General features: G+C 64.3%; 53 protein-coding genes and 2 tRNA genes (1 of these 55 only partly in view). 26 read left to right on the top strand and 29 right to left on the bottom strand.

Going from position 1 to position 56,082, the window contains the following annotated elements; translation table 11 throughout:
* From P0D96_RS35620 to P0D96_RS35595, 6 genes are all read right to left on the bottom strand, one after another.
* A protein-coding gene (locus tag P0D96_RS35620) for a peptidase C39 (RefSeq protein WP_408318338.1) crosses the window boundary here: on the bottom strand, positions 1–71 show its start. Its footprint begins 757 nt before the window's first position; 71 of the gene's 828 nt are visible here — the first part of the coding sequence; its start codon is at positions 69–71; its stop codon lies off the left edge, out of view.
* A 7-nt stretch (positions 72–78) separates the two neighbouring features.
* The gene (locus tag P0D96_RS35615; RefSeq protein ID WP_408318336.1) at positions 79–792 is read right to left on the bottom strand and encodes a C39 family peptidase; all 714 of its coding nucleotides are present in this window, start codon (positions 790–792) and stop codon (positions 79–81) included.
* A gap of 94 nt (positions 793–886) precedes the next feature.
* A complete protein-coding gene (locus P0D96_RS35610) occupies positions 887–2,278 on the bottom strand; it encodes a FapB/FapC family functional amyloid domain-containing protein (protein ID WP_408318334.1) in 1,392 nt (463 codons plus the stop codon).
* Positions 2,279–2,304: 26 nt separating this feature from the next.
* A complete protein-coding gene (locus tag P0D96_RS35605) occupies positions 2,305–2,952 on the bottom strand; it encodes a FapB/FapC family functional amyloid domain-containing protein (RefSeq protein ID WP_408318332.1) in 648 nt (215 codons plus the stop codon).
* Complete coding sequence (locus P0D96_RS35600; RefSeq protein ID WP_408318330.1) at positions 2,949–3,476, bottom strand: FapA family amyloid fibril periplasmic chaperone; 528 nt, start codon at positions 3,474–3,476, stop codon at positions 2,949–2,951. The genes P0D96_RS35605 and P0D96_RS35600 overlap by 4 nt, the downstream gene beginning before the upstream one ends.
* Positions 3,477–3,569: 93 nt before the next feature.
* The gene (locus tag P0D96_RS35595; protein ID WP_408318328.1) at positions 3,570–4,067 is read right to left on the bottom strand and encodes a hypothetical protein; all 498 of its coding nucleotides are present in this window, start codon (positions 4,065–4,067) and stop codon (positions 3,570–3,572) included.
* A gap of 535 nt (positions 4,068–4,602) precedes the next feature.
* Between P0D96_RS35595 and P0D96_RS35590 the strand changes: the two genes are divergently transcribed.
* Positions 4,603–5,997 (top strand): sigma-54 dependent transcriptional regulator, encoded by a 1,395-nt coding sequence (locus P0D96_RS35590; protein ID WP_106283797.1) that lies wholly within the window; start codon positions 4,603–4,605, stop codon positions 5,995–5,997.
* Positions 5,998–6,262: 265 nt separating this feature from the next.
* The gene (locus tag P0D96_RS35585) at positions 6,263–7,234 is read left to right on the top strand and encodes a thymidylate synthase (RefSeq protein WP_408181077.1); all 972 of its coding nucleotides are present in this window, start codon (positions 6,263–6,265) and stop codon (positions 7,232–7,234) included.
* Positions 7,235–7,342: 108 nt separating this feature from the next.
* Here the strand turns inward: P0D96_RS35585 and P0D96_RS35580 are convergent, their stop codons facing one another.
* Both P0D96_RS35580 and P0D96_RS35575 read right to left on the bottom strand, forming a co-directional pair.
* Positions 7,343–9,910: a DUF6600 domain-containing protein gene (locus P0D96_RS35580; protein ID WP_408318326.1), complete on the bottom strand. Its 2,568-nt coding sequence runs from the start codon at positions 9,908–9,910 to the stop codon at positions 7,343–7,345.
* Positions 9,911–10,072: 162 nt separating this feature from the next.
* On the bottom strand, positions 10,073–10,804 hold the full coding sequence (locus tag P0D96_RS35575; RefSeq protein WP_408318324.1) for an ArsR/SmtB family transcription factor: 732 nt from the start codon (positions 10,802–10,804) through the stop codon (positions 10,073–10,075).
* Between the two features lie 316 nt (positions 10,805–11,120).
* Between P0D96_RS35575 and P0D96_RS35570 the strand changes: the two genes are divergently transcribed.
* From P0D96_RS35570 to P0D96_RS35555, 4 genes are all read left to right on the top strand, one after another.
* On the top strand, positions 11,121–11,258 hold the full coding sequence (locus P0D96_RS35570) for a hypothetical protein (RefSeq protein WP_408290530.1): 138 nt from the start codon (positions 11,121–11,123) through the stop codon (positions 11,256–11,258).
* Between the two features lie 126 nt (positions 11,259–11,384).
* A complete protein-coding gene (locus P0D96_RS35565; protein WP_408318322.1) occupies positions 11,385–12,686 on the top strand; it encodes an MFS transporter in 1,302 nt (433 codons plus the stop codon).
* Complete coding sequence (locus P0D96_RS35560) at positions 12,686–13,843, top strand: GlxA family transcriptional regulator (protein WP_408318320.1); 1,158 nt, start codon at positions 12,686–12,688, stop codon at positions 13,841–13,843. The genes P0D96_RS35565 and P0D96_RS35560 overlap by 1 nt, the downstream gene beginning before the upstream one ends.
* A gap of 143 nt (positions 13,844–13,986) precedes the next feature.
* Positions 13,987–14,493, top strand: a complete 507-nt coding sequence (locus P0D96_RS35555) for an acyl-CoA thioesterase (protein WP_132373541.1) — start codon at positions 13,987–13,989, stop codon at positions 14,491–14,493.
* Between the two features lie 140 nt (positions 14,494–14,633).
* Here P0D96_RS35555 and fumC read toward each other — a convergent pair whose 3' ends face one another.
* The 5 genes from fumC to P0D96_RS35530 form a co-directional block, all read right to left on the bottom strand.
* Positions 14,634–16,034, bottom strand: coding sequence for a class II fumarate hydratase (gene fumC / locus P0D96_RS35550; protein ID WP_408181071.1), 1,401 nt, complete (start codon positions 16,032–16,034; stop codon positions 14,634–14,636).
* Between the two features lie 15 nt (positions 16,035–16,049).
* The gene (locus P0D96_RS35545; RefSeq protein WP_408181070.1) at positions 16,050–17,669 is read right to left on the bottom strand and encodes a phospholipase D family protein; all 1,620 of its coding nucleotides are present in this window, start codon (positions 17,667–17,669) and stop codon (positions 16,050–16,052) included.
* A gap of 333 nt (positions 17,670–18,002) precedes the next feature.
* The gene (panS, locus tag P0D96_RS35540; protein WP_408318317.1) at positions 18,003–18,962 is read right to left on the bottom strand and encodes a ketopantoate/pantoate/pantothenate transporter PanS; all 960 of its coding nucleotides are present in this window, start codon (positions 18,960–18,962) and stop codon (positions 18,003–18,005) included.
* A gap of 500 nt (positions 18,963–19,462) precedes the next feature.
* On the bottom strand, positions 19,463–20,875 hold the full coding sequence (locus P0D96_RS35535) for an MATE family efflux transporter (protein WP_408181068.1): 1,413 nt from the start codon (positions 20,873–20,875) through the stop codon (positions 19,463–19,465).
* A gap of 249 nt (positions 20,876–21,124) precedes the next feature.
* The gene (locus P0D96_RS35530) at positions 21,125–21,343 is read right to left on the bottom strand and encodes an RNA-binding S4 domain-containing protein (RefSeq protein ID WP_011489423.1); all 219 of its coding nucleotides are present in this window, start codon (positions 21,341–21,343) and stop codon (positions 21,125–21,127) included.
* Between the two features lie 332 nt (positions 21,344–21,675).
* Here P0D96_RS35530 and P0D96_RS35525 point away from each other — a divergent pair, with 332 nt between their 5' ends.
* The 3 genes from P0D96_RS35525 (at position 21,676) to P0D96_RS35515 (ending at position 24,923) form a co-directional block, all read left to right on the top strand.
* The gene (locus P0D96_RS35525; RefSeq protein ID WP_132373546.1) at positions 21,676–22,128 is read left to right on the top strand and encodes a hypothetical protein; all 453 of its coding nucleotides are present in this window, start codon (positions 21,676–21,678) and stop codon (positions 22,126–22,128) included.
* Between the two features lie 99 nt (positions 22,129–22,227).
* Entirely contained in the window at positions 22,228–22,491 is a 264-nt protein-coding gene (locus tag P0D96_RS35520; RefSeq protein WP_408290517.1) for a hypothetical protein, read from the top strand.
* Positions 22,492–22,742: 251 nt separating this feature from the next.
* Positions 22,743–24,923: an ATP-dependent helicase gene (locus tag P0D96_RS35515; protein WP_408318315.1), complete on the top strand. Its 2,181-nt coding sequence runs from the start codon at positions 22,743–22,745 to the stop codon at positions 24,921–24,923.
* Positions 24,924–25,100: 177 nt separating this feature from the next.
* On the opposite strand, the gene P0D96_RS35510 is transcribed toward P0D96_RS35515, so the two are convergent.
* The 8 genes from P0D96_RS35510 to fdxA all read right to left on the bottom strand — a co-directional run bounded on the left by P0D96_RS35510 (position 25,101) and on the right by fdxA (position 29,708).
* Positions 25,101–25,871, bottom strand: a complete 771-nt coding sequence (locus P0D96_RS35510) for a DUF4088 family protein (RefSeq protein WP_132373549.1) — start codon at positions 25,869–25,871, stop codon at positions 25,101–25,103.
* A gap of 285 nt (positions 25,872–26,156) precedes the next feature.
* A complete protein-coding gene (locus P0D96_RS35505; protein ID WP_408318314.1) occupies positions 26,157–26,480 on the bottom strand; it encodes an AzlD domain-containing protein in 324 nt (107 codons plus the stop codon).
* Positions 26,477–27,238 carry an AzlC family ABC transporter permease gene (locus P0D96_RS35500; RefSeq protein ID WP_408290515.1) on the bottom strand — a complete coding sequence of 254 codons (762 nt, stop codon included), beginning with the start codon at positions 27,236–27,238 and terminating at the stop codon, positions 26,477–26,479. Before P0D96_RS35500 ends, P0D96_RS35505 begins: the two co-directional genes overlap by 4 nt.
* Positions 27,239–27,411: 173 nt before the next feature.
* Positions 27,412–28,242, bottom strand: a complete 831-nt coding sequence (locus tag P0D96_RS35495) for a helix-turn-helix transcriptional regulator (protein ID WP_408318312.1) — start codon at positions 28,240–28,242, stop codon at positions 27,412–27,414.
* A gap of 99 nt (positions 28,243–28,341) precedes the next feature.
* Complete coding sequence (locus tag P0D96_RS35490) at positions 28,342–28,818, bottom strand: CreA family protein (RefSeq protein WP_132373553.1); 477 nt, start codon at positions 28,816–28,818, stop codon at positions 28,342–28,344.
* Positions 28,819–29,039: 221 nt separating this feature from the next.
* Positions 29,040–29,115 (bottom strand) — tRNA-Asn (locus P0D96_RS35485).
* A gap of 77 nt (positions 29,116–29,192) precedes the next feature.
* Positions 29,193–29,268: transfer RNA gene (locus P0D96_RS35480), tRNA-Asn, on the bottom strand.
* 116 nt (positions 29,269–29,384) lie between these two features.
* Entirely contained in the window at positions 29,385–29,708 is a 324-nt protein-coding gene (fdxA, locus tag P0D96_RS35475; RefSeq protein ID WP_064268471.1) for a ferredoxin FdxA, read from the bottom strand.
* A 302-nt stretch (positions 29,709–30,010) separates the two neighbouring features.
* Between fdxA and pncB the strand changes: the two genes are divergently transcribed.
* The 5 genes from pncB to P0D96_RS35450 all read left to right on the top strand — a co-directional run bounded on the left by pncB (position 30,011) and on the right by P0D96_RS35450 (position 35,994).
* Positions 30,011–31,207, top strand: a complete 1,197-nt coding sequence (pncB, locus tag P0D96_RS35470; protein WP_132373554.1) for a nicotinate phosphoribosyltransferase — start codon at positions 30,011–30,013, stop codon at positions 31,205–31,207.
* Positions 31,208–31,344: 137 nt separating this feature from the next.
* A complete protein-coding gene (locus tag P0D96_RS35465) occupies positions 31,345–32,007 on the top strand; it encodes a LutC/YkgG family protein (protein ID WP_408181061.1) in 663 nt (220 codons plus the stop codon).
* Between the two features lie 79 nt (positions 32,008–32,086).
* Positions 32,087–33,517, top strand: coding sequence for a sodium:proton antiporter (locus P0D96_RS35460; RefSeq protein WP_408181060.1), 1,431 nt, complete (start codon positions 32,087–32,089; stop codon positions 33,515–33,517).
* Positions 33,518–33,559: 42 nt separating this feature from the next.
* Entirely contained in the window at positions 33,560–34,549 is a 990-nt protein-coding gene (locus P0D96_RS35455; protein WP_408318310.1) for a 2-hydroxyacid dehydrogenase, read from the top strand.
* Positions 34,546–35,994 (top strand): DNA recombination protein RmuC, encoded by a 1,449-nt coding sequence (locus P0D96_RS35450; protein WP_408181058.1) that lies wholly within the window; start codon positions 34,546–34,548, stop codon positions 35,992–35,994. Before P0D96_RS35455 ends, P0D96_RS35450 begins: the two co-directional genes overlap by 4 nt.
* A gap of 35 nt (positions 35,995–36,029) precedes the next feature.
* On the opposite strand, the gene P0D96_RS35445 is transcribed toward P0D96_RS35450, so the two are convergent.
* From P0D96_RS35445 to P0D96_RS35420, 6 genes are all read right to left on the bottom strand, one after another.
* The gene (locus P0D96_RS35445) at positions 36,030–36,515 is read right to left on the bottom strand and encodes a GNAT family N-acetyltransferase (RefSeq protein ID WP_408181057.1); all 486 of its coding nucleotides are present in this window, start codon (positions 36,513–36,515) and stop codon (positions 36,030–36,032) included.
* Positions 36,515–36,790, bottom strand: a complete 276-nt coding sequence (locus tag P0D96_RS35440) for a hypothetical protein (protein ID WP_006053283.1) — start codon at positions 36,788–36,790, stop codon at positions 36,515–36,517. The genes P0D96_RS35445 and P0D96_RS35440 overlap by 1 nt, the downstream gene beginning before the upstream one ends.
* Before the next feature lie 87 nt (positions 36,791–36,877).
* A complete protein-coding gene (gene moeA / locus P0D96_RS35435; protein WP_408318356.1) occupies positions 36,878–38,179 on the bottom strand; it encodes a molybdopterin molybdotransferase MoeA in 1,302 nt (433 codons plus the stop codon).
* A gap of 74 nt (positions 38,180–38,253) precedes the next feature.
* Entirely contained in the window at positions 38,254–38,868 is a 615-nt protein-coding gene (gene mobA, locus P0D96_RS35430; protein WP_408290502.1) for a molybdenum cofactor guanylyltransferase MobA, read from the bottom strand.
* 10 nt (positions 38,869–38,878) lie between these two features.
* Positions 38,879–39,988 carry a GTP 3',8-cyclase MoaA gene (gene moaA / locus P0D96_RS35425; RefSeq protein ID WP_408181054.1) on the bottom strand — a complete coding sequence of 370 codons (1,110 nt, stop codon included), beginning with the start codon at positions 39,986–39,988 and terminating at the stop codon, positions 38,879–38,881.
* A gap of 208 nt (positions 39,989–40,196) precedes the next feature.
* A complete protein-coding gene (locus tag P0D96_RS35420; protein WP_408318307.1) occupies positions 40,197–43,475 on the bottom strand; it encodes an Rne/Rng family ribonuclease in 3,279 nt (1,092 codons plus the stop codon).
* Positions 43,476–44,208: 733 nt separating this feature from the next.
* Here P0D96_RS35420 and P0D96_RS35415 point away from each other — a divergent pair.
* Genes P0D96_RS35415 through P0D96_RS35400 form a run of 4 tightly spaced genes read left to right on the top strand, consistent with a single transcriptional unit; the run spans position 44,209 to position 47,324 of the window.
* Positions 44,209–45,234: an RluA family pseudouridine synthase gene (locus tag P0D96_RS35415; RefSeq protein ID WP_408181052.1), complete on the top strand. Its 1,026-nt coding sequence runs from the start codon at positions 44,209–44,211 to the stop codon at positions 45,232–45,234.
* Positions 45,227–45,886: an HAD-IIIA family hydrolase gene (locus P0D96_RS35410; protein WP_408181051.1), complete on the top strand. Its 660-nt coding sequence runs from the start codon at positions 45,227–45,229 to the stop codon at positions 45,884–45,886. Before P0D96_RS35415 ends, P0D96_RS35410 begins: the two co-directional genes overlap by 8 nt.
* Complete coding sequence (locus tag P0D96_RS35405; protein WP_408318305.1) at positions 45,883–46,287, top strand: Rieske (2Fe-2S) protein; 405 nt, start codon at positions 45,883–45,885, stop codon at positions 46,285–46,287. The genes P0D96_RS35410 and P0D96_RS35405 overlap by 4 nt, the downstream gene beginning before the upstream one ends.
* Positions 46,288–46,319: 32 nt before the next feature.
* The gene (locus P0D96_RS35400) at positions 46,320–47,324 is read left to right on the top strand and encodes a S49 family peptidase (protein ID WP_132373565.1); all 1,005 of its coding nucleotides are present in this window, start codon (positions 46,320–46,322) and stop codon (positions 47,322–47,324) included.
* A 93-nt stretch (positions 47,325–47,417) separates the two neighbouring features.
* Here the strand turns inward: P0D96_RS35400 and P0D96_RS35395 are convergent, their stop codons facing one another.
* Together P0D96_RS35395 and P0D96_RS35390 are read right to left on the bottom strand one after the other, a co-directional pair.
* Positions 47,418–48,137, bottom strand: coding sequence for an SAM-dependent methyltransferase (locus P0D96_RS35395; protein WP_408318303.1), 720 nt, complete (start codon positions 48,135–48,137; stop codon positions 47,418–47,420).
* Positions 48,134–48,751 (bottom strand): Maf-like protein, encoded by a 618-nt coding sequence (locus P0D96_RS35390; protein ID WP_408318301.1) that lies wholly within the window; start codon positions 48,749–48,751, stop codon positions 48,134–48,136. The genes P0D96_RS35395 and P0D96_RS35390 overlap by 4 nt, the downstream gene beginning before the upstream one ends.
* 266 nt (positions 48,752–49,017) lie before the next feature.
* On the opposite strand from P0D96_RS35390, the gene P0D96_RS35385 reads away from it, so the two are divergent.
* From P0D96_RS35385 to fabF, 8 genes are all read left to right on the top strand, one after another.
* On the top strand, positions 49,018–49,662 hold the full coding sequence (locus tag P0D96_RS35385; protein ID WP_132373568.1) for a DUF177 domain-containing protein: 645 nt from the start codon (positions 49,018–49,020) through the stop codon (positions 49,660–49,662).
* 101 nt (positions 49,663–49,763) lie between these two features.
* Positions 49,764–49,943: a 50S ribosomal protein L32 gene (rpmF, locus tag P0D96_RS35380; RefSeq protein WP_006051932.1), complete on the top strand. Its 180-nt coding sequence runs from the start codon at positions 49,764–49,766 to the stop codon at positions 49,941–49,943.
* A 184-nt stretch (positions 49,944–50,127) separates the two neighbouring features.
* Entirely contained in the window at positions 50,128–51,234 is a 1,107-nt protein-coding gene (gene plsX, locus P0D96_RS35375) for a phosphate acyltransferase PlsX (protein WP_132373570.1), read from the top strand.
* Positions 51,234–52,223, top strand: a complete 990-nt coding sequence (locus P0D96_RS35370; RefSeq protein ID WP_132373571.1) for a beta-ketoacyl-ACP synthase III — start codon at positions 51,234–51,236, stop codon at positions 52,221–52,223. Before plsX ends, P0D96_RS35370 begins: the two co-directional genes overlap by 1 nt.
* Before the next feature lie 111 nt (positions 52,224–52,334).
* Positions 52,335–53,270, top strand: a complete 936-nt coding sequence (fabD, locus tag P0D96_RS35365; RefSeq protein ID WP_408181046.1) for an ACP S-malonyltransferase — start codon at positions 52,335–52,337, stop codon at positions 53,268–53,270.
* A 100-nt stretch (positions 53,271–53,370) separates the two neighbouring features.
* On the top strand, positions 53,371–54,120 hold the full coding sequence (gene fabG / locus P0D96_RS35360; protein WP_132373573.1) for a 3-oxoacyl-ACP reductase FabG: 750 nt from the start codon (positions 53,371–53,373) through the stop codon (positions 54,118–54,120).
* Positions 54,121–54,271: 151 nt separating this feature from the next.
* Entirely contained in the window at positions 54,272–54,511 is a 240-nt protein-coding gene (gene acpP / locus P0D96_RS35355) for an acyl carrier protein (protein WP_004197638.1), read from the top strand.
* A gap of 232 nt (positions 54,512–54,743) precedes the next feature.
* On the top strand, positions 54,744–55,982 hold the full coding sequence (fabF, locus tag P0D96_RS35350) for a beta-ketoacyl-ACP synthase II (RefSeq protein ID WP_132373574.1): 1,239 nt from the start codon (positions 54,744–54,746) through the stop codon (positions 55,980–55,982).
* Positions 55,983–56,082: the final 100 nt, after the last annotated feature.

The raw sequence follows: 56,082 nt of genomic DNA, 5'->3' as shown, positions 1-56,082 counted from the left end.
CCGCTTATTCCGCTTAAGCCGCACATCATGGTGCAGATCGCGAGCCCGAGCTGGGTGAGGTGTTGCTTCATGGTCGGTTCAGAACAGGTCTGCCTTGATCAAGCCGTACTCGACAAAGGGAGTCGCAGCGGTGCCGTTGGCCAGCGCGCTGGCGCGCAGCTTGAGCGCCAGCGACTCGTTGTCCTGCAAGAGCGGGGAATCCTCCCTGAAGGGTTTGCCGAGGACCGCGAACACCAGACCGTTCCAGGTCCGGATGAAGTCCTCTTCGAGCAGGATGCGATTGCCGAGGGCGGGATCCGCGATGAACACGCGGCCATCCTGGGCATGCTTGATGATCACGAAATGCTCGTACCCGTCGATGTTCATCAGAACCATCACGGGAATCTGCAAGTGCTGGAGCGCGTCGGCGTTGACCCGGAAGCCGCGGCCGCGCAAACCGATGGTCTCGACGAATTTCTTCATGTCGAGCATGGAGAAGCCATTCTTGACAACGACTTCGGGCGTGGAGAACACCATCATCCGACTGATCAGTTCGGTTTCCGGAATATCGATGCCATAGCCGTATTTGAGGAGCGTAGCCAGCGCCGCCGCACCGCAGCTGTAATCGAACTGCTGATTGACGATGTGGCTGTAGCGGATGTCCTTCATCGAGCGGACCGTCTTTTTCAACGGAACGCCCGCCAGCGTGGACGTGTCGATGCTCGCCTGCGCGTAACTCTGGCCCACGCACAGCGTGCAACTGGCCAGCGCTACGGCGAACTGTAGCGCCGGGTACCTCTTGAACCCCGACATGCTGGTCTCCCCCTTCTTTACGCGCCGGCCGCTGCGATGGCTGCCGGCGCGTCCTCCCCAACTACTTGCCTGGCTTCTTCTGCCTGTCGCCGGCTTAGTGGCCGCTGTTCAGCGCAGCGATCGCGAGGCCGTTGTGCTGCAGGTTCCCCGCGCCGCCGGCGATATTCACGCCGATGTTGCCGGACGCGTTGGCCAGCGAGTTGGCACCCAGCATCGCGGTGCCCTGGAATTGACCCGTGACCGTCATGCCGGCGGTTTGCGAGTTGTCATCCGTGGCGACCATCGCCGTGGTCAGCGCGTTGCCCGCCTTGGTCGTCGTCACAGCACCGGCGAGGCTGTTGTTTTGGATGTTGCCGATGCCCGAGGCGACGTTCACTCCGACGTTGCCCGTCACCCCCGACAGCGAGCCATCCCCGATCGACGCATTCAGATTGAAGTTATTGATCCGGGCGGTGCCGCTCGACGATTGCGTGCTGAAGATCTGCGCATTGCCGAACACGTTGCCGATATCGACCGAGGCCAGCGACACGTCATTGCTCTGGGCGTTGCTGATGCCTTCCGCGATGTTGATGCCCAGGTTGCCCGAGACGCCGTTGGCCGCATTGGTGCCGGTGGTGGCGGTCAGCGTGGCGGCCGCTTGCGTGTTGGTGTGCTGCGTCACCGAACCCCGGGTCGTCACGTCGGTCGTGGTGAGGCTTGCGTCGACGCCGAATGCCGCGGCATAAGCATCGGAGGACGAGGTCCGGCTGGTCGTGTAGCCGGACGATTGTTCGCCGACCGCCGCAAGGCCCGAACCTTCGCTAGCCTTGTAGCCCCACACCTTGCCCTGTCCGGATGCTTCCGATGCTTCGAAGCCGCCGGCCACGCCCGATGTGTTGGCGTAGCTGGATTCGTTGTAGCCGGCCTGGAGTCCGCCTGATGCATGGAATCGCCCGCCGCCGCCGAACGGCGTGTTGATGCCCGAATAGTTGTAGTTGCCGCCGATCGAGCCGCCCGCTGCGATATGGCCGCCCGAGTTCTGGCTGGTGTGCGTGAAGCCGCCGGTAATCGCCGCTGCCTGCTGGCTGGTCTGATAGCCGCCGCCCGCCACCGACGCGCTCTGGCTGCCATACACGTAGCCGCCCGATGCCTGATAGCCCTGCGCGCCCGACGACGAAGTCGAGTGGCTCTGCGATGCCACGGCGAAGACCGAGCCGCTGCCCTTGATCGACGAGCTATTGTTGTTGACGGTCGTCGTCACGCGGCCGGTCGTGTAGCTCTGCGCTTGCGGGTTGAGCGTCGCGTGGACGTTGACCGACTGGCTGTTGTTGATCACCGCGCCCGCCGTGCTGGACACGTGGACGCAGCCGTACAGGCCGACCCAACCTTCGACGCCGATCGCTTCGCCGACCAGCGTGGCATTGAACAGATAGGCCTTTTGCGGCGCGGCAAACGCGCTGCCGGATGCGGCAACGAGAACGGCTGCGGCAATAAGAGTGCGCTTCATGATTCGCTCCGATACTTTAAATGTCATCAGTTAAAAAAAGTGCCCGCCGGGGGACGGAGCACAAAACTGTTTGCCGTGGCATTACCGGCGCCGGCCGTCTGGTTGATCTGCACGATCCCGCTGACGTTCTTGAATGCATCGTTGGAGATGGTTGCCTCGCGTACGCTATGAACCCCGACTGATTGCCCCAGACCTCCGTTTTTCGGGGCCGCCGCGGATAGCTCCCCATCCGAGACGGTCTCGACTCCGAGCGCGGCAGTGCCCAATTGAGTGCTGTTGCGCTGCAGATTTCCTGCTCCGGCGGACTGGTTCACCAGCACCGCACCGGAAGAATTCGAGAAAGCATTGGCTTCGATCGACGCCCGCGCGTTCGTGACCTTCGCGGCCACCGTGGCGCTTTGCACGCTGGCGTTGTCGTTGCCGACCACGCCGCCGGTCGACACGGTGATCTGGTTGGCCTGCGCGTTGTTCAGACCGGCCGTTTCGTTGACGGCGAACGCGCCCGTCACGCCGGCTGCGGCGCCGTTGGCGATGGTCGAGGTGGCGCCGATCGTCGGTACCGACTGCGCGTGGGCGTGGCTCGCCACCAGGGCGGCGCCCATGCAGACGCACAGCGCCGCTTGCAGCGAACGGAGCTTGAGCTGGCTAATGAGCGGATTCACGAGCGGGCTCATTTCAACCCTCCGAGCGCGCCAGTGAGCGTGTTCGACAGCGGTGCCAGCGCGCCCGTCACCGACGAGCTGATGGTCCCGCCGATGCCCGGCGCGGGCAGGCCGATGCCGCCGGAATTGAGCGCTACGTTATTGCCGGTGGCTTTGCCGCTGAGGATCTGGGTGACCGCCTGCATGCCGGTGTCGCCGAGCACGCCGCCGGCTGCCACGCCGCTGGACCCGTGCGCATTCGTCAGATCGGTATCGCCCACGATCGTCGCGACCGCCGGATTGAATGAGTTGGCCGGGAAAGTGGTGGCGCGCACGGCGACCGGGTCCTGACTCTTCGGCACCGGTACGAATGCATCGCGCGGTGTAATCGTGCGCTCGACGATGATGTCGCCCGGATTGACGGCCTGCTGCGCGATGGCGTCGACGGTAAAAGAGGCGCTGAGCAGGACCAGGACGCTTGCCAGTGCCGCCGGCAACGAGGTGTGCGCCGACACGCGCGACCTGAGTGCGCGCGGCGTCCGGATGGAGGTAGTCATGTCGGTCCTTGCTTGCGTCTTGTGTTTTCTTGTTCGCGGGCGGTGTATCCGCCACACCGCCACCCCTGTTTTTTGCTTCGTTAATTTGTTCGGCTACTTTCTTTGGTAGTTGGCGATGTTGCCCTGTGCGGCGCGCGCCGCGTCGATCGGAATCGGCAAGGGCGAGGGCGGGGCGATCTCATCCCACAGCGTCACGCTGTTGCCGCTGCCGCCGTTGCCGCGCATGAGTTGCGGTGTGGTGGCGACCATCACCATGCCGACCGCGCCGCCGCGTTGCCGCGAGAGCACCTGGTCGTCGAGCGAAAAATCGTTCACGGATGCACCATCGGCCGGAATGCTCAGCACGTTGGCGGCAAGCTGGGGGAAAGCGATGGCGGTGCGCGTCGTCGTGTCGGATGAAGAGGGCGCGGCGATCGTGGTGTTCGCGAAGGTGGCGGAGCCTGGGGCGGCGGATTCCGTCAGCGTGGCGGATGGAGCCTCTCCGGCTTCCTGTGCGTTGGCGCTAATGGGCAGCACGATTAGTGCGATTGCGGTGCAAAGTGCCGCGCATGGTGCAACCTTGCCCAGATCGATGCGGAAAGCGAGTCGCATGATGTGTCTCCTTGGTGCATGACATTTAGCGAAACGTGTGCCATCGCTCGCAATCCATTGATGCATCGGCAGGCGAGTCAAAACGCGGGAGTCACAATTGAGAAAACGGACAAAAACGTTTCAGCGTTGAAACGGTGAGCAGGAAATACCTGTAATTCGTTAATCCGGCCGGTACGAACTACCATGGGGTCTACGCCAGGAAAAGCGCTTCCACTAATGATTTATTCGTCGGCTGAATAAGTCTTTATCGCCCGCGCAGCGGCGCTGGGTAAGGAGTGCGCGATTAAATTCGCATAATTGTTTTCCAAGCGGCGCGCGTATAGTAAGCTCTCGAAAAAGAGCTTCAGATTTAAAAAAGCCCGCTAACGGGCCGTCTCAAACACACACGCCGCTTTCTTGGGGATCAGCTGTCCGCACGGAATGGAATGGCCGTTCGGTTTTTGCTATATCGCGAATCCCGAACGAGTCAGCGTGTCTGAACTTGTTTCAGGTGCGTGCGTCATCCTTAACGTTCGTTGACGAGAGGATCTGAATAATGGAACCCGCAACGCGGCAACTGATTTACGTTTCGCGCGATCCGAGCGCGGAGCTGAATACTCGGTTTCACCAGCGCGGCTGGCATGTGGAAGTCGTAGGGTCGGCGCGCGACGTGCGCCGGGCAGTTCGCGCCGGAATGGCGGCTGGCGGCCTGCTTGATCTGTCTAGCGAATTTCAGCCACATGAAATCGCCGCCTTCGAATCGTGCCTGACCATGCCGAACGTCGGCTGGGTCGCGGCCACCATGCCGGGGCAATTGCAGGACGCCGCGTTGCGCCGGCTCGTGCGCGACTATTGTTTCGACTACGTGACGGTGCCGTATTCGGGCGACAGGATCGTCGATTCGGTCGGTCACGCCTACGGCATGATCTCCCTCGGCGAAACGGCTTCCAACGATGCCTCGCAAGGCGCCGAAGGCGAAATGGTCGGCTCGTGCGACGCCATGCTCGCGCTATTCCGTTCTATCCGCAAAGTGGCGATGACCGACGCACCGGTGTTCATCTCGGGCGAATCGGGCACCGGCAAGGAACTGACGGCGGTCGCGATTCACGAACGCTCGGCGCGGCGCAATGCGCCTTTCGTGCCGATCAACTGCGGCGCGATTCCGCCGCATCTGCTGCAATCCGAACTATTCGGCTACGAACGTGGCGCGTTCACCGGCGCCAATCAGCGCAAGATCGGCCGGGTGGAAGCGGCGAACGGCGGCACGCTCTTTCTCGACGAAATCGGCGACCTGCCGCTAGAAAGCCAGGCGAGCCTGCTGCGCTTCCTGCAGGAGCGCAAGGTGGAGCGGCTGGGCGGGCACGGCGCGATCGACGTCGACGTGCGGATCATCTCAGCCACCCACGTGGATATGACCGCGGCGATGATCGAAGGGCGGTTCCGTTCCGACCTCTACCACCGCCTGTGCGTGTTGCAGATCGACGAACCGCCACTGCGCGCGCGCGGCAAGGATATCGAACTGCTGGCGCGGCACATGCTGGAACGTTTCAAGAAAGATGCAAGCCGCCGCTTGCGCGGCTTCGCGCCGGACGCGATCGCGGCGCTGCATAACTACGGCTGGCCGGGCAATGTGCGCGAGTTGATCAACCGCGTGCGGCGCGCCATCGTGATGTCGGAAGGGCGCGCGATCACGGCGCGCGATCTCGAACTCGCGGAATACGTGGAGATCGTGCCGGTGTCGCTCGCGCAGGCGCGTGAAGCGGCCGAGCGTCAGGCGATCGAACTGGCGCTGTTGCGTCACCGCGGGCGTCTCGGCGACGCCGCGCAGGAACTCGGCATCTCGCGCGTCACGTTGTACCGGCTGCTGTGCTCGCACGGCATGCGCCATATGGAAGGGGAGCCGCTCGCCACGCCGCACGGCGAATTGCCGGCTTCGGTGCCGCATCTGTAAATCGTTTGACGGGCCTCGCGGGTCTCGTGGGCCGGTAAACGATTTCAGTGGTTCGTCCAGCGCGCATCGAGCGGTCCTGTGACCGGCCGCGTGCCGTCCTCTCGCCCCAACCTCGCACTACCTCGCGTCACCTTTTCCCTCGATATTTTCGATGCCGCGCGCCGTGACCGGGCGTCGTCCCGTCGCGCTTGTTAAAATCGGGTTTTCCGCTCAATCTCCGTGGCGCCCGGATCGACCCGGTCAGCGTCTCGTCGAAGGAACCCGAATGAAACAATACCTCGACCTCGTCCGCACGATTCTCGACACCGGCACGTGGCAGGAGAACCGCACTGGCATCCGCACCATCAGCATGCCGGGCGCGATGTTGCGCTTCGACCTTCAGGAAGGTTTTCCCGCGGTCACCACGAAAAAGCTGGCGTTTAAATCGGCGGTGGGCGAACTGGTCGGGTTCCTGCGCGCCTCGCGCAGCGCCGCGGATTTCCGCGACCTCGGCTGCAAGGTGTGGGACGCGAACGCCAACCAGAATCCACAATGGCTCGCGAATCCCTATCGCCAAGGGCCGGACGATCTCGGCGACGTGTATGGCGTGCAGTGGCGCCAGTGGCCGGCCTACAAGGTGCTGGACGCGACCGCGAGCGCGCAGCTTGCCGATGCGACCGCACGCGGCTTCCAGGTGGTGACTGAATTCGATGAAGACGGCAGCCGCAAAGTGCTGTTGTACAAAGCGATCGACCAGCTGCGCCAGTGCCTCGACACGATCATGCAGAACCCGGCCGATCGGCGCATTTTGTTTCATGCGTGGAATCCTGCCGTGCTGGATCAGATCGCGTTGCCGGCTTGCCATCTGCTCTATCAGTTCCTGCCGAACGTGGTGCGCAAGGAAATTTCGTTGTGCCTGTACATTCGCAGCAACGACGTCGGGCTCGGCACGCCGTTCAATCTGACCGAAGGCGCGGCGTTGCTGCATCTGGTCGGTCGCCTGACGGGGTACACGCCGCGCTGGTTCACCTATTTCATCGGCGACGCGCATATCTACGAGAATCAGCTCGACATGTTGCAGCAGCAGCTCACGCGCGAGCCGTACGAAAGCCCGGCCTTCGCGATCTCGGAGCGCGTGCCGGAGTACGCGAAAACCGGTGTGTACGAGCCGGAATGGCTTGAAAAGATCGAGCCGTCGGATTTCTCGCTGGTCGGCTACCGGCATCACGAGCCGCTCACGGCGCCGATGGCTGTTTGATCGTCGGTCGGGTCGGTAAGCGGCCCGCTCGCACAAAGAAAAACCGCCGCGATGCGAATCGCGGCGGTTTTTCTTTGTGCTCCCTGCCAGTTGGCAGGCGGAAGATGCTCAGCCTTTGTGATGCTCGTCGCGGTTGCCGCCGCCCGAATGCTGTTCGCCGTGCTGCGGCTGCGCTTGAGGATGTGGCTGCTGCGCCTGCTGCGGACGCGGCTGTTGCTGTTGCGGCTGCGGATGAAACTCGGGCCGAGGTTGTTGCTGCACCTGCTGCTGGCGCGGCTCGGGACGCGGCTGCTGTTGTTGTTGCTGTTGCGGCTGCGGATGAAACTCCGGCCGAGGCTGTTGCTGCGCCTGTTGCTGGCGTGGCTCGGGGCGCGGTTCCTGACGCGGCTGCTGCGTCGGTTGCTGCATGGGCTGCGGATGATATTCCTTACGCGGTTGCTGCTGCGCCTGGACTTCCGCCGGACGCGGCGCCTGCGGCTCAGGCTGACGCTGCGCTTGGACCTGCGGCTGCTGTTGCGGCCGAATCTCCTGCTGACGCGCCTGCTGCTGTTGTTGCTGGACCGCCGGGTTCTCGACCGGGCGTGGCGCGCCGTGCTGCTGCGCACCGGGTTGTTGCGCAAACTCCGGCCGTCCCGCTTGCGGCTGCGGACCGCCGCGCTGCTGGGCTTGCTGTGCCTGCTGCGCCATCGGCGTATGCGGCTGAGTCCAGGCCGGCTCGTGCCGCCCGTTCACACCTGGCTGCTGACCCGCCTGCTGCGGCATACCTCGCTGCTGCTGCTGCTGTTGCCCCATCGCCGCCGGATTGCCGATGTTCGCTTGCGGCGGACGCGGCACACCGTTCGACGGATGTCCCATCTCACCAGGCTGCGGCCGCTGATTGGCGATTTGCGGCGGCATGCCCGGCCGCGCTTGCGGTTCGCCGCCATGCGGCGCCTCACCCGGCCGCTGTCCGGCCTGCTGCTGCATGCCGTTAGGTCCAACAACCGGCGCGCCCGGCGCCATCCCCGGCGCACGTCCGGCGATATGCGACTGCACGACCCGCACGTTCTGCACCGGCAGCGCGCTCGGTCCGCCCGCCATGTGCGCCGGCACCGAGGTTCGAACGATAGGCTGACCGGCGCCCGGCACCCGCCCACCGCTTTGCGCGAAACGCTGCGCGAGACTGTCGTGGTAAGCCGCCGGCATCGCCGGACTACGGGTCGCCACGACCGGACGCGTCATCACCGCCGCGGGTGGGCGGTAATTCGCGTTGCGCAGACCTGGCCCGAAGCTCTCGTGCACCGGCGCGATTCCCGGCCCGCCCGGGTTGATCTGCGCATTGCGCCATTGCCGCGGATCGACCTTCTGGGCGAAGCGCCCAACAGGCTGGCCGTGCACGAAGGCCGTCGCCGGCACCGCGGTCACGCCGCCCGGCGCGCGGTAGTTGATATACGTGTTGTGAATGTTGGTCACATTCACGTTGCGGTTGTAGTTGTTGACGATCGTCGTCCGGTTGACGCGGTTGTAGTAGCCCGGGCTCCAGTGATCGTGATTGCCCCAGTGCGGATGCCACGGCTCGCCTGGGCCGAGCGGGAACCACGCGACACCGGCCGCCACCGCTCCGCCGATCGCCAGATCCACGCCCCAGTTCACGCCGCCGCCACCGCCGCCTACGAAGGCGACGAGGGCCGGTGCGTAGACGGGCGGCTCGCTGACCGCGACCGGCCCCGGCACCCATGCCCACGTATCGTCGACCTGGGCCCAGCGACCGTAGTGATAGGGCGCGAAGCCCCACGGCGCGTCGTCGACCCAGGTCCAGCCCCACGGCGCCTGCCAGACCCAATGGCCGTCGTGATACGGCGCCCAGCCGGCGGGCGTACCGCGCGGCACCCACACTTCGCCGTACTGCGGCGTGCTTTGCCACGTGCCATTGGCGTCGAGATCCTGGTAGCCGGGAATGTCGCGCGACACGTAGCGTGCCGACACCGAGCGGTCTTCCGCGGCGTCGCGGCTGGCGGCCCACTGATCGAAGCCGTCGAGACCGGGTGCGCCGTTGTCGGCGGCCTGTTGCAGGTTGGTGCCGCCGAAGCGGATCTGCTGGCCGGCCGCGACCGGCACCTGGCCGCTGTCGCCGTACACCGTGGCGCCGCCGCTGCGCACGGTGACGGTCGTGCTGCTGCCGTCCGGCGCGACGTCGACGCGATAGTCGCCGGGGCCGTCCAGGCTGAGCGCGAGATTCGGCGTATCGATCTCATAGGACGAGCCGGGCGCAAGTTCACGCACGCGCGCCGACAACGTGCCCTGCGCGACTTTGAGCTGGGCGCTGTTGTCGTCGAGATTCAGTAGATCGAGGCTGGTGGACGGGCCGAGGCGCACCGCGGTCGAGCCGATATGCAGCTCCGAGCGCGCGTTTTGATCGTTCCACAACTGGTCGCCGGTGGTGAGCGGACGGTTGATCTGCGCATACGACCAGTCGGTGGCGCCGGCCGGCTCGGTGGTCACGGCGCCCGCCGTGTAGTTCAGGCGCGCGACGCGGCCGGGCGGATCGGTGTCCTGGGTGGCGGCGGCGTTCTGCGGCGCCTCCTGGATTTCCTGAGCGAAGGTGGCCTGGCCTGCAAAGAGGAACGTGGCGGCTGCGATCAGCGTATAGCCGATAACCCGGCGGTTCGAATGGCGGTGTGGGGTGACTGTTCTCATGATTTGGCTCCGACGGACGCGGCATCTTGCGGCATCCGTGCAGTCACTGTACCCGCGGCGTTTGTTTCAAGGCCCGCACTTTTGTAAGGCTGCCGCACCACCGTGTAACAAAAGGTCTCGATAAGGCGATTCGTAAGCTGATTGCCGATTTCCTGTAACCCGTCAGACAGTCGGGCGTGCCTCACGGGCGAGGAACGCATCGAAATGGCGGTGGCCGGCCGGCGTGATGCGCAGGATTCGCGGCCGTTCGGTGCGCTCGACCCAGCCATGCGACGTCCACGAATCCAGCAGCGCCGCGCCGAGGGCGCCGCCCAGGTGCGGACGCCGCTCGCTCCAGTCGGGGCAGGTGCAGGCAAAGCGGCGGCGCCGGCTTTTCTGCGCCGACATGTCGATGCCCCAGTCGGCGAGGCGGGCGGCGCCCTCGGTGGTGGCTTCGAGCGACGTGCCGTGCAGCGTCAGCAGGCCGCCTTCGACCAGACGCTCGAACACGCGCACCGACAATTCGCCGGCCATATGGTCGTAGCAAGTGCGCGCGTAACGCATGTCGAGCGGCACGGTGCGCACGGGTCGCGGCACGGGACGCTGCGGCGCACTGACTTGCGCGACATTGGCCAGCGCTTCGATCGACGCGGCGATATCCGGCGACGCGATCCGAAAGTAGCGATGCCGGCCGCGAACTTCGAGCGCGAGCAGGCCGCCGTCGGTCAGACGCGCGAGATGGGCGCTGGCCGCCGATGGCGAGAGCCCGGCGATCATCGTCAGTTCGCCGGCCGGGCGGGCGCTGCCGTCCATCAGCGCCCACAGCATGGCGGCGCGGCCGGGGTCGGCGAGCAACGCGCCGATGCGGCTCAAGCCGGGAAAGTGGTTCTGTTCGTCTGCGAGAGTGGCGGGCATTTGACGTCTCCGGAGGGCGGCGCGGTCAAGCGCGCCATGCAGTCCACTGTAGCCGGCTGCGCGATTCGATGTTTCAGCTTAGCGTGAAGTGTTGAATGCAGCAGCTACGAAAACCTGGCAGGCGTCGTGGGAAGGGAAGGTGAGTACGGGCCTCAAATCGCGCTTTGGCGGCGGCGCGGGCCAGCATCGCTGCCGCTATCCAAATCGCGCTCTGGCGGCGCGCAGGACCGCCGTCGGTGCCGCGTGCCGTGCGTCGGGTGCCGGGCACGACCGCCAGGCTAGAATCAAAGTCTGTCCTAGCAGGAAACTCGCTGTCATGAAAACTCTTCTGGCCGTTGTTGCCTCGGCATTGCTGCTCAGTGCATGTGCACAGGGCGGCGGCGGTTCGGGCGCGGGCACCGGCAGCATCACGATGTACGGCACCATCGACGAAGGCATCACGGTCCGCAAATAGGCGGCTGGCGCACGCTTTTCCGGACAATGGTCACGTCTGGCAGGAATTGATGCATCATTGGCATCTCTGCCATCGACGCTCATGTGACGATCAGGTCATCTCACTTCCGCCGCCCGGGACCTTTCGATGCCGCCGTCCGCCGCTTCCGCCGCTTCCGCCGCTTCCGCCGCTTCCGCCGCTTCCGCCGCTTCCGCCGTTCCCACCCATCCGGCCGGCCTGCGCGACTCCGATCCGCACGACCGGCGCGCCGCGCGCGTGCTGGCCGTTTGCCAGGCGCTGTACACGTCATCGGTATCGATCGATCTGACGTTGACCGGTCTGGTCGGCTACACGCTTGCCGACGACAAGGCGCTCGCCACGCTGCCGTTCTCGCTGATCACCGTCGCCGCCGCGCTGACGACGATCTTCGCGTCGTTCCTGATGGCGCGCATCGGCCGGCGCGCGGGCTTCGTGCTCGGCGCGGGGGTCGGCGCGCTCGGCGGGGCGGTTTCGGTGTGGGCGATCTTTCATCACAGTTTCTGGGCCTTCTGCGCCGGCACGGCGACGGTCGGCGTGTTCCAGGCGTTCGCGCAGTATTACCGGCTCGCCGCCGCCGATGCGGTCGGCGTCGAAGACAAAAGCCGCGCGATTTCAACCGTGCTGGCGGGCGGCGTGGTGGCCGCCGTCTGCGGACCGCTGCTTGCCGCGTGGAGCAAGGACTGGCTGGCGCCGGTCGCATTCGCGGGTTCGTATGCGCTGGTGACAGGCTTTGGGCTTTTATCGATTGCCTTGCTGGCGCTCCTGTATCGCGACGCGGCGCCCATCGTGAGCACGACGGCGACTCACGAGGCGGCGCGGCCGCTTGGCGAGATCGTGCGGCAGCCGATCTTCGCGGCGGCGCTCGCCAACAATGCGCTCGGCTACGCCGTGATGATGTTCGTGATGACCGCGACGCCGATCGCCGCGGTCGCCTGCGGGCACACGATCGGCGACGGCGCGGCGATCATCCAGTGGCACCTGGTCGGCATGTTCGCGCCGTCGCTCTTTTCCGCGCGGCTGATCAAACGCTTCGGCGTGCTGCGGGTGATCGGCGCGGGCATTGTGCTGTCGGCGCTGTGCGGTGTGCTCGCGTTGCGTTCGACCGATCTGCCGCATTTCTACGCGGCGCTCGCCTGTCTCGGCGTGGGCTGGAATTTCATGTTCGTCGGCGGCTCGACGTTGCTCGCGCAGTCGTACCGGCCGTCGGAGCGCGCCAAGACGCAAGCGACCAGCGAATTCACGACGTTCGCGTTTTCCGCGCTGGGTTCCCTGTTTGCAGGGCAATTGCTGGCGCGCTTCGGCTGGACGACGATCAATGTCGCGATTTTTCCGCTGCTCGCGGCGGCGGCGCTGGCCACGCTCGGCTATGCGTGGTCGCGTAAGCGGCAGTTGGCCGCGGAGGTGTCCTGATGGCGGCGCGTCATATCGTTTTCGCAGTCGCACCGGATCTGGTGCTGCTCGACGCTTGCGGGCCGCTGGAGGCGTTCTGGCGCGCTGAGTTAACGGTTGCCGGGATAGCGGGAGCGAGTGTCGCCAAAGCCGTGGAAAGCGAGGAGGGAGTCGCCAGCGATGAGGGCCGATCGGGCATATCGATCAGTTCGGCCAGCTCGGGACGCAGCACGCCACAACCCGTGGCCTATCGCACGACGGTCGCGTCGATCGACGGCGGCATATTGCAGACTTTCCCCGGCCTGCCGATCGTCACCGAACGGCTCGATTCACTCGACGACCAGCCAATCGACACGCTGATCATTCCCGGCGTCCCCGTCGACGAACACTGCACCTTGCAACCGGAACTCGTCGCATGGATCCGGCGCCATGCGCCGCGTGCCCGGCGGGTGTGCTCGGTGTGCACCGGCGCGTTCTATCTGGCGGCGGCGGGCCTGCTCGACGGCCGCCGCGCGACCACGCACTGGCGCGACGCCCCGCGGCTCGCGCGCCGTTTTCCCAATGTCCATGTGGATGCCGATCCGATCTTTATCCGCGATGCCGGGCGCCACGAAGGCGATGGCGTCGTCTGGACCTCGGCGGGGGTGACGGCGGGCATCGATCTGGCACTGGCGCTGATCGAGGAGGACGTCGGCCATGCGGTCGCGATTCAGGTGGCGCGACGGCTGGTGGTCTTTATGAAGCGGCCCGGCGGCCAGTCGCAGTACAGCGCGGCGTTGGCGGCGCAGGCCTCGGCAAATGGGCCGTTCGAGGCCTTGCATAGCTGGATGGCGGCGCATTTACGCGACAACCTGTCGGTCGAACGGCTCGCCGAGCGAACCCGGATGAGCCCGCGCACTTTCGCGCGACGCTATGTCGACGAGGTCGGCCGCACGCCGGCTAAAACCGTCTCGGCGCTGCGGCTGGAAGCGGCGTCGCGCGAGCTCGCCGAATCGCGCCGGCCGCTCAAGCGAATCGCCCTCGACTGCGGCTTAGGCAGCGAACAGAACTTGCGGCGGGCGTTTTTGCGGCGCTTCGGCGTGCTGCCGCTCGATTATCGCGAGCGCTTCATGTCGGCGGTCGCGCCGCGAAGCGGGGCCGTTTCCGAAGTCGCGTCCGAGATTGCCGAGGCGAGCTGAACGGGCGCGCAACGAAAGCTTTCCGAAAGCTTAGGCCGCGCTCCCACCGGATTTCTCCCGCGCGCCGCATCCCACTCACGACGGGCCAATATTGCGCTCGTATAATCGCCTCCTTTCAATGCATCCGATTGACCGGAGTCAAGATGAGCACCCCTCCCGTAGCGCCGCTGGACCGTTCCGAAACCACTTTCCGCTTTCTGGCCGAGCCGAGCTCGGTCAACTTCGGTGGCAAGGTGCACGGCGGCGCGTTGATGAAGTGGATCGACGAGACGGCGTACGCGTGCTCGGCGGTGTGGTCGGGACGCTATTGCGTGACGGTCAGCGTGGGCAATATCCGCTTTCGCCGGCCGATTCTGGTCGGCAACCTGGTCGAGTTGCGCGCCCGGGTCGTGGCCACGGGCCGCACCAGCATGCACATTCATGTTTCGGTGCAGGCGGGCGATCCGAAGGGCGGCGAACTGCTGCAAACCACGGACTGTCTGATCGTGATGGTCGCCGTCAACGAGAACGGCCAGCCAGTGCCCGTGCCGGCCTTCGTGCCGGATACGGACGAACAGAAACGCCTCGCCAGGTACGCGATAGACGTAAAAGAAGCGCTCGACGCGATCGTCGAATTGAAGCCGGAAGAGGTGGCGCAGGGGAAGGTTTGAGCGACGCCCGCAAGTGCCGCTCGCAGGCCGCGCGAAGTCGATATCCGCGCGGCTGCTGTTGCTTCGAATCACGCTGGAGCGCAGAGAGCGCCTCAGCTCCCGGCCAAGCCGGCCGCCCCCGTGCGTGATTACGCAGTCGATTAGCCCGCCGAATTGCCGACCATATCCTTCGGCTGCACCCATTCGTCGAACTGCTGCTCGGTGACAAAACCGAGCGCGAGCGCCGAGGCTTTCAGCGTGGTGCCTTCCTTGTGCGCCTTCTTGGCGATCTTCGCGGCCTTGTCGTAGCCGATGTGCGGATTGAGCGCCGTCACCAGCATCAGCGATTCGTTGAGCAAGGTGTCGATGCGCTCGTGATTCGGCTCGATGCCGACCGCGCAGTTGTCGTTGAAACTGTGCGCGCCGTCGGCGAGCAGACGCACCGATTGCAGCAGGTTGTGCGCGATCATCGGCCGGAACACGTTCAGTTCGAAGTTGCCGCTCGCGCCGCCGATATTCACCGCGACGTCGTTGCCGAACACTTGCGAGCACAGCATCGTCAACGCTTCGGACTGGGTCGGATTGACCTTGCCCGGCATGATCGAGCTGCCCGGTTCGTTCTCCGGAATCGACAGTTCGCCCAGCCCGCAGCGCGGACCGCTTGCCAGCCAACGGACGTCGTTGGCGATCTTGTTCAGGCTCGCCGCCACCGTCTTCAACGCGCCATGCGCGAACACCAGCGCGTCGGCCGCGGCCATCACTTCGAATTTGTTCGGTGCCGAGACAAACGGCAAACCGGTCAGCTTGCCGATGGCGGCCGCGACCTTGTCAGCGAACTGCGGATGCGCGTTCAAACCGGTGCCGACCGCAGTGCCGCCCTGCGCGAGTTCGTACAGATGCGGCAGCGCCGATTCCACGTGACGAATGCCGTGCTCGAGTTGCGCGACGTAGCCTGAAAACTCCTGGCCGAGCGTGAGCGGCGTGGCGTCCTGCAAGTGCGTGCGGCCGATCTTGACGATGTCGACGAAAGCTTTCGCCTTGCCGTCGAGCGTAGCGCGCAGCGTCTTCAGCGCCGGCAGCAGATGCTTGACGATCGCATACGCCGCGGCCACGTGCATGGCGGTCGGAAACACGTCGTTCGACGACTGGCCGCGATTCACGTCGTCGTTCGGATGCACCTTGCGCGCTTCGCCGCGCTCGCCGCCGAGCAGTTCGCTCGCGCGATTCGCGATCACCTCGTTGAGGTTCATGTTGGTCTGCGTGCCGGAGCCGGTCTGCCACACGGCGAGCGGAAATTCATCCGGATGCTTGCCGTCGATGATCTCGTCGGCGGCCTGCATGATCGCCTTCGCCTTGCTTTCGTCGAGCACGCCGAGGCCCAGGTTGACTTCGGCGGCGGCGCGCTTGATGACGGCCAGCGCGGTGATCAGTTCAGGCGATTGCTTCTCGGTCGAAATGCGGAAGTTCTGCAGCGAGCGCTGAGTCTGCGCGCCCCATAGACGAGCGTTCGGCACGGCGATCTCGCCGAACGTGTCACGCTCCATTCGTACGTCTTCTGTCATGTTCCACTCCGCTGTTCAAAGTTCTGCGTTGACGGGCAATAGGGAGAATAGACCTGTTAGCGCATTCCGGTACAAACCGGCCTGCGGATCGAATATGTAGGTGCGGCGCATGCCGTTTTCGACGTCGGTCCACACGAGCGGCGAGAGCGGTGCGCCGATCGAGCGCAGGTAAGCGAACTGCGCCTCGTCCGCGAGCGTGACGCGATAGCTTTCCTCGGGTCCGGTGGCGCGACCGAAGATTTGCGCGACCTGTTCGGCGAGCGGCGGGCTGTGGATCACCAGCGCCAGTTCGGTGTTCAGATTGGCCGAACGCGGATCGAGGTTCATCGAGCCGATCACCAGAATCTTGCGATCGATCACATACGTCTTGGCATGCAGACTGGCGCGCGAACGCGAGCCGGCAACGCCCGCGGTCGGCGTGTTCTGCTGCGGCTTGAATTCGTATAACTCGACGCCCTGTTTCAGGAGCGGCACGCGATACGGACTGTAGCCCGCCTGCACGGCGACCGCGTCGGTGGCGGCGAGCGAATTGGTCAGCACGGCGATGCGAACGCCGCGATGCGTCAGTTCGCCGGCCGCCTTGACGCCCGCATCGTGCGGCACGAAGTAGGGCGAAATGATCAGGAAGTCTTTCTGCGCATCGCGCATCAATTCGCCGAGCCGCTGCATCGGCGGACTCACATAATCCGGCGACGGATGCACGATCTTCTCCGGCAAGTCCGCTTTGAACTCGGCCGGCGCCCAGATCAAGCCGAGTTGATCGTTGGCGATCTGCGAGGCGAGCGGAGTGGCGTTCAGCGGTTTTGCGTTGTACGGATCGGCGTTGGTGCGCCAGTGCTGACGCAACTCGTCGCGCGTCTGGTCCAATTCCTTTGCGTCGAACTTCTGCTTGTTCAGCACGCGCAACGGATAGGCGATGCTGCTGTTCCAGTAGTCGTCGAAACTCGCGGAGACGTCGGCGGTGATCGGGCCGGCGGCCAGCACGTCGAGATCGCGGAACTGCAGTGTTTCGCTCGCGCTGAAATATTCGTCGCCGAGATTGCGGCCGCCCACGATCGCGATCTGGTTGTCCGCGATCATCGCCTTGTTATGCATGCGGCGCGTGAAATGGCCGATCTGCGTGAACACGTTGGTGGTGCGTTCGAACACGCCTTCCTGCGCGCTGCCGAACGGATTGAAGACGCGAATCTCGATGTTGTCGTGCGAGTTCAAGCCCGCCATCACGCGGTCGATGTCCTTGAAATTCAGGTCGTCGACCAGCATGCGCACCCGCACGCCGTGATCGGCCGCATAGAGCGCGGCGCCGAGCAGCAGCTTGCCGGTGGTGTCCTCGTTGGCGATGTAGTACTGCATGTCGAGCGTTTTGGTCGCGGCGCGCGCGAGCGCGATGCGCATCTGCAACGCGTCGGTGCCGCTCGCGAGAACCCGGAAGCCGGATTGATCCGGATGTGCCGCTTCGAGCGGCGTGAGCGCCGTGTGCAGCGGAGTCGTTTCCGTGGCGGGGAGTGCGTGAGTGACCTCGCGGTCGAACGCGGTGGCGGGCGGTCTGGTCGCGCAGCCAGTCAAAAATACCGTTGCGCAACACAGCAGGAAGAATTGTCTCGTTGTCCCCCAAGGGGACTTCCTTCGGGGCATGCTAAACGCGCACGTGCGTTTCAGTGCGGCCCAGCTTTGATCTTGATGCGACGGCACGCTTTTCCCCTAGTTTGCAGGCTTCTCATGGCGACAGCGCGTGAGTGGCTCACGCTGTCGAGAAATGCATTCTAAGGGGAATCAGGCCGATGGGCTTTCGTTCTTGCACGCGGTCGCGGCGACGGGACTTTCGCGTTCGACTGCGCGCGTTGCGCGCTCTGCCGATACGTCGTGGACGCACCGGCAGGAGCTGCTATTGAATGCCGATCGTGCAGGCTGCACGCGTCGGGGTCGTGAAGCAATCGCGACACGCGCGGCTTGCCTCGCGGCTTGCTGTTACCCGCGTTCGGGGTTCAACACGCGCTCGCCATCCATATGCGTGGAGCCTTTCGCGGGACGTCCCGCCCAGTACCCGGCGAGCAGCGAGCCCGAGAGGTTGTGCCACACCGAAAACAACGCGCCAGGCAAGGCCGCGATCGGCGTGAAATAGAGTTTGCCGAGCGTCGCGGCGAGGCCCGAGTTCTGCATGCCCACTTCGATCGCGAGCGTGCGGCACACGGCTTCGTCGAAACCGAGCAGACGGCCGCCCCAATACCCGCCGAGCAAACCGATGCCGTTGTGCAGCACCACGCCCAGCATCACCACGAGGCCGACCGACGCGATGCTCTTCTGTGTGCCGCCCACCACCGCGCCGATGATCAGCACGATCGCGACCATCGAAATCAACGGCAGGATCGGTTCGATCTTGCGCACGACCTTGCCGAACAGATGATTGACGATCAGGCCGACCACGATCGGCAACGCGACGATCTGCAGGATGCTCATCAGCATGCCGTGCACGTCGACGGCGATCGACGCGTCCACATAAAGACGCGTGAGCAGCGGCGTCGCGAAGACGCCGACCAGCGTCGACAGCGCGCTGATCGTCACCGACAACGCCACGTCGCCGCGTGCCAGATAGATCATCACGTTCGACGCCGTGCCGCTTGCCACGCTACCGACCAGCACCATGCCGGCGGTGAGATCCGGCGGCATGCGCAACGCCTTGGCGATCACCCAGGCGGCCAGAGGCATGACGAGATAGTGCAGCACGATGCCGGCAATCACCGGCGCGGGCCGCGTGAAGACCCGCTGGAAATCGGCGACGGAGAGCGTGACGCCCATCGCCAGCATGATGATCGTCAGCAGCGTGGTGACGTGCGGCGCGATGCCGGAGAACGAGGCGGGCGAAAAGTACGCGGCAATCGAAACGAGCACGGCCCAGAGCGGGAAAAGACGGGTGACGCGGGCAAGCATGACGTGTGGTCCTTGGTTATGTTTTAGCGCGAGAAGCAGGGTCGGTCGAGCGGCGCGCCACCAGCGGCGGCGCGCTTGCGAGAGTCTGCCGCGTGAGAGCGGCAAGCCTTGATGGCGGGTGATGAGCCTTCGGGCGGCGCTGGCCTTTTTGAGGCGCGCGAGTGGGTTTTCGGGGGCGCGGGTGCGCGTCCATTGGCCGGAACGCTGCATTTTACCGTTCGCGGCGTATTTCCCGTGCGCCGATGGTTGCGCGTGCAACCAGCCGGGCATCGTTCAAACGGAATTGGCGGGCGGTGTGGCGAGCGTGGGTGGACTGCGGCGTTGGTTCAGCTTTGAACGCGTTTGCCCGGCGCCGTGCTGGCCGCAGTGGGATGCGCTACAAGTGCGACTTCAAACCGATGTGGCAGGCGGCGCGCCGCGCATGATGAGACCAGCGGCGCTAGTTCAGCTTTGAACGCGTTTGCCCGGCGGCGTGGCGAATCCGCGCCTCAAGCTCGGCTTCAGGCGGATTTAACCGGCGACACGCCAGAGGTGGCCGGCACGCGCCGCAAGCTCAGTTTATGAAAGCGCAGCGTCATCAGCAGCGCGACGCTCGCGAGGCCGGCCGCGAGTCCCCACCACAAACCGCGCGCGCCGAGGCCGAAGTGAAACGCCAGCGTGTAGCCGGTCGGAAAACCGATCACCCAGTAGCCGAAGGCGGCGGCGATCATCGGTACGCGGGTGTCTTTCAGGCCGCGCAGACAGCCCGAGCCGACCGTCTGCATGCCATCGACGATCTGGAAGATCGCCGCCACGCCGAGCAGCGAACTCGCGAGCGTGACCGTGGCAGCGTTGGCCGGATCGTCGAGATGCAGATAGAGGCCGACGATCCAGTGCGGCGCGGCGATCAGCACGAGGCCCGACAGCGTCATGAAAGCGACGCCGAGCGCGAGCGCGACAAAACCGGCGTGGCGCGCGGCGAGCGGCTGGCCGGCGCCGGACCAGAAGCCGACGCGCACGTTGGCCGCCTGGCCGATCGCGAGCGGCACCATGAAGGCCACTGAGGCCACGTTCAACGCAATCTGATGCGCGGCCAGTTGCGACTCGCCTAGCAGGCCGACCATCAGGCCGGTGGCGAGAAAGAGCGTCGACTCTACGCCGTAGGTGATCGCGACCGGCCAGCCGATGCCGAACAGTTCGCCCATCAGCGGCACGTCGGGCCGCGTGGCGACGACGAAATGGCGATAGCGCGGGCGCAAATGCAACAGCGCCATCAACACGAGCGCGCTCAACCAGACGGTGATCGAGGTCGCGGCAGCCGAGCCGAGAAAACCGAGCCGCGGCAGGCCATAAGCGCCGTGGATCAGGCCGTAATTGAGAAAACCGTTCACGCCGACGCTCACCAGCGACACCCACAACAGCCGTTTGGCCGCGCCGATCGCCGGCAGGAAAGAGCGCATCAGGCCGACCCCGATCAGGCTGCCGAGCGCGCCCCAGCGCAGCACCGCCGCATATTCGCCGACGTTGCGCGCGAGCAGCGCAGGTTCGCCGAAAGCGAGCAGGATCGGCGTGGCGAACGAGAGCAGGAAGAACGCCGGCACCGACAGCAGCACGGACAGCACAAAGCCGGTCCAGTAGATGTGCGGCACGCGGCCTTCGTCCTGAGCGCCGCGCGCGTGCGACACGCTCACGCTGACCGAGGTCAACACGCCTTGCAGCAGCGTGACCACCACGAAAAACAGGTTCGCGCCGAGGCCGCCGGCCGCGAGCGCGTCGGGGCCGAGCGAGCCGAGCAGGATCGTGTCGGTGACGCCCATCGCCATTTGCGAGAGTTGCGCGATGGCGAGCGGCGCGGCGAGCCGCGCGGTATCCGCCGCGTGGCGGGTCAGGGTCGGCGGCCGGGCGGCCACCCGGGTGATGCCGGATTGAGTCATGGAGCGCTTGGCGGCGGAAGTGGCGACAGCGCGACGGCGGGCGCGACGAGCGCGCGGGCGGAGGCGAGGGCGGCGGCTCGATGAGCCTCGGCGAATGCATGAGGCAGGCGCCAGCCGGGTATGTCAGCCGATTGTTTGTTTGTCGAAACTGACAGCTTATTGCTTGGGCGCGGCGATGTCGATGGAAGAGGCACGATTTTGGTGCGCACGTTGCTCCGAGTTTTCGGACTGCGGGCGACGGGCCGCGTGTCAAGCCTCGTGGACTGCGATCCGCGTATCGCCGAGCAGCACAACCTGACCCGCGCGGATCTTGCAGGTTTTACGCGTTTCGACCCGGCCGTCGACGGTGACCGCACCGTCCGCGACCATCATTTTTGCCGACCCGCCGCTGTCCGCCAGCCCCGTTATCTTCAGGAGATTGTGCAGTTCGACGTAGTCGCCGGTGAGCGTGAAATCGAGGTTGGGCATGGCGTTTGCACCTTCAGGCAAAGGGTTCGCATCATAAGCCAGAAGCTTGCCCTGGATGAAGTTCGCGGTGTGCGCCGTCGTCGTGTGAGCATCTGCAAGCAGATGTTATGCGATTGTCAGAAAGTGAAACGTTCCGTAACGACGGTCGTAAAACACGAACTTCACTCGTAAAGTGCAGATCAGCAGGGAAAGCCTGCTGGATTTTTATCTGGCAGCAAGCATACCGGGCGAGGCACGCAGAGCGCGCTCATGCAGTGACGCAAATGCAGCGGCTCAAATGCGCAGCGCCGGACAGGTCGCCCGCGTCACAACAACTTTAGAGAGGATTAGCCATGACCCAGATTCGTACACTTCTGATCGGTACCGCCCTTACGGCTCTTGCTTCCACGGCCGCGCTTGCGCAGACCGCGCAACCGGCAGCGGGTACGGACGGCCAGCCGCAGGTTCAGATGCAAGGCGCCGATACCGCGACCGCCCCTGCCGCGCAGGGCGTGCAGCCGGTGACGCCGCCGCCGACGCGTCTGACGGCGTCGGGCTCGACCGATCCGCTGGTGCAGAAGCGCGACGCCAATGCGAAGGCTAACGCCGAATATCGTGCGTCGAAGAAGGCATCCAAGGCGGAGCTCAAGGATCAGCAGAAGGCCGCCAAGGTTCAGTACAAGGAACAGGTGCGCGACGCCAAGATCAACCAGAAGGCGGATAAGCAGACCGCCAACAACGAGATGAAGATGAACATGCAAGGCCAGACGGGCGACCAGTCGGACGGCGCCGACGTCAAGCACTAAGGCCGAGTTTTGATCAAGCGGCGTGGCGGCGCGCTTTGCCGCCGCGGCCGCTTTGACGGATTTTCAGGTCCGGGCATCTCGTTTCAACGGAGGTATCGCATGAGCATTACCCAGTCCACGAAGACCACGCTTGTCGCCGCGTTGATCGCGGGTTGCCTGTCGTCGGGTGCGTTCGCGCAGGCTAGCGATCCGGCCGCGGCGCCGGTTACCCATGCCGACAAGAAGGCGGCCAAGGAACAATCGAAGGCGGACAAGAAGGCGTCCGTCGCGCAGGCCAAGGCCGACAAGAAGAAGACCGATGCGCAGGCCGACGCCGACAAGGCCAGCGCCGACGCTAATGTGAAGGACGCGAAGAAGCAATAGCAGGCTTGGCGGCAGCGGCAGCGGCAGCGGCAGACGCGGGGCGCATGAACGTCTCGCGATGTTCTGCCGGCAAAAGATGGCCCGTGCGCATTCGTGCGACGGGCCATTCTTTTTGCGCTGGTCTTCGCCCGTGCGGCCGCTTGAAAATGCAGACAGGGCGTGCGGCTAAAAAAGGGTCGCTTGTCTGCGCTAGTTGTATGGATATACAGTATGCGTCGCCGCTCTGAATCCATCCAACGCCCAAATCAATCGTGCTCTCAGTCGCCGAATCCGCGCCTCCCTCGCCGTCCCCGACGTCCCCGCCGTCCCCGACGTCCCCGACGTCCCCGACGTCCGACACCGCCGCCTGGCTGGCGAAGCTCAACGACGCGCAGCGCGAAGCCGTCGACTACGGCGCCGACACGCCCACCGCGCCGCTCGGCGCGCTACTGGTGATCGCGGGCGCCGGTTCCGGCAAGACCAACACGCTCGCGCACCGGGTCGCCAATCTGGTGGTGAAGGGCGCCGATCCGCGCCGCATCCTGCTGCTGACCTTTTCGCGCCGCGCGGCGCTCGAAATGACCCGGCGCGTCACACGCATCGCCGGCGCGGCGCTCGGTTCGCGAGCCGCGTTGGCGCAAGGACTGACGTGGTCGGGCACCTTCCATAGCGTCGGCGCGCGGCTGTTGCGCGAGTACGCGGATCTGATCGGCCTCGCGCCGGCCTTCACGATCAACGACCGCGAGGATTCCGCCGACCTGATGAACCTCGTGCGCCACGAACTCGGCTTGTCGGCGAAAGAGCGGCGTTTCCCGGCCAAGAGCACGTGCTTTGCGATTTACTCGCGCGTCGTGAACACCGGCGCGTCGCTCGGCCAGGTGCTCGACAAGGCGTTCCCGTGGTGCCGTGAATGGGAGGCCGATCTGCGCATGCTGTTCGCGGCCTACGTCGAGGCGAAACAGAAACAGAGCGTGCTCGACTACGACGACCTGCTGCTCTACTGGTCGCACATGGCCGCCGAGCCGGGAATCGCCGCCGACTTGTCGGCGCGCTTCGACCACGTACTGATCGACGAATATCAGGACACCAACCGCTTGCAGGCGTCGATCCTGCTCGCGTTGAAGCCGGACGGCCGCGGCCTGACCGTGGTCGGCGACGACGCCCAGTCGATCTATTCGTTTCGCGGCGCGACCGTGCGCAACATTCTCGATTTCCCCGCGCACTTCGATCCACCGGCCAAACAGGTCACGCTCGAGCGCAATTACCGCTCGACCGCGCCGATCCTGGCGGCGTCGAACGCGGTGATCGAACTGGCCAGCGAGCGCTACACGAAGAATTTGTGGACCGACAAGGCGTCGGCGCAGCGCCCGCGTCTCGTGACCGTCGCCGACGAAGCCGACCAGGCACGCTACATCGTCGAGCAAGTGCTGGAAGCGCGCGAACAGGGCATGAAGCTCAAGTCGCAGGCGGTGCTGTTCCGCGCCGCGCATCACAGCGCCGCGCTGGAGATCGAACTGACCCGGCGCAACATTCCGTTCGTGAAGTTCGGCGGGTTGAAGTTTCTTGATTCGGTGCACGTGAAAGACGTGCTCGCCGTGCTGCGCTGGGCGGAAAATCCGCGCGACCGCGTCGCCGGCTTTCGCGTCGTGCAGTTGCTGCCGGGCGTCGGGCCGGCCACCGCGGCGAAGGTGCTCGACGAGATCGTCGCTCGCGCGGGCAGCGGCAATCCCGCCGACACCGCCGGCGGCGCATTGGCCGCCTTCACCGCGCCGGCTCGCGCACAAGAAGACTGGCATCCGTTCGTCAAGCTGATGTCGAGCGTGTACGCGCGCCAGACGCCGTGGCCCGCCGAGTTCGAAATGGTGCGGCGCTGGTACGAGCCGCATCTCGAGCGCAATCACGAGGACGCGGCGATCCGTCATGCGGACGTGTTGCAGATGGAGAGCATCGCGGGCACGTATCCATCGCGTGAACGCTTTCTGACCGAGTTGACGCTCGATCCACCCGACGCCACCAGCGACGAATCCGGTGTGCCGCTCATCGACGAAGACTACCTGATCCTCTCCACGATCCATTCGGCGAAGGGGCAGGAGTGGCGCAACGTGTTCGTGCTGAACGGCGTGGACGGCTGCATTCCGTCCGATCTCGGCACCGGCAGCGAAGAGGAAATCGACGAGGAGCGGCGCCTCCTCTACGTGGCGATGACGCGCGCGAAAGAGGACTTGCATATCGTCGTGCCGCAGCGCTTTTACGTGCAGAACCAGACGCATATGGGCGATCGTCACGTGTGGGCGTCGCGTACGCGCTTCATTCCCGCGCATCTGATGCCGCTCTTCGACGCCTATGCATGGCCGCGCGTGCTGGTTCCGAGCGCGCCCACGGCGGCCGGGCTGGCCGCGGCGGCGCAGGCGAAGATCGAAATCGGGGCGAAACTCAGGAAGATGTGGGATTAAGAGCGCGACGGCGCGCGCTCCCGTGCGTGACAGCGGTAACGCGATCAACGTCGAGCAACGGACGCGGGTGAAGACCGTTGGCCTGGTCCGTTGGTAGGCGATACGTCTCTTGAGCGGCGGCGGGTCGCCGCCGTTGGCTTCCGGTGACTCTGTAGAGGTTTTCGAGGGTCTTTAGCGTCAGCGCGACTGCCGTTGCTGCTGTTGCTGCGGCGCCGGACGCGGCGGCACGAAGAAATTACGCAGCCAGGCCGCCATCCGCGAAAACACATCGTACGGCTCTTCCACGAAAATCTCCGGCTTGAGCAGGCGCAGGAACTCCATGATCTGCTGCGCTTCCTGCTTCTGGAACGAGCCGTGCGAAATGCCGAGCCGCAGCAGCCCGCGCAGTTCGCCGAGCTTTTCGCGCGCGGTGCTACCCACGCTCGTTTCGCACGCCACCTTGGCCTCGTAGACGCGCTGACGCAGCGATTCCACCAGCCGCCACGCCGGCGTCTGCATGACTTCCTCGAGCGCCTGAATGTCCTGCGCCGCGCTCTTGATCTGCGCCGCGAGCGGGTCGATCAGCACGGCGTCGCCTTCCGCTTCCTTGACGATCGCCGCCGCCCAGTCGCGGCACTGCTTGGCGAGTTCTTCCGGCGTCCATTCCGAGCGGGCCGCGAAGCCGAAGCCGAACTCGCCCGCCTGTCGCATCAGAATCGCGACGACATCCGGAAACTCCTTGTCCAGCGTGCGTTTAGCCCAGGCGTACTGGCCGCCCTGCAACATCCGCTGAACCGCGTGTTCGGTCAGCGGCACCATATTGTCGAGCAGCTTGGCGCGCAAAAAATCCTCAAACGACGGCGTCGCGAACTGCGGATCGAGCTTCAGCGATACCCGCAGAAAAGCGTCGAAATCCTTGCGCAGTGTCGCGATGGTCTCGTCTTTGAGCGTGAGGGTGATTTGACCCATGTGTTATCCCGTTTGGTCCTGCCGCGCGGCCTCGCCACGCCGCCCGGCCACGCGGGCCCTGGGAGGCGCGGCGTTCGATGCCGGCGCGCTTGATTCCTGCCTGATGCCGCGTAACCAGCGGGACGTATCCCGACGAGCGGACCTCGACTGCATAACGGCGGATTGACGGGAAACTTAAGGGAGCACGGGGCGGCGGGCGCCCGCTTTAGAGGGAAGCGTCGCCGTGCTTGCGCGCGGGTGGCGCGAGCCGGACGACGCCGATGCCGGCATGAAAGCGGCGTGCGCCTATTTGAGCACGACGCATTGCCAGATAAAAAACACGGTCAGGCCGACGGCGATGGTCAGAAGCGGCCGCCGCGTCAACGCGCTGACAAGCACCGCAGCCAGCGCGCCGACCAGTTGCGGATTGCGCCACGTCAGCTCGGCGTCGCTGCCGTGCGGCGAAACCGCCATCGGCACGATGATCGCGGTCAGCACGGTGACCGGCACGAAGCCGAGGGCGGTGCGCACGAGCGGCGGAAACACCAACCGGTCGCCGAGCACAAAGACGGCGGCGCGAATCACCCACGTGATGGCCGCCATGCCGAGAATCAGGACGACGTAGTTCATCGCGACGCCTCCGCAGTTTTGCCCGTGCCGCGCAGGTTGGGCCGCGACGTCGAAAGCAGGACGCCAATCGCCACGCCGGCGAACACCGCGCCGAGCAACCCGAGCTTGTACGGCCACGCCTGCCAGAAGAAGGCCAGCGTGCCCGCGGTGACGGCCGCCGCAATATAGCGCAGCGCGACGAGTTGCGGCACGACGATCGCGATGAAGGTGGCGACCATGGCGAAATCGAGGCCGAGCGATTGCAGGCCCGGGAAAGCCGCGCCGAACAGCAGGCCGGCGACGGTCCAGAGCTGCCAGTTCAGGTACATGGCCAAGCCGGCGCCGAAGAAGTAGTGCGGGCCGACCGTGCCGGGTTCGCGATGCCGATAGTGCTCCCACGCGACGGCGAAGACTTCGTCCGTGAGCAGCGCGCCGAGCACCCAGCGCCAGCGGGTGGGCAGATGCGCGACGTGCGGCGCGAGCGTCGCGCTGTACAGCACGTGCCGCAGATTGACGACGAGCGTGGTCGCCCAGATCACGGCGAAACTCGCGTGTCCGGCGATCAGGCCGAGCGCGATGAACTGCGCGGAGCCGGCGAACACGACGAGCGACATCAACTGGCCGTGCCATAGATGCAGCGGGCCGGATGCGACGAGGGTGCCGAAAATGACGCCGAAAGGCGCCGCGCCGACCATCATCGGAATAATGTCGCGCGCGCCGGCGGTGAACTCTTTGAAATGGCCTGCGCTCGTGGGCTGGCCTGCGGTGGAATGGGTCAATCTAGCCTCCTTGATTCGGGAAGCATAGCGGCGGCGGCCGGGCGGGGCTTGTACGTTCTTGCGGATGGGGGTGGTTTGATGCGGGAGCGTGGGCGCCAGGCCGTATCTTGCGCCGGAATGAGCACGTAGCGTGGCACGCAGAGGTTGCAAACAACCCGTGCGTCAGCACCCCGTCAAACGCCTTGCCAGCGTCCCGGCGGCACGCCGAACATGCGCCGGAAGTGTCGCGTGAAATGGCTCTGGTCGGTGAAGCCGCTGGCGGCGGCGACATCAGTGACGGAAACGCCGGCGCGCAGTGGCGCGAGCGCGCGCTGCAAGCGCACCTGGTTGCGCCACGCGTGGGGCGGCAGACCGGTCGTTTGGGTGAAAAGACGCGCTGCGTGGAACGGCGAGAGTCCCGCCGCCTGCGCCACTTCAGCGAGCGTGACCGGCTCGACGAGGTCGCCCGTCAGGCGCTCCTGCATGATCGCCACGCGAGTGTCGTCGGGGGCGAGGCGCGAATGCGCCGGCTGCGTTTGCGCGTAGCGCACCAGCAGCGTGGACAAGGCGTCGAGCATGGCGGCCTCGGCAGCGAGCGCGTCGTCGCCCGCTTCCAGCAGACGATGCGCGCGCGCCAGCCGCGCGGCCAGATCCGGGTCGCGGATCACGCCGGGCGCGAACCACGGCAAGGCCTGCGGCTTGCCGCTGACTTCGTCGGCGAGGGCGTGGATGAAGTCCACCGGCGCATACATCACGCGATACCGCCAGCCCGCATCGACCGCCTTCGAGCCGGTGTGCAACTCGCCGGGATTGATGATCGGCACGCTGCCGGCCTCGGCGACATAGTCGGAACCGAGATACCGGTAACCCTCGGCGCCCGCCACGATCACCGGAATCGTGTACGCGTCGTGCCAATGCGGCGTGAACTCGTGATCGTGATATTCGGCCGTGAGCAGGTCCGCGCCGGGCAGAAGCGGCGTGCGCCAGTAGCGGGCGGAATCCTGGAAACGATGGGCGGCGGTCATGGCGAAGGTCCGGCTGGACCGGTCAGTGTAACGCGTCGCGACCGGTGCCGCCTCATGCGCCGATGGGTCGGGCGGCTGCGTTTTGCCGTAGGGCGGCGCCTACTTGACGGGGATCGTTGTTCCGGCCGGCACCGGCACGGCGCTTACGCTGTTCTTCGCGCTGCCGCTGACCACCCGGTCGCTATAGGTGAGATACACCAGCGAGTTGCGTTTCGCGTCGACCACCCGCACCACATGCAGCGACTTGAAGATGAACGACATACTCACCGAGAACACGTCAGCCTGTTTCTTCACCGGGCCCGTGAAGTGGATTTCGCCCACCTGACGACAGGCGATCGACGCCTCGGTGGGGTCTTCCGCGATGCCGAGCGTACCCTTGACGCCGCCGGTACGCGCCCGCGACACGTAGCAGGTCACGCCTTGAACCACGGGATCGTCATAGGCCTCGACGACTACGCGATCGGAGCCCGTGACGCGAAAATTGGTATTGACGCTGCCGACTTCTTCGCTGTGTGCCGAAGGCAGCAGGAGGGCGGCGGCCGCCGCAAGCGCGATACGCAACAAAGTGGGTTTCATGGGATGGGATTGCCGGAAATTGAGCGCCTGGGTTGGGCGCAAGACGTGCGCCAGGAAATCGCCATCGTATAACGGCCGGTGGGTGAGAGGGCCGATGCTCCCGGGCGACAGGTTCGCTGGAACGGCGCGAGCTTGGCATCGACCACGGTGACATGGCTCGGCAACCGTGCGGCGCGCAAAAAGAAAAAGGCCCGCACGGATGCGGGCCTTTCAAAATTTTTTGGCTCCTCGACCTGGGCTCGAACCAGGGACCTACGGATTAACAGTCCGGCGCTCTACCGACTGAGCTATCGAGGAACAGCAGTGCAGCTTGATTAACTACAACTTGATCTACATAAAAAAGCCCGTCTTGGTTAACGGGCCTTTGCAATTCTTGGCTCCTCGACCTGGGCTCGAACCAGGGACCTACGGATTAACAGTCCGGCGCTCTACCGACTGAGCTATCGAGGAACAGAACAACAACAGCAGAGAAACGAAATTGTAGGAGGAGCTTAAGCGCCTGTCAATACCTTGTGCTCATCTCGATTTCATTCGAATTCGGCTGCGCACGCGGCAGACAGCGAGGCTCAGCGTACGAGCAACTCGAGCTTTTCCTTCACGTCCTTGAACTCGTCGGCTTCCGGCAGCGGCGCCTTGGTCTTGGTGATGCTCGGCCAGTTCTTCGCGAGATCGGCATTCAGCTCGATGAAGTTCTGCTGGTCGCCCGGCACGTCTTCCTCGGCATAAATGGCGTTCACCGGGCACTCGGCCACGCACACGGCGCAGTCGATGCATTCATCGGGGTCGATCGCGAGGAAGTTGGGACCTTCGCGAAAGCAGTCCACCGGGCACACATCGACACAGTCGGTATAGCGGCACTTGATGCAGCTTTCGGTCACAACGTGAGTCATTCAGGCAGCTCCTGCATGCGGTATCTGGGGAGGCGGAAACGCCAAAAGCGCTATTGTATCGTAACGTCAAGAGGCGCATGCAGCATCGCACAAGACCGTTTATACGTTTTCGTGATTAGTTTATGGCGTCCGCATTGGGACTTCCCTGGGCGCGCTGCGCGGGCGTCCGCCGGCGCGCTGAACGCCGGCGCATTCGGGTAACATGCGTCAGGTCGGCGCGCACGGGGCGTGCCGTACGCGCATGGGTGAGTCGGGCCTTTCGTGTCAGGCCTTCCGTTTTCCGCAGTCCAGTTCGCACCATCATGATTATTACTTCGCTGCTCGACACCGATCTGTACAAGTTCACGATGATGCAAGTGGTGTTGCATCACTTTCCCGCGGCGAATGTGGAGTATCGCTTCCGCTGCCGTACGCCGAATGTCGATCTCGTGCCGTATATCGGCGAGATTCGCGACGAAGTGCGCAAGCTCTGCAAGCTGCGCTTCACCGACGACGAACTCGACTACCTGCGGCGCATGCGCTTCATCAAGGGCGACTTCATCGAGTTTCTGGCGCTGTTCCATCTGAACGAGAAATACATTTCGATCGAACCGTCGCCGAAGGGCAATGGCGAAATCGACATCGAGATCAAGGGACCGTGGCTGCATACGATCCTGTTCGAGATTCCGATGCTCGCGATCGTCAACGAAGTCTACTTCCGCAACACCCAGCAGAAGCCGGACTACAGCGAAGGACGCGGCCGTCTCGTCGACAAGATCAAGCTGCTCGGCGCGCGTCCGGAATTCGCCGACTGCAAGATCGCCGACTACGGCACGCGCCGGCGCTTCTCGAAGCAATGGCACGAGGAAGTGATCCTCAAGCTCAAAGAAGGCCTTGGCGAGCAGTTCGCCGGCACCAGCAACGTCTTCTACGCGATGAAGCACAGCCTCACGCCGCTCGGCACGATGGCGCACGAATACCTGCAGGCGTGCCAGGCGCTCGGTCCGCGATTGCGCGACTCGCAGATCTTCGGCTTCGAAATGTGGGCCAAGGAATACCGTGGCGACCTGGGTATCGCGCTCTCGGACGTCTACGGCATGGAAGCGTTCCTGCGCGACTTCGACATGTACTTCTGCAAGCTGTTCGACGGCGCGCGCCACGATTCCGGCGATCCGTTCGACTGGGGCGAACGCCTGCTCAAGCACTACGAAGCGAACCGCTGCGACCCGCGCACCAAGATCCTCGTGTTCTCCGACGCGCTCGACATTCCCAAGGTGCTGCAACTGTATGAGCGCTTCCGCGGCCGCTGCAAGCTCGCGTTCGGCGTGGGCACGAATCTGACCAACGACCTCGGCTACAACCCGTTGCAAATCGTCATCAAGATGGTTCGCTGCAATGGTCAGCCGGTGGCGAAGCTGTCGGATTCGCCGGGCAAGAACATGTGCGAAGACAAGGCTTACCTCGCATATCTGCGTCAGGTATTCGGCATTGCGCAGCCCGAGGAAGAGGCGGCGAAGTAACGCGGTTCGTCGCTGGCTATAGCGTAAGGCCCGTGTTCGACACGCGGCAATAGCCCGTTCGGCCAGGGTGTTCGCGCGCAGGGCGGCCGGTATAATTCTCGCCATATCGCACGGCTGTCGACACGAGGATTTCGCACATGGACACATCGATTGCCCGCCGCAACATCCTGGCGCGTATCCGCGCGGCGCAAGGGCGTGAGCCGGAGCCGTCCGCTTCCGAGCGCGAGGCCGCCGCGGACTACCTGGCGCGCCATCCTGCTGGCCCGCGGCCGGAGATGCCGGTCGACCTCGTCGCGCGCTTCATCGAAGAAGCGCAGAAATTGGCCACCACGGTCGACTCGGTGCAAGCACTGAGCGACGTGCCGGCCGCGGCGCATCGCTACCTCGCGCAACATGCGTTGCCGCTGCAGGCCATCGCCTGGCAAACGCTGCAGGATCTGCAATGGGCCGAAGCCGGCCTCATCGTCGAATTTCGCAAGCCGCAAGACGGCGACGTGGTCGGTCTCACCGGCTGCTTTTGTGCGACCGCCGAGACTGGCACGCTAGTGCTGCTGTCCGGGCCGGAAACGTATGCGTCGGCCGGTCTGCTGCCGGAAACGCACATTGCCATTGTGCCGGCTTCGCGCATCGTTTCGGGTCACGAAGAGGCGTTCGCACTAATCCGCAAGGAACGCGGCGAACTGCCGCGCGCAGTCAATTTCGTCTCCGGGCCTTCGCGTACCGGGGATATCGAACAGACCATCGTGCTGGGCGCGCATGGGCCTTATCGGGTGCATGTGATCGTCGTGCAGGGCGCCTGAGCGGCAAGCGCGGCTCGGCGGTGCATCGGGACGCATGCTCCGATGCGCGGCTGCGGGCAATAACAAGGACTTCAATTCTATGAAAGGACGTGCCGTTTGTACTGGCATGGGGCTCGCGGCTGCATTGACGCTGGCCGGCTGGCCGCAATTTGCGTCGGCCGCCACGCTCGACGGCGCGACTTTGTCGGCGTTGTGGGGGCTGCCGTTCGCGGGCGTGCTGCTGTCGATCGCGGTATTTCCGCTGATCGCGCCGGCGTTCTGGCATCACCACTTCGGCAAGATTGCGGCGGCCTGGGCGCTCGTATTTCTCGTGCCGTTCGCGCTCAGCTACGGTAGCGGCGTCGCATTCGGCACGCTCGTTCATGCGCTGCTCGAAGAATACGTTCCGTTCATCGTGTTGCTGATGGCGCTCTACACCGTGGCGGGCGGCATCTGCGTGCGCGGCAATCTGCATGGCACGCCGCGCCTGAACACGGCGATCCTCGCGCTCGGCACGTTGCTCGCGAGCATCATGGGCACGACCGGCGCGGCCATGTTGCTAATCCGCCCGTTGCTGCGTGCCAACGACAATCGCAAGCACGTCGTTCATGTGGTGGTTTTTTTTATCTTCCTGGTGGCCAACGCGGGCGGCTCGCTTTCGCCGCTGGGCGACCCGCCACTCTTTCTCGGCTTTCTGCAGGGTGTGAGTTTCTTCTGGACCACCACGCATCTCGCGCTGCCGATGCTGTTCGTCTGCGGCGTGCTGCTGATCGCGTTCTATGCGCTGGACTCGTACTACTTTCATCGGCGCGAGGAAGAACGCTCGCGCTTTCTCGATCGGACGCCCGACACGCCGCCGCTCGGCATCGATGGCAAGATCAATTTCGTATTGCTCGCCGCCGTGATCGCGCTCGTACTGATGAGCGGGCTGTGGAAACCGGGCGTGGAGTTCGACGTGTTCGGCACGCACGTGGCTTTGCAAAATGCCGTGCGCGATGCCGCGCTGATCGGTGTGACGTTACTCTCGTTGGCGCTCACGCCGCGCGCGGCTCGCGCGGGCAACGACTTCAACTGGGCGCCGATCGAAGAGGTGGCCAAACTGTTCGCCGGCATCTTCGTGACGATCGCGCCGGTCATCACGATTCTGCGCGCCGGCGAGGCGGGTGCGTTCGCGGGCATCGTCCATCTGGTCAACGACGCGTCGGGCCAGCCGCACGATCTGATGTACTTCTGGGCGACCGGGCTGCTATCTTCGTTTCTCGACAACGCGCCGACCTACCTCGTGTTCTTCAACCTGGCCGGCGGCGACGCGCAGACGCTCATGACCACCGGCGCCACCACGCTCGCGGCGATCTCGGCCGGCGCGGTGTTCATGGGCGCGAACACCTATATCGGCAATGCGCCGAACTTCATGGTGAAGGCAATCGCGGAATCGCGCGGCGTTCGCATGCCGGGCTTTTTCGCCTATCTGGGCTGGTCCGCCGTGGTGTTGTTGCCGCTTTTTCTCGTCACCGGCTGGCTCTTTTTTTGACGCCGAGGCAATCGAACTCGACGCGCTATACGGAGAATTGCAATGCAGAAGATCCTCGTCGCCCGTCCGATCTTTCCCGATGTGATCGAACGGCTCAAACAGTATTTCGACGTCGACTGGAATCGGGGCGACGTATTGTCCGCCGACGAACTGACGCGCCGTCTCGCGGATAAGGACGGCGCGTTGACCGCGGGCGACCCGGTCGGCGCGGCCGAACTCGCGGCGGCGCCGCGTCTGCGCGTGGTGGCGAATATGGCGGTGGGCTACAACAACTTCGACATGGCCGCCTTCAACGCGGCTAAAGTGCTAGGCACCAATACGCCGGACGTGCTGAACGAATCGACCGCGGACTTCGGCTGGGCGCTGATGATGGCGGCGGCGCGCCGCATCACCGAATCGGAACACTGGCTGCGCGCGGGCCAATGGCAGAAGTGGGCGTATGACGCGTTTCTCGGCAGCGATCTGCACGGCTCGACGCTCGGCGTGATCGGCATGGGCCGCATCGGCCAGGCGCTCGCACGTCGCGCGAAGGGCTTCAACATGCAGGTGATTTATCACAACCGTTCGCGCGTCGCGCCCGAGATCGAGGCCGAGCTGAACGCCGAGTATGCATCGAAGCAGGACCTGTTGCGGCGCGCCGATCACGTCGTGCTCGTTCTGCCGTACACGAAGGAGAACCATCACACGATCGGCGCGGCCGAACTCGCGTTGATGAAGCCGACTGCGACGCTCACGAATATCGCGCGTGGCGGCATCGTCGACGACGTCGCGCTCGTCGAGGCGTTGCGCTCCAAGCAGATTGCGGCGGCCGGTCTCGATGTGTTCGAAGGCGAGCCGAATCTGAATCAGGATCTACTCAGCGTGCCGAATGTCGTGCTCACGCCGCACATTGCCAGCGCAACCGAAGCCACGCGCCGCGCCATGGCGAATCTCGCCGCGGACAATCTGATCGCGGGCCTGGGTGAAGGTCCGCGCGCGGGCCGGCCGCCGAATCCGGTCAACCCCGACGTCATCGGCAAGGCGCGTTCATGACAATGTATCTAGTGGCGGCCGTCGCCGTGCTGGCGGTCGCATTGGTTATCGCTTTGGTTTTGCTGATGCGCGCTCATGGCCGCGCGGAGGACAACGAGCAGTTCGAGTTGCTCAACGAACGCATGGACGTTACGGCCGACGCGCAAGCCCACGCTTACGAACGGCTTGAGCGGCAACTGCGCAACGACATCACCGAGACGGCGCGCGTGTCGCGTACCGAACAGAGCAGCGGCTTCGCGCATTTTCAGCAGACGCTGGCCGCGCAGTTCAGCAGCATGACGACGGTGCAGGGCGGCAAGATCGACGGTTTCGCGCAGCAACTCGACGCCGTGCGTCACAGTCTGCAGGCGCAGGCCCAGCAGGCGCGCGACGAGCAGGGCCGCTCGCTCAAACAGTTCGGCGATACGCTGAGCCTGCAACTGGGGCAACTCACCGAGGCGAACGACCGCCGTTTCGCCGAAGTGCGCGCGACCATCGAACAGCGGCTCAAAGATATCGAGGCGAACAACTCGGTCAAGCTCGACGAAATGCGCCGCACCGTCGACGAAAAGCTGCATGCCACGCTCGAACAGCGGCTGGGCGAATCGTTCAAGCTGGTTTCCGATCGGCTCGAACAGGTGCACCGCGGCCTGGGTGAGATGCAGACGCTGGCGGCCGGCGTCGGCGATCTGAAGAAGGTGCTCACCAACGTGAAGACGCGTGGCACGTGGGGCGAAGTGCAGTTGGAAGCGCTGCTGGAGCAACTGCTCACCGCCGACCAGTACGCGAAGAACATTGCGACAGTGCCGAGAAGCGCGGAGCGCGTCGAGTTTGCGATCAAGCTGCCGGGCCGCGCGGAGCAAGGCGCTGCGGCCACGCCTGTCTGGCTGCCCATCGACGCCAAGTTTCCGCGCGAGGATTACGAGCGTCTGATCGAAGCGCAGGAGCGCGCCGACCCGGTCGCGGTGGAAGAAGCATCACGCGCGCTCGAAGCGCGGATTCGCGCGGAGGCACGCACGATTGCGGAAAAGTACGTGTCGCCGCCGCACACCACGGACTTCGCGCTGCTGTTCCTGCCAACCGAAGGCCTGTACGCGGAAGTGTTGCGCCGGCCGGGGCTGACGGACCTGCTGCAACGCGACTATCGCGTGACGATTGCAGGGCCGACTACGCTCACCGCATTGCTCAATAGCTTGCAGATGGGTTTCCGCACGCTCGCGATCGAGAAGCGGTCGAGCGAGGTGTGGCAGGTGCTCGGCGCGGTGAAAACGGAGTTCGGCAAATTCGGCGATGTGCTGGCGAAGACGAAGGCGCAACTGGAAACCGTCACGCGGTCTATCGAAGCGGCGGAGACGCGCACGCGCGTCATGAGCCGCAGATTGCGCGACGTCGAGGCATTGCCAGGCGAGGAGGCGAGCGGGTTGCTCGGCGATGCGCTGTCGGGCGTGGATCCTGACGAGCAATAACGGGGTGGGGCTTGCGGTTTGGTCGCAGCGCCGATTCAGGCGCTTGCAGCCGCCAACCGTTCAAGCGCTTCACCCGCCAGACGCACCACGCGCCAATCCGGCATGACAGAGGCGCCCATCTTTTCATAGAAGCTGATGGCCTGCTGGTTCCAATCCAGCACGGTCCATTCGAACCGCCCGCATTGCCGTTCCACCGCCAATGCGGCGAGGCGTTGCAACAGCGCGGTGCCGAGACCGCTACCCCGTTGCGAGGGTTGCACATAGACGTCTTCGAGATACAGCCCGCGCTTGCCGACGAAACTCGAGTAATTGTGGAAGAACAGCGCATAGCCGACGATGCGTCCTTCGTTCTCCGCTACCAGTGCCTCGATCGAAGGCCGTGCGCCGAACAGCGCGTCGCGCAAGCCGTCTTCGGTCGCGACGAAGACATGCGTGAGGCTTTCGAATTGCGCGAGTTCGTACGTCAGCGCGAAGATGGCGCCGGTGTCCGCGGGCGCGGCGGCGCGGATCGTCGCGGGCATTACGCCTCTTCCGGCGCGTCGGTCAATTGGATTTCAATGCCGCCGAAGCGCGACGCCACCCAGTTGTACGCATGACATGCGATCCACAGCAGGATGAAACCGAGAATCGCGTTCAGCAGCAGCGCGCTGAACACCGTGCTCAGTTCCACCGAACCATAGCGCACGAACGCGACCAGTACGCCCAGCAGCACGATCGGCACCGAAAACGTCAGGTACACGAGGATCAGTGCTTTGGCCGTCTGTCCCGGTGCAATGAACGAGATCTGTTTTTTCATGTAAGTCAAACCCGTGTGTCGTAGTGGTAATGGGTAAAGCTGCGAATCAACGCCGGCGGGTACGTTGCCTCAGCCGTGCGTCAGCCGTCAGATGAGACCGTCGAACAGCATGATAGCGACGCGCTCTCCTTCGGCGATCTCGCCTTCATCGTGCCCGAGCACGATGAAGCAATTCGCTTCGCTCATCGAACTCAGCACGCCGGAGCTTTGCGATCCGGTCGGCGTGACGTGCCACTGTCCGTGCGCGTCCTGTTGGGCTACGCCGCGCTGGAATTCGGTGCGCCCGGCGCGTTTGCGGATGGCCCGGCGGCTCATGGCGTGAATGACCGGCAGCGGTTGCGGCGTGGCGCCCGACATCAGCAGCAGCACTTCTCGCACGATCTGATAGAACGCCACCATCACGGCGACCGGATTGCCCGGCAACCCGAAGAATAACGCGGGAAGCCCGACACCCGGCCGCTCGCCGGACCAGACGCGGCCGAATGCAAGCGGGCGGCCCGGGCGCATGGCGAGACTCCAGAACGCGACGTCGCCGAAAGTTTGCAGCAGTTGCTTGGTGAAGTCCGCCTCGCCGACCGAGACGCCGCCCGAGGTCAGCACCACGTCCGCGCTCGCCGCGGCGCTGCGCAAGGCGGCTTCCATCGCGGCGGGCTCGTCGCGCACCACGCCGAGGTCGAGCGTGTCGACGTTCAGGCGCCGCAGCATGGCAAACAGCGTGTAGCGGTTGCTGTCGTACACGCAACCCGGACCGAGCGGCTCGCCGAGCGAGCGCAATTCGTCGCCGGTCGAGAAGAAGGCGACGCGCAAACGCCGCCTGACATTGACTTCGCCAATGCCGAGCGACGCCAGCAAGCCGAGGTCCGACGCGCGCATGATGCGGCCCGCCCGCAGCGCGGCATGACCGCGCGCGAGGTCTTCGCCGGCGAGGCGCCGGTTTGCGCCGCCCGCCACGGCGTTGGCCGCGAAGCGGATCGAAACGGAATCGGCGCCGCGCTCGACGAGTTCTTGCGGCACGACCGTGTCGCAGTCGGCCGGCATGCAGGCGCCGGTCATGACACGCGCGCATTGCGTGGCCTCGACGCGGCCCGCGAACGGATGCCCGGCCAGCGCCTTGCCGACGACCGCCAGTTCGACGGTGGTCGCGCCGGTGGCGAGTGCCGCGCGGTTGAACGCGTAGCCGTCCATGGCGGAGTTGTCGTGCGAAGGGACGTCGATCGGCGACACGATATCGGCCGCGAGCACGCGGTCGAGCGCGTCGCGCAAGGCCACGCGTTCAACGGCCGTGACCGGCGCGGCCCACTGACGAACAATCGCCTGAGCGGCCGGCACAGGGAGCGCGTGAGGATCGTACTGCGCGACGCAGCGGGAAAATTCGTTAAGCGTGGTCATGAAGGGCTGGGCGTCGCGACCGAAGGCGGGAGCGGCGGTTGCCGTGCGGCCGGAGCGGGATTTCAACCGGGGCCTCAATCACGCTGGAGGTCGGCGAGTTCTTGTAGCGAGTTGATATTGTAAAACGCGCGCTCGTCGGTAAAGACGACTTCCACCGTCTTGTGGCGCGCGTACCACGCGCGAACTTTACGCTCGCCGGCTTCCAGGAAAGCCGAGAGATCGTCCGCGAGACTCGTGCGCAAGAGCGCGAAGACGGGATGCAGGGACGTTTGGCCGTGCGCGTCGGTGGTGGTGACCGTGGCGATATCGGCCCCGTTCGAGTCCAGCGCGTGCGCGAGGCGCTCGGCGAGGTCGTCAGGCAGCCACGGCGAGTCGCAGGGTGCACTGAGTACATAGGCGGTGCCGGCTGCGCGCAACCCGGTGAGCAGACCCGCCAGCGGGCCCGGAAATCCGGCCAGGGTGTCCGCCACCACCGTGGCGCCGAACGGCGCGCCGAGTGCGCTGTAAGCCTCAGGGTGACGATTGGCGCTGATCAGGAGGGCGCCGGTTTGTGGCGCGAGGCGCTTGAGCACGTGGGCGGCGAGCGGCTCATCGTGCAGCAGTTGCAGGCCCTTGTCGGCGCCGCCCATGCGGACGCCGCGCCCGCCCGCGAGCAACAAACCGGTGATGTGTTCGCGCGTCGGCTTCATGCGCCGCCGCTCAGCCGCCGATGTACGACATTTCGACGCGGCGGCCATCCCGCGCGCCCGAATCGGCCGAGGCGCTGCCGCGCAATTGCGAATAGCGGTCGCCGCGGTCCTGCCAGATCTCGGCGATGGCGGTGGCGATGTCGGCGTCGCTCGCGCCGTTGCGCACCAGCGCGCGCAGATCGTGACCCGACGACGCGAACAGGCACAAGTAGAGCTTGCCTTCGGTCGACAGACGCGCTCGCGTGCAACTGCCGCAAAACGCGCGCGTCACGCTCGAAATCACGCCGATCTCGCCGCTGCCGTCCGCGTAACCCCAGCGCTGCGCGGTCTCGGCGGCGCTGTGCGCTTCGAGCGGCGCGAGCGGGAAGTGCTCGGCGATGCGCGTGACGACGTCGGCGGAGGGCAGCACTTCAGTCATGTTCCAGCCGTTCGACGTGCCGACGTCCATGTATTCGATAAAGCGCAGCACCGCGCCCGAGCCTTTGAAATGACGCGCCATCGGCACGATTTCGCTGTCGTTGGTGCCGCGCTTGACGACCATGTTGACCTTGACCGGCGCGAGGCCCACCGCGTGCGCCGCGGCAATGCCGTCCAGCACGTCGCCGACGGCGAAGTCGGCGTCGTTCATGCGGCGAAAGAGCGTGTCGTCGAGCGCATCGAGACTTACCGTGACGCGGCTCAAGCCGGCGTCTTTCAGGCTGCGCGCTTTGCGTTCCAGCAGCGAACCGTTTGTGGTCAGCGTCAGATCGAGCGGGCGGCCCGCCGGCGTGGTCAGTTGCGCGAGCCGTTCGATCAGGAATTCCAGATTTTTGCGTAACAGCGGTTCGCCGCCCGTCAGACGGATTTTTTCGACGCCATGTGCGACGAACAGCCGCGCCAGCCGTTCGATTTCCTCGAAGCTCAGCAAGGCGCTATGCGGCAAAAACGTGTAGTCCTTGTCGAACACCGCGCGAGGCATGCAGTACACGCACCGGAAATTGCAGCGATCCGTGACCGAAATGCGCAGGTCGCGCAGCGGGCGCGCAAGCGTGTCGTGCAGCGCGCCGCTGGGCGTCTGCACGGGGCCGGCGATGACCGGCACAGCACTGAGATCGGCAACAGGGATGATGCGTCGGGACATGAATTGCTTCGATGAATTGCGTCGGTTAGTGCTTGAAATTAAAGCTAGATATTCATTCTATCGGAAATGCTTCCGGGGGCAGCGGCACCCCTGGCCGTGTCGGGGTATACGGGGAGTGGCATAGCGCTGCGAGTTTGGGCTGGAGCACGGCCCATAAAAACAAAAAGCCCGCCGGTGAGGGCGGGCTTTTCGAGTGCGGCAGGGCGGCTTACTGCGGGTGCCGGCCTGTTTCCACCTGTTGCATCGGCGCGCTGTCGGCAGGCGGCAGCGGTTTGCGTTCGCGCACCGCGCGAGCCGGCTTGACGGTCTGCGCAGCAGCTTCCTGAGCCGCGCGCAGCTTGTCGGCGTCGGTATTCACCCAGACGAGACCGGCTTGTTCCAGTACCGGCTTCAGGGCTTCCGCCGACGCGCCGCTATGACGGGGCGCTTGTTGCGGTGCTTGCGGCGCAACGGCGACAGGCGCCGGTTCGATCGCTGCCGGCTCGGCTGCCGGTGCCACCGCTGCCACGACCGGCTGCGGTTCGACGATCTCAGCTTGCGGCGCAGGTTGAACGGCCGGCGCTTCAACCACCGCGGCCGGAGCCACGGTTTCGACCGGAGCCGGCACAGCGGCTTGCGCTTCGACAACAGGCGCAACTGCCGGTGCCTCGACCTGCGCTTGAGCCGGGGCCTCAACACGTGCGACCGGTTCAACCAGCGAAACCGTTTCGTTAGCGGCCGGCGCGGCTTGCGCTGCTTCGACCGGCTCGACAGCGGCTTGCGTCACCGGCGTTTCGGCGACCGGCTCGACGGCTGCCGGCGCAACCGGCGCTTCCGCGACCGGTACCACCGTTTCCGTCTTTGCAGCCTTTTCGACGGCCAGTGCCGGTGTTTCGGTTGCGGCGTGCAGTTCGGTCACCACGGCTGTTTCAGTCGCGACAGCAGCGACCACCACTTCCACCGGCGTCACGTCCTTCGCCGCGGCGACTTCCGGCTTGCGCTCGACCGGCTGATGCGCCGTGCGCACCGGCGCTTCGTCGGTTGCGCTCGCGTTGTCGCCTTCAGCTTCCGCGACGTCCGCTGCCAGGTTGCCGTTCACGTCCTCTTCACGCTCACGACGGCCACCACGACGGCCGCGACGACGACGACGGCGCTCTTCACCTTCACGCGCCACCGCTTCCTGATCGATCGGCGCGCCGTTTTCGCCCAAGGCGGTCTGGTTTTGCACCAGTTCTTCCGCCGTTTGCGCTTCGCTTTGCGTCAGTGCATCCGCGGTTTCTGCTTGCGGCTTGCGGCGTTCGCCACGTTCCGAACGATCACCACGTTCACGGCGCTCGCCGCGTTCCTGACGTTCGCCACGCGGTGCGGCCTCCGCCGTTTCCGCGCGCTCGGCACCGCGATTGTCGCGGTCACGGGTTTCGCGACCCTCGCGCGGCTCACGGGCCTCGCGCGGTTCACGGCCTTCGCGTGCTTCACGCGGCTCGCGAGTGCCACGCGGTTCGCGCGGCTCACGGCCTTCGCGTGCTTCACGCACCTCACGGCCTTCACGCGGCTCGCGTTCCTCGCGGCGTTGCGACGGTTGCTGGCCTTGGGCTTGACGGCCGCCGGTCGTGCCTTCGCCACGGCCCGCTGCATCGCGAGTGCCCGTGCCGCTACGGCGATTACGGTTGCGATCGCCGCCGCGTTCGCCGGTGCGCTCACCGCGCTCCGTGCGTTCGCCGCGTTGCGGACGCGTCTGCTTTTCGGTCGTGGCCGGCGCGGCAGGCGCCGGAGCGGCCGGCTGCATGCCGAACAGATTCTTCAACCAGCCGATGAAGCCACCGCTCGCCGGCGTGACCGCGACCGGAGCCGGGGTGACGACCGGGCGAACCGGTGCGCTCGGCGCCGGCTTTTCAGGCGTGATGCCCTTGACCGCGGCTTCCTGCTTCGGCTTCACTTCCTCGGCACGCTTGCTGTAGCCGGTTTCCGATTCCAGTTCGCGGGCTGCTTCCTCGGCCATCTTCCACGAAGCACGCGGCTCGTCGAGGCGCGCGTCGTCGTGACGCAGACGCTCGAGCTTGTAATGCGGCGTGTCGAGGTGCTTGTTCGGGATCAGAACGACATTGACCTTGAAACGCGATTCGATCTTGTTGATCTCGGCGCGCTTTTCGTTCAACAGGAAGGCGGTCACTTCGACCGGCACCTGGCAATGAATTGCCGCGGTGTTTTCCTTCATCGCTTCTTCCTGAATGATCCGCAGCACTTGCAGCGCGGACGATTCGGTATCGCGGATGTGACCCGTGCCGTTACAGCGCGGGCAGGTCACGTGGCTGCCTTCCGACAAAGCCGGACGCAGACGCTGACGCGACAGTTCCATCAGGCCAAAACGCGAGATCTTGCCCATCTGGACGCGCGCACGGTCGTGCTTGAGGGCGTCTTTCAGGCGCTGTTCGACTTCGCGCTGGCTCTTGGCCGATTCCATGTCGATGAAGTCGATCACGATCAGGCCGCCCAGGTCACGCAGGCGCAACTGGCGGGCGACTTCGTCGGCGGCTTCGAGGTTGGTGCGCGCGGCCGTTTCCTCGATGTCGGCGCCCTTGGTGGCGCGTGCCGAGTTCACGTCGATCGCAACCAGCGCTTCGGTGTGGTCGATCACGATTGCGCCGCCCGAGGGCAGCGGCACCGTGCGCGAGTACGCCGTTTCGATCTGGTGTTCGATCTGGAAGCGCGAGAAGAGCGGCACGTCGTCGTGATACCGCTTCACCTTGCTGACATTATCCGGCATCACGATATCCATGAAGGCGCGTGCCTGGTCATGAATTTCGGTGGTGTCGATCAGAATTTCGCCGATGTCCGGCTGGAAATAATCGCGAATCGCGCGGATGACGAGGCTCGATTCGAGATAGATCAGCATCGGCTGGCCGCTCGAGCCGCTTTGCGACGCGGCTTCGATCGCGCGCCACAGTTGCATCAGGTAGTTCAGGTCCCACTGCAGTTCTTCGGCACTGCGGCCAATGCCGGCCGTGCGCGCGATGATGCTCATGCCTTCCGGCAGTTGCAGCTGCGCCATGGTTTCGCGCAGTTCCTGACGGTCGTCGCCTTCGATCCGGCGCGACACGCCGCCGCCGCGCGGGTTGTTCGGCATCAGGACTAGATAGCGGCCGGCGAGCGAGATGAACGTGGTAAGGGCCGCGCCCTTGTTGCCGCGTTCTTCTTTTTCGACCTGAACGATCAGTTCCTGGCCTTCGCGCAGCGCGTCCTGGATGCGCGCGGAGCGCATGTCGACGCCGTCGCGGAAGTACTGGCGGGCGACTTCCTTGAACGGCAGGAAGCCGTGGCGGTCTTCGCCGTAGTTGACGAAGCAGGCTTCGAGCGACGGCTCGATGCGAGTAATGATGCCCTTGTAAATATTGCCTTTGCGCTGTTCGCGCCCGGCGGTTTCGATGTCGATATCGATGAGTTTTTGCCCATCGACGATGGCGACGCGCAGTTCTTCCTGCTGCGTCGCGTTGAACAACATTCGTTTCATTGAACGGCTCCAGAGCGGCTTAGCCTGCCCCTTCACTGCGCGGTTGTCAGTCGCGAGAGCGAAGCGGGCAGCGGCATGCCGCGCCTTATTGTGTTTTCACAAGCACGCTGGAGCGGGAAAGCTGGTGGGAGAATTGCCTGGGAGGGCCCGGCCCCATTAAACAATGGGCACGGTGCCGCAGGGCACATGCGAACACGGCTTCAAATAACGACCCGACACGCCGCGGGTTATGCCGGCCGACCTTCATAAGCCTTCATCCACTCGCGCCGGTGCGCCAACTGGACGCGTGACCGGAGGGTCGAAGGCTGCGGTCGTGCCGCAGCGGGAAGTTCGCGCAGTCGGCGCGTCTTTTCCTGCTGGGGGTGTCTCGCCTCATTTTGACGTCGCCATGTCTTGTACTTTCTACAAGACGCCTCGGGCGCACGCCGTATTTTCGCAACTCGCAGCTTCGTACAGCAGGGCGTCAGACCGCCCGATACCGAAGCTGAAAGTTAAATTCTTTTTTACCAAAATTCCGTTACCGTCGAAGCCGACCTTGACCGAACGCGCCTGTGGGCGCCGTCCCTGCCGGGCACTGACTTCGTGCGTGCAACTTGTTGCATCTCATTTTCAGGGTGAGCAACCAGACCCCGGCGCAAGTAAAATAACGGTTTATCGCTTGCACCTGCGCAATCCGCCCGAATTCCGGACACTGCGCCGGCCGCCGCAGACTGCTGGGCAAATTATATTCAGAATGAAAGAGTTAGGCAAAATATCCCAGAAATCGGTCGCAAGCGACCAGGTCTCGATGATCGAGATCGACGACAGTGCGGCCGGACAGCGCATCGACAACTTCCTGCTACGCGTCTGTAAAGGCGTGCCGAAAAGCCATATTTATCGCATCCTGCGCAGCGGGGAAGTGCGTGTGAATAAGGGCCGGATAGATGCGCAGTACCGTCTCGAGCTCGGCGATCTGGTGCGCGTGCCGCCCATTCGCGTCGCTCAACAGAACGAAGCAGCTGCCCAGACACCGGTGCCGGCCGCCCATTTCAAGATTATTTTTGAAGACGAGCACATGCTCGTGATCGACAAACCGGCCGGCGTGGCGGTGCACGGCGGCAGCGGCGTCGCGTTCGGCGTGATCGAGCAGATGCGCGAGGCGCGTCCGCAGGCGAAATTCCTCGAATTGGTGCATCGGCTGGATCGTGAGACGTCCGGCATTCTGATGCTCGCCAAGAAGCGCTCGGCGCTCGTCAATCTGCACGAGCAGATTCGCGAGAACAAGATGGATAAGCGCTACTATGCTTGCGTTCACGGCGACTGGGCGAGCGACTGGGGCCGCCGCCGCGCGGTCAAGGAGCCGCTGCACAAGTATTTGACGGCCGACGGCGAGCGTCGCGTGCGCGTTCAGCCGGACGGACTCGCGTCGCACACGGTGTTCAATCTGATCGACCGCTGGCCGGAGTACGCGCTGCTCGAGGCGGAACTGAAGACGGGCCGCACGCATCAGATTCGCGTCCACTTGCAGCATCTGGAACTGCCGATCGTCGGCGACGCCAAATACGGCGACTTCGCGCTGAACAAGGCGTTGGCGCGCGCCAACGCCAAGCCTGGCCTGAAGCGCATGTTCCTGCACGCTTACCGGCTGAAGCTCACGCACCCGGCAACCGGCGCGCCGCTGCAGTTCGAGGCGCCGTTGCCGGCCGAATGCTGCAGCTTCATCGCACAGCTCAACGAATTACGAAATGGGTCAAACCCGGAGACGACACCGCATGGCTAGAGAGCAATTTGATCTGATCGTCTTCGACTGGGACGGGACGCTAATGGATTCGACCGCGCACATCACGCGCAGCATCCAGTCGGCGTGCCGCGATCTCGGTTTGCCGGTTCCCGCGGACGAGGCGGCCAGCTATGTGATCGGCCTCGGGTTGCGCGACGCGTTACAGATTGCCGCGCCCACGCTCGATCCTTCGGATTATCCGCGACTGGCCGAGCGCTATCGCTTCCATTATCTGGTGAAGGATCAGACCACCGAGTTGTTCGCCGGTGTGCGCGAAATGCTGCAGGAATTGCGCGATCAGGGCTATCTATTGGCCGTGGCGACGGGCAAGAGCCGCGTCGGGCTGAATCGAGCTTTGGATCAGTCGCGCCTGACGAGCCTGTTCGACGGCACCCGCTGCGCCGACGAGACGTTCTCGAAGCCGCACCCGGCGATGCTGCACGAATTGACGCGCGAACTGGGGCAGGACAACGCACGTACAGTGATGGTCGGCGACACGACACACGATCTGCAAATGGCGATCAATGCGGGCGTCGCGGGCATTGGCGTCACATACGGGGCGCATCCTGCGGATTCGTTGAGCGCGTTGTCGCCGAAATTCGTTGCGTCGAGCGTCAGTGTGCTGTCCGGCTGGTTGCGAGAGAACGCATGAGCACCGCTGCCACGCAAGCGCCGGCGGCGGCGGTTCGCGTCTGCGCATCGGACGAATTGGTCGACGGCGGCGCGGGCGTGCGCCACGCGGCGAAGCTCGGTGGCGGCGACGCGGTCGTATTTTTTGTTCGCTATGATGGCCGCGCATACGGCTACCTGAACCGCTGCGCCCACGTGCCGATGGAGCTGGACTGGGCCGAAGGGCAGTTCTTCGAATCGTCCGGTTTATACTTGATGTGCGCTACACATGGCGCGATTTACGCGCCGGATACGGGCAAATGCGTCGGTGGTCCGTGCCGCGGCGGCCGATTGCGGCCAGTTCAGGTGGACGAACGTGATACGCCGGAAGGCCGTGCCGTATTCTGGCTGCCCGACGGCGAACTTCGCCCGGCCACACTCTGATTTTCTCCCTTTCGACCTTTCCACTGCACCGCATGTCCGACAATTTGACTCCCGAGCCGAAGGAACCGTCCCTGACAGGCCGCCCCCGCACGCCTGCCGATGAGCCGGGCTGGGAACGCGCCGCGCTCGAGCGTATCGCGCTCGCGGCGATCAACGAGCAGCGCGCGGCGCGGCGATGGAGGATCTTTTTCCGCTTCGTTTTTCTGATCGTAGTGCTGCTGGCAATTTGGGCTGCCATCGACTTCTCCGGCGACAAGGTCGTCGCCACAGGCCGTCACACGGCCATGGTGACGCTTGACGGCGAGATATCGGCGGATACGAACGCGAACGCGGAAGATGTCAACGCGGCGCTGCAAAGCGCGTTCGACGACGCGGGCACCGCCGGCGTGATCCTTCGCTGCAATAGCCCGGGCGGCAGTCCGGTGCAGGCGGGCATCATCTATAGCGAAATTCGCCGCTTGCGCGCCAAATATCCGTCGATTCCCCTGTATGTGGTCGTCGGCGACATGTGTGCGTCGGGCGGCTACTACGCAGCGGCGGCGGCTGACAAGATTTATGTCGACAAGGCGAGCATCGTCGGTTCGATCGGTGTGTTGATGGATAGCTTCGGTTTTACCGGGTTGATGGATAAGCTTGGGATTCAGCGGCGTCTGCACACATCGGGTGAGAACAAGGGATTTTTCGATCCGTTCTCGCCGGAAACACCGAAGATGGACGAACATGCTCAGGATATGCTCGATCAGATCCACGCGCAGTTCATCGACGCGGTACGCCAAGGGCGCGGCAAACGTCTGCATGAAACACCGGACATGTTCTCGGGCCTTTTCTGGACGGGCCAGAAGAGCGTCGAACTCGGCCTTGCCGACGGTTTCGGTGACGCGGATTACGTGGCGCGCGATCTGTTCAAGGCACCGGATATCGTCGATTACACCGTGAAAGAGAGCATTACGGACCGCGTTGCGCGCAAATTCGGCGCGGCGGTCGGCAGTGGCGCGGTTCACGCCATGGCGCTCGGCGGGAAGATGAATCTGCGTTGATCTGCTGTCGGTATTAAAAAAGCCCCGCGTGATCGGAATTCGATGATCGCGCGGGGCTTTTCGTTTTCCGCTTGGTTTTCTATGCGGTTTGGGTCAAACGGCCAGGATCAGAAAAATAGCCGGTCGTTTGTGCAGATCGATCGCTGGCTTTTTCTTCCAGTCAGCCACGGTGCGGCTGGCGATAGTCTCCGTTTCCAGCGTCAGATCGACCGCTACGCACACGAGCGTGGACGGCGAGCACGTCGCCAGCAGCGTGTCGAGCAACGCGCGATTCCGATAGGGCGTTTCGATAAAGATCTGCGTTTGCTTGCCTTTGCGCGACTGTTGCTCCAGGTCTCGCAGACGCTTGGCGCGCTCCGCGGCGTCGACCGGCAGATAGCCGTGGAACGCAAAGCTCTGCCCGTTGAGCCCCGAAGCCATCAACGCCAACAGAATCGAGCTCGGGCCGACAAACGGGACGACCTTCACGCCGCGCTCATGCGCGCGGCGCACCAGCAGCGCGCCGGGGTCGGCGACCGCCGGGCAGCCCGCTTCGGAAACCAGACCCGCGTCCGTGCCGCCGAGAAGTGGCGCGAGCAGCTTGTCGATCTCGCCGGCCGGCGTATTCACATTCAGTTCGCGGATCTCGATTTCCTGGATCGGCCGTTCCGTGCCGACCTTCTTGAGGAAAGCGCGCGTGGTTTTCGCGTTTTCGCCAATGTAATAGTGAAGCGAGGCGGCGCGGGCGCGTACCGGCGCGGGCAGAACGGCGTCGAGCGCCTCGGCGTCGCCTTCGCCCAGCGTGTTCGGAATCAGATAGAGCGTGCCGCTCATTGAGCCCCCAATAGTGGATAACCCACCGCGAGCAGCATGCGCGACAGCGCGATCAACGGCAGGCCGACGAGCGCGGTCGGGTCGTCGGAATGGATGGCCTCGAGCAAGGCGATGCCGAGCCCTTCGGATTTGGCGCTACCCGCGACGTCGTACGGCGTTTCGGCTAGCAGGTAGGCTTCCAGCGTCGAGTCCGGGAGGTGGCGGAAATGGACGCGGGTAATCACGTCGACGGCTTGTACGTTTCCCGAGCGACTGTCGAACAGACACAGTGCACTATGAAACAGCACTTCGCGGCCGCACATCGCCTGCAACTGGGCGAGCGCCTTGTCGTGCGATCCCGGCTTGCCGATCTGCAGACCGTCGTAAGTGGCGACCTGGTCGGAGCCGATCACGAGCGCCGCTTCACCGGCGCCGAGTCCGCCGGCTACCGCGCGAGCCTTGGCTTGCGCGAGCCGCAGCGCGGTGACTTCGGGCGTTTCGTCGGCGAGCGGCGTCTCGTCGATCGCGGGCACGACGACATCGAACGGCACGCGCAGACGTTCAAGCAGTTCGCGACGATACGGCGAACTCGACGCCAGAATCAGGCGTGGCGGGCGATTGGGGGAATCTGGCATGGGCAATCAGCGGCTAGAGTGGCGGGGTGTATGGGGTTGCGCGAAGCTCGCGCGCGTACGGGCTTAAGTGTTTGACTCGAAAAGACAAAACGGATATGATTTTGGGCTTTTCATCGGTATGCTTGCGCTAAGCGGGTCTCGGCGTGTGTCAACTGCGGTGCTAACTGCAGGCAACACATGGGTCTCGCGGGCTGTCTTGCAAATCAGTTATCAGTTATACCTCGCGGTTTATACCCGGCGAAATCTTTGCCGACGCAGGAGCGCACATGACTCAACATCCTGGCAACCCTGCAGGTCTGTCCGACCCGCACGATATCGATCTGTTCGAATTTGCGCGGAGTGGGCGTCAGGCCGCGGGTGTCGTGCGCGTCTCGCAACTGCCGCGCATGTTAAACGAAGTCCCGGCAGAAGCGCCAGACCGCGATACCGCGTTCACCTGGCAAGCCGAAGGCACGACGCAGCCGGAATTGCAGGACGACGGCACCGAGGGTCCCCAGCCTTATTTGAGGATGGCGATTCACGGCGCCGCATGGCTCGAATGTCAGCGGTGCATGACACCGTACTTGCAGGCATTCAACGTCGATGCGACTTACCGGATCGTCAACACTGAGGCGGAAGCCGAAGAGTTTCCGCTCGACGAGGATGAAGTCGAAGTGATCGTGGGTTCGAACCATTTCGATCTCATCGACTTGATCGAAGAAGAGTTGCTGCTTTCCTTGCCGCTCGTGCCCAAGCACGAGGTCTGCCCCGAAGTGCACGAGAGTCTCGTCTCTGGTGTGGCCGGTGCCGAAGGCGAGGGCGACGAGGGCGCACTGGACGAAGCTGGCGAGGGCGGCGAGCCCGAACGGCCCAATCCGTTTGCGGCGCTCCAGAGTCTGAAGCGCGGTGAGCCGGACGACAAGAAGCACTGAACAGTTGCATGGGAGCGCGATGCGGGCGCATTGGCCATTCGGCCAGTGGCGGAGACCGGATCGGGCTGTGTTAGAATTCGGAAAATTTTTAGGAGTTAGTCATGGCAGTTCAACAAAATAAGAAGTCGCCGTCGAAGCGCGGCATGCACCGTTCGCACGATTTCCTGACGGCAGCGCCGCTGGCCGTGGAACCGAGCACGGGCGAAGTGCATCTGCGTCACCACGTGAGCCCGAACGGCTACTATCGCGGCAAGAAAGTCGTCAAGACGAAGAACGATTAATCGTTTCACTGCGCGTTTCGTTGCGTGTCGCCCTGTGGCGTTTCGCGTGGCGATCGGCTCGCTTGACATTTTCCCGGCTCGGCAAAAAGGCGGCATTCAATTGCCGCTTTTTTATGTCGATCGCAGTTGGCGCTTTGGCGCTTGCTATGATCCCATGCAGGGCGTCTGAAATTCGTCGCACTCCATGACAGTAAAGCTCACGATAGATTGCATGGGAGGCGACCACGGCCCGTCCGTGACCGTTCCCGCTGCCGTCAACTTCGTTCGTTCGCATCCCGACGCGCAATTGCTGCTCGTTGGCATTGAAAGTGCGATTCGTGCGCAGCTGAAAAAGTTGAAGGCTCAGGACCTGCCGGCGCTGACCGTCGTACCCGCTTCCGAGATCGTCGCCATGGACGATCCGGTCGAAGTCGCGCTGCGCAAGAAAAAAGATTCGTCCATGCGCGTGGCGCTGAACCGCGTCAAGGAAGGCGAGGCGCAAGCCTGCATTTCCGCCGGCAATACCGGCGCGCTGATGGCGGTCTCGCGCTATGTGCTGAAAACGCTGTCGGGCATCGAACGCCCGGCCATTGCGTCAGCGCTGCCCAATCCCAATGGCTACACGATGATGCTCGACCTGGGCGCCAACGTCGACTGCGAGCCGCAGCATCTGCTGCAATTCGCGGAGATGGGGCATGCGCTCGTGTCCGCGCTCGAGGGTAAGGATCGGCCCACCATCGGCCTGCTGAACATCGGCGAAGAAGTCATCAAGGGCAACGACACCATCAAACGTGCCGGCGAACTGCTGCGCGCGAGTACACTTAACTTTCACGGTAACGTTGAAGGTAACGATATCTTCAAGGGCACGGTCGACGTGATCGTCTGCGACGGTTTTGTCGGCAATGTCGCCCTGAAGACGTCGGAAGGCCTCGCGCAGATGCTGTCCAACATCATCAAGGAAGAGTTCGGCCGTTCGTGGCTCACCAAAGTGATGGCGGTGCTCGCCTTGCCGGTATTGATGCGCTTCAAGAAACGCGTCGATCATCGGCAATACAATGGCGCCGCGTTGCTCGGCCTGCGTGGGCTGGTGATCAAAAGCCACGGTTCGGCAGATGCTTACGGGTTTGAGTGGGCTATCAAACGCGGGTATGATGCCGTCAAAAACGGCGTGCTGGAACGCCTTGCGCGAGCGATGGAAGAGAATGCGGGTTCTCTCGAACAGGCGGCGCGCGACGCGAGCGGTGCGGGTCACGCAAGCCCGATCGCAGGCCAGCCCGCCGAGCCCTACGCTGCGCAATCCTCGAAGGCATAATGGCTCAATCGACAATTTATTCCCGCGTGCTGGGCACCGGCAGCTATCTGCCGTCCCAACGCGTCACCAATCAGGATCTGGCCGAACGTCTCGCCAAGCAGGGCGTCGAGACGAGCGACGAGTGGATCGTCGCCCGCACGGGCATTCATGCGCGCCACTTCGCGGACCCTGATGTCACGACCAGCGATCTGGCGCTCATCGCTTCGCAACGCGCGATCGAAGCCGCGGATATCGACCCGCAGTCCATCGATCTGATCATCGTCGCCACCTCCACGCCGGACTTTGTGTTCCCGAGCACGGCGTGCCTGTTGCAAAACAAGCTCGGCATCAAGAATCACGGCGCGGCATTCGACGTGCAGGCCGTCTGTTCCGGGTTTGCTTATGCGGTCGCCACGGCGGACAGCTTCATTCGCAGCGGTCAGCATCGCACGGCGCTCGTGATCGGTGCGGAAACCTTCTCACGCATTCTCGACTTCAACGACCGCACCACGTGCGTGCTGTTCGGCGACGGCGCGGGCGCGGTGATCCTGCAGGCGTCCGAAGAACCGGGCGTGCTGGCAAGCGCGTTGCACGCGGATGGCAGCCATTCGAACATTCTCTGCACGCCGGGCAACGTGAATGGCGGTGTGGTGGCCGGTAGCGCGTTCCTGCATATGGACGGGCAGGCCGTGTTCAAGCTCGCCGTCAACGTGCTCGAAAAGGTCGCGGTCGAAGCGCTCGAGAAAGCCAATCTGTCGGCTGAACAGGTCGACTGGCTGATTCCGCATCAGGCGAATATTCGCATCATGCAAAGCACCTGCCGCAAGCTCGGCTTGCCGCAGGAACGCATGGTCGTCACGGTGGGCGAGCACGGCAACACGTCGGCTGCGTCCATTCCGCTCGCATTCGACGTCGCGGTGCGCGACGGCCGCATCAAGCGCGGCCAGAACGTGCTGATCGAAGGTGTCGGCGGCGGCTTCACGTGGGGCGCGTCGGTTATCCGTTACTGATAGCGGCGACGTTATGGCGAGCGCGCTTCGCGGCGCTCGACTACGCTTGAGCGCGCTCGCCGTCAACTGAGCGCGCCACCCACATCTGACTAAATCGATTTTGGGGACGATATGAAATTTGCGTTCGTTTTTCCTGGGCAAGGTTCGCAGTCGGTCGGCATGCTCAACGCATTCGCCGATCACGCGGTCGTGCGTGAAACGGTTCAGGAAGCCTCCGATGCGCTCAATCAGGACCTCGGCAAGCTGATCGCCGAAGGCCCCACCGAAGATCTGAACCTCACGACCAACACCCAGCCGGTCATGCTGACCGCCGCTTATGCGATGTATCGCGCTTGGCTGCAGGCTGGCGGCCCGAAGCCGGCGCTCGTCGCGGGCCACAGCCTCGGCGAATACACGGCGCTGGTCGCGGCGGGCGCGATCGCGTTTCGCGATGCCGTGCCGCTCGTGCGTTTTCGCGCGCAAGCCATGCAAACGGCCGTGCCGGTCGGTGAAGGCGGCATGGCCGCAATTCTCGGTCTCGACGACGACACGGTGCGCGCGGTGTGTGCCGAAGCGTCGGTCGTGGGCGTCGTCGAAGCGGTGAATTTCAATGCGCCGGCGCAGGTTGTGATCGCGGGCCATAAAGCCGCGGTCGAAAAGGCTTGCGAAGTCGCCAAGGCGAAGGGCGCAAAGCGCGCGTTGCCGCTGCCGGTCTCGGCGCCGTTTCACTCGTCGCTGCTCAAGCCGGCCTCGGATCAGTTGCGTGAGTATCTGGCAAGTGTCGACGTGCAGGTGCCGGCGATTCCGGTGATCAACAACGTCGACGTCGCAGTGGTCAACGAGCCGGCCGGGATCAAGGACGCATTGGTGCGCCAGGCGGCCGGCGCGGTGCGTTGGGTCGAAAGCGTGCAGGCCATGTCGGCTCAAGGCGTCACGCATGTGATCGAATGCGGTCCGGGCAAGGTCCTTGCGGGTCTGACCAAGCGCATCGACGGCAACCTGGTTGGTGCGTCGATTTTCGATCCGGCTTCGCTCGAAGAAACGCTCAAACTCGTGAAGGCAGGCTGAACGCAACGTCGCGCGGCACCTGGCAGCAGGCGCTTCGCGACGGCATCAGGGCTGCGCATCAAGAATCAATCAGCCCTCCGAAGGGCATCCGGACTGACAGATGGAAAAGACTCTCGACAAGCAGATCGCAATCGTCACCGGCGCGTCGCGCGGCATTGGCCGTGCGATCGCCATGGAACTGGCGCGCCAGGGCGCGACGGTGATCGGCACGGCGACCAGCGAAAGCGGCGCGGCCGCCATCAGCGAAGCGTTTAACGCGGCCGGCGTGAACGGCCGCGGCGCGGTGCTCAACGTGAACGACGCGGCTGCGGCGGAAGCGCTGATCGACGGCACGGTAAAGGAATTCGGCGCACTGCACGTGCTGGTGAACAACGCCGGCATCACGCAGGATCAACTCGCGATGCGCATGAAGGACGACGATTGGGACGCGGTGGTCGACACCAACCTCAAGTCGGTGTTCCGTCTGTCGCGCGCGGTGCTGCGTCCCATGATGAAGGCGAAGGGCGGCCGCATCATCAACATCACGTCGGTGGTCGGCTCGGCCGGCAACCCTGGGCAGATCAATTACGCGGCCGCGAAAGCGGGCGTGGCGGGCATGACCCGCGCGCTCGCACGCGAGATCGGCAGCCGCGGCATAACGGTGAATTGCGTGGCGCCGGGCTTCATCGATACCGACATGACCAAGACTCTGCCGGAAGAGCAGCAAGCGGCGCTGAAAACGCAGATTCCGCTGGGCCGCCTCGGCAGCCCGGAAGATATTGCGCACGCCGTGGCGTTTCTGGCATCGCCGCAAGCCGGGTATATCACCGGCACGACACTGCATGTGAACGGCGGAATGTACATGGCGTAACCAAATTCGGTTACTATCCGCGCCTTGATGCGTTTGTAAATGCGTAAGGCGCATGCCTTGACAGCAACCCGATGCGCCGCTTTTTTGCCGGGTCAAACCTGATAAAATGCGCGCACCTGTATTTTTGAACTTCTTTTCCCTTGGAGGGGTAATGGACAATATCGAACAGCGCGTCAAGAAAATTGTCGCAGAACAACTGGGCGTTGCAGAAGCTGAGATCAAGAACGAAGCTTCGTTCGTGAACGACCTCGGCGCCGACTCGCTCGACACCGTTGAGCTCGTGATGGCCCTCGAAGACGAATTCGGCATGGAAATTCCGGATGAAGAAGCCGAGAAGATCACCACCGTTCAGCAAGCGATCGACTACGCTCGCGCGAACGTCAAGGCCTAAGGTCATTCGCGCCCGCGTTTCTGCGTTGGCGGCGTATGACGCCCTGCCGTGTCGGTTGCCGACGCCAGCAGGGTTGGCGTTTTTTGCCGCGCGTTTTGCCAAGCAGGAGCCAGCGATGTTGACTGCGCAATTTTTCGCGCGATTGCCGAGTTAAACAGCCACAGGGCATACAGGGCAAGTTCCTGTGGCCGCTGTGGCTTTTGCTTTTGTCATCTATGAAAAAGGGGTTACCGTGAGCCGCCGTCGTGTTGTTGTTACAGGCCTGGGGCTGATTTCGCCTGTTGGCAATAATGTTGCCGACGGCTGGGCCAATCTGGTCGCCGGCAAGTCGGGTATTGCCAATATCACGAAGTTCGATGCGTCGAACTTTTCGACTCGTTTCGCCGGCGAGGTGAAGGGCTTCAATATCGAGGACTACATCCCCGGTAAGGAAGCGCGCCACATGGATACGTTCATCCACTACGGCGTGGCTGCAGGCATCCAGGCGATGCAGGACAGTGGCCTCGAAGTCACCGACGAGAATTCGGAGCGTATCGGCGTGGTGGTCGGTTCGGGCATCGGCGGTCTGCCGATGATCGAAGTGACGCAAACCGAACTGCTCAATCGCGGCCCGCGCCGGATTTCGCCGTTCTTCGTGCCGGCGTCGATCATCAACATGATCTCCGGCCATCTGTCGATCAAGTTCGGCATCAAAGGCCCGAATCTGGCGATCGTCACCGCCTGTACCACCGGCCTGCACTGTATCGGCGAGGCTTCGCGTCTGATCGAATACGGCGACGCCGACGTGATGATCGCGGGCGGTGCGGAATCGACCGTGTCGCCGCTCGGTATCGGCGGCTTTGCGGCGGCGCGCGCGCTGTCGCAACGCAATGACGATCCGGCAACGGCGAGCCGTCCGTGGGACAAGGATCGCGACGGTTTCGTGCTGGGCGAGGGCGCCGGCGTGATGGTGCTCGAAGAGTACGAACACGCGAAGGCGCGCGGCGCGAAGATTTACGCCGAAGTCAGCGGCTATGGGATGAGCGGCGACGCCTATCACATGACCGCGCCGCTGGAAGACGGCGACGGCGCCCGCCGCTGTATGCTGGCTGCGTTGAAGAACGCGGGCATCAACACGGATCAGGTGAACTACCTGAACGCGCACGGCACGTCCACGCCGCTTGGCGACCTGGCCGAAACAACCGGCATCAAGCGCGCTTTCGGCGACCACGCCAAAGACATGGTCGTGAACTCGACCAAGTCGATGACGGGTCACCTGCTGGGCGGCGCCGGCGGTCTGGAGTCGGTGTTCACCGTGCTGGCCGTGCATCATCAGGTGTCGCCGCCGACGATCAACATCTTCAACCAGGATCCCGAGTGCGACCTGGACTACTGCGCCAACACCGCGCGGGAGATGAAGATCGACGTCGCGCTGAAGAACTCGTTCGGGTTCGGCGGCACGAACGGCACGCTGGTCTTCAAGCGCGCCTGATCGCCTGATAGTTGGTGACGCGCCAGTCGACGGCGCCGGCTCTGCCGGCGCTTTCCCCTGAATCGGCCACGCCCGACGGAGCGCCGCAGCGGCAGTCTGA

The sequence above is a fragment of the Paraburkholderia sp. RL17-347-BIC-D genome, assembly GCF_046027915.1.
In the GTDB taxonomy this organism is placed as follows: domain Bacteria; phylum Pseudomonadota; class Gammaproteobacteria; order Burkholderiales; family Burkholderiaceae; genus Paraburkholderia.
The sequence above is the reverse complement of the archived record's forward strand: the minus strand, read 5'-3'. Positions and strand labels throughout refer to the sequence as shown.

Excerpts from the sequence above, each read along its gene's own strand:
- P0D96_RS35615 (WP_408318336.1), bottom strand. The coding sequence starts at position 792 with ATGTCGGGGTTCAAGAGGTACCCGGCGCTACAGTTCGCCGTAGCGCTG.
- P0D96_RS35610 (WP_408318334.1), bottom strand. The coding sequence starts at position 2,278 with ATGAAGCGCACTCTTATTGCCGCAGCCGTTCTCGTTGCCGCATCCGGC.
- P0D96_RS35605 (WP_408318332.1), bottom strand. The coding sequence starts at position 2,952 with ATGAGCCCGCTCGTGAATCCGCTCATTAGCCAGCTCAAGCTCCGTTCG.
- P0D96_RS35600 (WP_408318330.1), bottom strand. The coding sequence starts at position 3,476 with ATGACTACCTCCATCCGGACGCCGCGCGCACTCAGGTCGCGCGTGTCG.
- P0D96_RS35595 (WP_408318328.1), bottom strand. The coding sequence starts at position 4,067 with ATGCGACTCGCTTTCCGCATCGATCTGGGCAAGGTTGCACCATGCGCG.
- P0D96_RS35590 (WP_106283797.1), top strand. The coding sequence starts at position 4,603 with ATGGAACCCGCAACGCGGCAACTGATTTACGTTTCGCGCGATCCGAGC.
- P0D96_RS35585 (WP_408181077.1), top strand. The coding sequence starts at position 6,263 with ATGAAACAATACCTCGACCTCGTCCGCACGATTCTCGACACCGGCACG.
- P0D96_RS35580 (WP_408318326.1), bottom strand. The coding sequence starts at position 9,910 with ATGAGAACAGTCACCCCACACCGCCATTCGAACCGCCGGGTTATCGGC.
- P0D96_RS35575 (WP_408318324.1), bottom strand. The coding sequence starts at position 10,804 with ATGCCCGCCACTCTCGCAGACGAACAGAACCACTTTCCCGGCTTGAGC.
- P0D96_RS35570 (WP_408290530.1), top strand. The coding sequence starts at position 11,121 with ATGAAAACTCTTCTGGCCGTTGTTGCCTCGGCATTGCTGCTCAGTGCA.
- P0D96_RS35565 (WP_408318322.1), top strand. The coding sequence starts at position 11,385 with ATGCCGCCGTCCGCCGCTTCCGCCGCTTCCGCCGCTTCCGCCGCTTCC.
- P0D96_RS35560 (WP_408318320.1), top strand. The coding sequence starts at position 12,686 with ATGGCGGCGCGTCATATCGTTTTCGCAGTCGCACCGGATCTGGTGCTG.
- P0D96_RS35555 (WP_132373541.1), top strand. The coding sequence starts at position 13,987 with ATGAGCACCCCTCCCGTAGCGCCGCTGGACCGTTCCGAAACCACTTTC.
- fumC (WP_408181071.1), bottom strand. The coding sequence starts at position 16,034 with ATGACAGAAGACGTACGAATGGAGCGTGACACGTTCGGCGAGATCGCC.
- P0D96_RS35545 (WP_408181070.1), bottom strand. The coding sequence starts at position 17,669 with ATGCCCCGAAGGAAGTCCCCTTGGGGGACAACGAGACAATTCTTCCTG.
- panS (WP_408318317.1), bottom strand. The coding sequence starts at position 18,962 with ATGCTTGCCCGCGTCACCCGTCTTTTCCCGCTCTGGGCCGTGCTCGTT.
- P0D96_RS35535 (WP_408181068.1), bottom strand. The coding sequence starts at position 20,875 with ATGACTCAATCCGGCATCACCCGGGTGGCCGCCCGGCCGCCGACCCTG.
- P0D96_RS35530 (WP_011489423.1), bottom strand. The coding sequence starts at position 21,343 with ATGCCCAACCTCGATTTCACGCTCACCGGCGACTACGTCGAACTGCAC.
- P0D96_RS35525 (WP_132373546.1), top strand. The coding sequence starts at position 21,676 with ATGACCCAGATTCGTACACTTCTGATCGGTACCGCCCTTACGGCTCTT.
- P0D96_RS35520 (WP_408290517.1), top strand. The coding sequence starts at position 22,228 with ATGAGCATTACCCAGTCCACGAAGACCACGCTTGTCGCCGCGTTGATC.
- P0D96_RS35510 (WP_132373549.1), bottom strand. The coding sequence starts at position 25,871 with ATGGGTCAAATCACCCTCACGCTCAAAGACGAGACCATCGCGACACTG.
- P0D96_RS35505 (WP_408318314.1), bottom strand. The coding sequence starts at position 26,480 with ATGAACTACGTCGTCCTGATTCTCGGCATGGCGGCCATCACGTGGGTG.
- P0D96_RS35495 (WP_408318312.1), bottom strand. The coding sequence starts at position 28,242 with ATGACCGCCGCCCATCGTTTCCAGGATTCCGCCCGCTACTGGCGCACG.
- P0D96_RS35490 (WP_132373553.1), bottom strand. The coding sequence starts at position 28,818 with ATGAAACCCACTTTGTTGCGTATCGCGCTTGCGGCGGCCGCCGCCCTC.
- fdxA (WP_064268471.1), bottom strand. The coding sequence starts at position 29,708 with ATGACTCACGTTGTGACCGAAAGCTGCATCAAGTGCCGCTATACCGAC.
- pncB (WP_132373554.1), top strand. The coding sequence starts at position 30,011 with ATGATTATTACTTCGCTGCTCGACACCGATCTGTACAAGTTCACGATG.
- P0D96_RS35465 (WP_408181061.1), top strand. The coding sequence starts at position 31,345 with ATGGACACATCGATTGCCCGCCGCAACATCCTGGCGCGTATCCGCGCG.
- P0D96_RS35460 (WP_408181060.1), top strand. The coding sequence starts at position 32,087 with ATGAAAGGACGTGCCGTTTGTACTGGCATGGGGCTCGCGGCTGCATTG.
- P0D96_RS35455 (WP_408318310.1), top strand. The coding sequence starts at position 33,560 with ATGCAGAAGATCCTCGTCGCCCGTCCGATCTTTCCCGATGTGATCGAA.
- P0D96_RS35450 (WP_408181058.1), top strand. The coding sequence starts at position 34,546 with ATGACAATGTATCTAGTGGCGGCCGTCGCCGTGCTGGCGGTCGCATTG.
- P0D96_RS35445 (WP_408181057.1), bottom strand. The coding sequence starts at position 36,515 with ATGCCCGCGACGATCCGCGCCGCCGCGCCCGCGGACACCGGCGCCATC.
- P0D96_RS35440 (WP_006053283.1), bottom strand. The coding sequence starts at position 36,790 with ATGAAAAAACAGATCTCGTTCATTGCACCGGGACAGACGGCCAAAGCA.
- moeA (WP_408318356.1), bottom strand. The coding sequence starts at position 38,179 with ATGACCACGCTTAACGAATTTTCCCGCTGCGTCGCGCAGTACGATCCT.
- mobA (WP_408290502.1), bottom strand. The coding sequence starts at position 38,868 with ATGAAGCCGACGCGCGAACACATCACCGGTTTGTTGCTCGCGGGCGGG.
- moaA (WP_408181054.1), bottom strand. The coding sequence starts at position 39,988 with ATGTCCCGACGCATCATCCCTGTTGCCGATCTCAGTGCTGTGCCGGTC.
- P0D96_RS35420 (WP_408318307.1), bottom strand. The coding sequence starts at position 43,475 with ATGAAACGAATGTTGTTCAACGCGACGCAGCAGGAAGAACTGCGCGTC.
- P0D96_RS35415 (WP_408181052.1), top strand. The coding sequence starts at position 44,209 with ATGAAAGAGTTAGGCAAAATATCCCAGAAATCGGTCGCAAGCGACCAG.
- P0D96_RS35410 (WP_408181051.1), top strand. The coding sequence starts at position 45,227 with ATGGCTAGAGAGCAATTTGATCTGATCGTCTTCGACTGGGACGGGACG.
- P0D96_RS35405 (WP_408318305.1), top strand. The coding sequence starts at position 45,883 with ATGAGCACCGCTGCCACGCAAGCGCCGGCGGCGGCGGTTCGCGTCTGC.
- P0D96_RS35400 (WP_132373565.1), top strand. The coding sequence starts at position 46,320 with ATGTCCGACAATTTGACTCCCGAGCCGAAGGAACCGTCCCTGACAGGC.
- P0D96_RS35395 (WP_408318303.1), bottom strand. The coding sequence starts at position 48,137 with ATGAGCGGCACGCTCTATCTGATTCCGAACACGCTGGGCGAAGGCGAC.
- P0D96_RS35390 (WP_408318301.1), bottom strand. The coding sequence starts at position 48,751 with ATGCCAGATTCCCCCAATCGCCCGCCACGCCTGATTCTGGCGTCGAGT.
- P0D96_RS35385 (WP_132373568.1), top strand. The coding sequence starts at position 49,018 with ATGACTCAACATCCTGGCAACCCTGCAGGTCTGTCCGACCCGCACGAT.
- rpmF (WP_006051932.1), top strand. The coding sequence starts at position 49,764 with ATGGCAGTTCAACAAAATAAGAAGTCGCCGTCGAAGCGCGGCATGCAC.
- plsX (WP_132373570.1), top strand. The coding sequence starts at position 50,128 with ATGACAGTAAAGCTCACGATAGATTGCATGGGAGGCGACCACGGCCCG.
- P0D96_RS35370 (WP_132373571.1), top strand. The coding sequence starts at position 51,234 with ATGGCTCAATCGACAATTTATTCCCGCGTGCTGGGCACCGGCAGCTAT.
- fabD (WP_408181046.1), top strand. The coding sequence starts at position 52,335 with ATGAAATTTGCGTTCGTTTTTCCTGGGCAAGGTTCGCAGTCGGTCGGC.
- fabG (WP_132373573.1), top strand. The coding sequence starts at position 53,371 with ATGGAAAAGACTCTCGACAAGCAGATCGCAATCGTCACCGGCGCGTCG.
- acpP (WP_004197638.1), top strand. The coding sequence starts at position 54,272 with ATGGACAATATCGAACAGCGCGTCAAGAAAATTGTCGCAGAACAACTG.